The following is a 57671-nucleotide window of genomic DNA, read 5'->3' on the forward strand; positions in this document are numbered from 1 at the left end:
AACGAACCCATCGTGATCAAGATCTGATTTCGCGGGAAACCAGCCATGTCCTTCCAGCCGATCGCCATCGAATCTCCATGCCGCCTCTCTTTCACCTTGATCGATCTGACGGGAGCGACCGGCAGGAAGAACGGAATGGCCTCCATGGTGATCGAGGATCCAAGCTTTGCTTGCCGCGTTTGTGCGAGCGACCGCGACATCGTCGAGGTCGATGATGCAGGATCGGAGTACCGTGAGCACATTAGCGACTATCTCGGAAAGCTGCGCCGCGAGCTCGGCGGCGGGCATGTCAGAATCGTCGTCGATCGACCCATACCGACCCATTCCGGGTTCGGCTCCAAGACCAACACCCTGCTGTCGATCGGCAAGGCGTTCGCGGCCGCCCATGGCCTGGACGTCACCACAGACCGCCTGGCTGGCATCGCCGGGCGTGCCGGCACGTCCGGGGGCACGGTCAACCTGATCGACCGCGGCGGCTTCCTTGTCGACGGCGGCCACGCAACGCCGCCGGGCTTTGCCGAAGCGCCCAACAAATATCTCTTGCCAAGCCGCTATGCGGGGGCTGGCCGCCGGCCGCCGGTGCTGATCTCGGCAGCTTTCCCCAGCTGGCCGCTGCTGATGATCCTGCCGGCCGGACGACACATCCACGGCGATGCGGAACTGAAGTTCTTCCAGTCGACGTTGCCGATCCCGATCGAGGAGACCCGCCGCACCGCCCACATTGTACTGATGAACCTTGCTCCCGCCGTGCTCGACCAGGACTATGGAGCATTCTGCAATGCACTCAACGCCATCACCTTCGAAAGCTATTTCAAGGGCCGCCAGATCGCCCTTCAGAACGAGAACCTGAAGCACGTCGTCACGAACGCCCGCGACAATGGCATCGACGCCATCGGCATGAGCAGCATGGGGCCGGTCTGCTTTTCCGTCACACAGACACCGGAGCGCGCCCGCGCCTGGCTCGATGAGCTTCAGGCGCGCGGCGTCGTGCGCCGCCACTGGTTCACGCGGGTGGCCAACGGTCCTGCAAAGGTCACGCAGTTGCCGGTCGCCGCAGAACAAGCTCGCACCGGGTGAGGCGCAAGCTGTCTAGCTCGTAGCCAACAGTGCCTTCGACGCTGAAGCCGTCGAGAACAGCATTCAGCCAATAGCGCTGGTCCGCCCACATGCTGTCGAAAGGCAATGCGTCGAGCGCGTGCCACGACAGCGCCCCCTCCCGTTCGAAGGCGTCGCCTTCCAGGGCCGTGGCGACGAAAATATCGACACTCAGTTCCAGCGATTGCGGCGCGGGGAATAGCAGCGTCAGCGATCCGCGCGGCGAAGGATCGACAACGCGCAGGCCGGTCTCCTCCAGCACCTCGCGGACCACTGCCTCGGCGGCGGTCTCACCAGGTTCGATCTTGCCACCGGGGCCGTTGAGCATGCCTGCCCAGATTCGCCCGGCGGGCCGCTGCTGCAGCAGCAGCCTGCAGGAACGGAGGATGAGGCAGGTCACCGTTCGCAGCGGCATGGGTGGTCCTCTCGGGGAACGTCTGAACGATCGCGGCCCCATCGCCATGGAAGCAACATGTTGTCTGACACCGCCGGGAAACAATCAAGATCAGGCTGCGGCTGTCCGAGAATTCTCCGGTGAGAATTTAGGGTCTTCTTGGAGAATTACGGAGATTGTGAACTACCGGTCATCAAGTATCGATGGTAGATTCTACGGTCAAGCGGATGCTAGCGCCGCGTTGCCTTAGCGTCCGAAGATATAACGACCTACTTGTGTTTCAGTTTACAGAACCCGTGGACTGCGCCGGGGAGGAACGGCATGGAGAGTACGAGCGATCGCGTCAGCTTCTATGAAGCGGCACCACGGCTGGCAAACGGGCGCCATCTGTTCGAAGGCGGCCCTCTTCCCACGACCGACAATCTCGAAGCGTTCCGGGCGGGCCCGGCGGAGCTCATAGCCGCCGAAGGGGCATTGCGCGCGCTCGGGCTTACGCCCGTCGCCCGCAATGATTTCACCATCACGATCAGCGTCGACGCGTTGCGGCCGATGGCAGGCTTCTGCGTGGCGAGCATGGACGATGCATCCTGCTTGCGGCTTCGCGACCCGGCGTCCGATGGGTATGTCGGCGGCCTGGCAGTGCTTGCCCCAGGTGAATTCAGTGCGCTGCCGCCGCTGCCGCCGCCAGCCGGCTATTTCCATCTGCGGGCGCCGGGCGATTTGCAGGTCGTTCTCAACGGCGTCAACGCCGCCGCCGCCGGTTGGACCGGCCGCGGCACGCACGTCGCCGTGGTTGATTCCGGCTGCTATGTCGAGCATCCGTTTTTCCGTCAGCGCAACGCCGAGATCACCGTGGTGCTCGGCCCCGGCGCGTCCGATCCTGACGTGGACACACTTGGCCATGGCACGATGATCTGCGGCAACGTCGTCAGCATCGCGCCACGCACGCGCGTCACCATGATCAAGACGACGGATGACGCTTCGTTGGCCGCCTTCAAGCAGGCGGTGGCGTTGAAGCCACGCCCGGACGTGATCCAGAATGCCTGGGGAAACCCGTCGGACGGCAGCATCGTCACCGCTTATGACAGAGCGGTTCAGGCGGCGGTGCTGGACGCCATTGCCAAGGGCTGCGTGGTGGTGTTTGCCGCCGGTAACGCCAAGATCCTGTTCCCACCGCAGATTCCCGAAGCCATCGGGGTTGGCGGCGCCTATATCAACGAGCGGGGCCAGATTATCGCTTCGACCTACGCCAGCGGCTATCGCAGCGTCGTTTTCGACGGGCGGATCGTTCCGGACTTTTGCGGCCTGGTCGGGCCGTGGCCGGCCGGGGTCTACATCGCTCTGCCGACCGCGCCCGGATCGATCATCGACAGCTATTCGGCCGACAGGCGGTTTCCCGACGGCGACGACGGCTTTCCTGACGACGGCTGGGTGGTGATCAGCGGGACGTCCGCCGCCTCGGCGCAAGTGTCGGGCGCGGTCGCACTGCTGCGCCAGATCGACCGGAAGCTCAACCAGGCAGCGGTAAAGGAGATCCTCGCCCGCACAGCGCTCAAGGTGGACATCGGAACCTCCGCGCAAGGCTCGCCGTCGGGTCCGCCCTATCCCAATCTGGCCACCGGCTTCGGGCTGATCGATATCGGTCGGGCGATCGAGACTCTTGAGGCGGATCACGCTGCGAAGAAACCGAAGACAGACTGAACCTCGGCGTCACCACGCTCGGCTGTCGCTGAGGCCGGGCGCCGCAACTCATGCCGCCAGATGGCGGATCAACACCCGGTCGACCTCTTCCACCGCCTCGTCGAGAGGCCGAGCGCCCCACACCGTCTGGCCCGTCCAGCTTTCGCACAGCGCCCGGTACATTTCGGCGACCGCGGCCAGCAAGTCGACGGGAAGCCGTTCGGGCCTCGCCCATTTTTCGCGCGGCACGCCCGCTGCTACCAATTTCTGCACTTGCCGCTCGAGGTCGTGAGTCAGATAGTAGTCGCGCAAGGGCTGCTTCGAAACATGCCGGCCGGCGAGCAGGAAGCGGTTCTCGTCAGGCGTGCCGGCGACGTCGACCAGCATGATCCGGCCGTCATCGTCGACGCCGTACTCGACCTTGCCATCGGCACAGATGAGACCGCATCGCGCGGCAAGGCTGCAGACCACCGCATTGGTGTGCAGGGTTAGCTCGCGCACCGTGGCAAAATCCTCGGCATCCAGCCTGGCGATCTCCCGCGCTTCGTCGGCCGGGATGAACCTGTCGATCTCCTCCAGCTTGGTAGTGAATTCAATGATCGGCTCTGCCAGCCAGGTATTGGCCTCCGGCAATGCCTCGAGCCCTAGTTCCTCAAGCGTCACCTTGCCCGCCGCGAGCCGCCGGTAGACCGAGGCGCCTTGCGGCAACATGTTGCGGTAGATCACCTGCAGCGGGATCAGGCGGGCGCGGTCGCCCTCGTGGAGTTCGCCGTGGGCCGGGTCGAGGACGTTGAGCAATCGTACATTAATCGAGCGCGGCGGGTCGAAGGCAATCAGGTGGGTTGGAACACCGGCCTTTGCCGCCTCGCGCAAGGTCGCCACCGCCATGCGGGCGATCACTTCGCCCTTGTCGGGGATCTGGTCGGGCATCTTGCTGAAATGGAAGACAGAGTAGTCGTCAGTGAAAACGAACGCGCCATGGCCGCTTCGCCCTGGTTTGGGAGCTTCGATGACGCGAAGGTCTTTGGTTGACCATCTTTTTGGAATTGTACGTCTCCCATTTCTATCGAGCCAGCTTGATGACACTAACAAGAAGCTGCGCTATATTCAATTTATAGTTTAGAAGAAGTTCGTTTCGCGGCTCGGCCACGGCCCGTCCATGGGCTCGTATTGTTCAGGCTGTAACCGCAGCGCTGCCGCATGGAAGGAAGCCTCCGATGTCCAATCCCATGCCACGCCGCGCCATCATTTCGGTCTGGAACAAGGACGGTGTGGTCGAAATCGCCCGGGTCCTTCGGGATCTGGGTGTCGAGCTGTTCTCGACCGGTGGTACGGCCGCCACTCTTGCCGCGGCTGGCGTGCGGGTCGCAGACATTGGGGAATTGACCGGCGTCGCCCCGCTCCTCGACGGTCGCGTCAAGGCGCTGCATCCTGCCGTCTTTGCCGGTCTGCTGGCGCGCCCGGACAGGCCGCAGCACGACGACGAATTGCGCAGCCACCGCTTTGCCCGCATCGATTTTCTGGTTGCCGGCGTCCGGCCCTTCCAACCTGCCGCGGAAGACGAAGCCGGCGCCCTGGACCTGATCGATATCGGCGGGCCGGCTATGGTTCGCGCCGCCGCCAAGAACCCTGATGGCGTCGTGGTAATGACCGCTGTGGAAGACTATGCGCCTGTCATCGCAGCGCTCGCGAACGACGGCGCCGTCAGCGCCTCGCTTCGCCGCTCGCTGGCATCCAAGGCTTTTGCACGGATGGCCGCGCACGATTCCGCGATCGCCACCTGGTATGCGCGCGATGCCGATCCTTTCGCGGCGGAGGCGCTGCATCTGAGGGCCACACGTGGCAAGATTCTGCGCTACGGAGAAAACCCGCACCAGCGCGCCGCCCTTTATCTGACCGGCGCGAAGAGCTGCGGCGCGGCGACGGCGACGCTGCTGCAGGGCAAGGAGCTTAGCTATGTCAATCTTCTCGACGCGGATGCCGCACTCGAACTCGCTCGCCGCTTCACCGAGCCTGCCGCCGTCATCGTCAAACATGCGGCACCGTGCGGCGTCGCGGTGGCAGGAACTGGCCTCGAAGCCTATCAAAGGGCGCATGCCGCCGATCCGTTAAGCGCCTTCGGTGGCACTGTCGGCTTGAATGTGCCGCTCGACGCCGCCACTGCCGAACGCCTGTCGCAGGTGTTCACCGAAGTGGTCATTGCGCCTGACGTGACGCCGACGGCGCGGCAACTATTGGCGGCTAAGCGCAATCTGCGTCTGCTAGTCAATGGCACAGTTGGCGCGCCCCGTTGCACGGAGTTTCGCTCGATCGGCGGCGGGATTCTGATGCAGGATGTGGATCAATTGGCGCTGACGATCGACGATCTGCGCGTCGTCACCAGCAGACAGCCATCGCCGCTCGAGCTGAACGACATGCTGTTCGGCTTTCAGGTGGTCAGGTTCGTCAAGTCGAACGCCGCCGTGCTGGTCAGCGATCGGCAAACGCTTGGCATCGGCGGCGGACAAAGCAGTCGGATCGGCGCCGTCAAGCTGGCATTGGCTGAACACGGCGAGAGCGCACCCCGGCGGTTGCAACTGGTGCTGGCCTCAGACGCGTTCTTTCCGTTTCCAGACAGCGTCGAGGCGGCAGCCGCAGCCGGTGTCACCGCGATCATCCAGCAAGGAGGTGCTGCGCGCGACCGCGACGTGATCGCCGCCGCCGACGCGGCCGGAATTGCGATGGCGTTCACCGGCGTACGAGCCTTTCGCCACTGAACCGGCTAGAGCAAATTTTACCTAGACTGATCCCTAGATCCGCTCACTTTTCGTCCATCGCGGACCTTCGGATCGAGATTATCCTCCAAGCAACTGGTTTCTCAATTCTGGTGGTTGGACTCACGGACAAGTCGTTCTACGAGGTCGAAGGCAAGCGCGACCATGGTCATGGTTGGATTCCAGGAGCCGGCCTGCGGCCACAAGGCGCCGCCCGTGACATAGATGTTCTTTGCCGCGCGCAGCCGGTAGTCGAGGTCGACCGGCGCATCCTCACTCGACCCGATGTGCAAGGTCGAGCTATCATGCACCAGCGCGGTGTTCCGCCGCTCGGTGATGTTGGGTCGTTCCCGGCGCCACTCGCCAGCGTCGGCGGTGCCATGCCAGTATTCCAGGTGGGTCGGTCCGTTTGGCGAGAGCACGTCCTCCAGCGTCCGGAATGTCGCTTCATCCATGGTGTCCCAGGTGGAACGGTCGCTGGCATTTTCGACGACCTGCAGCAGCGAATTGGTCGTCGGATCGGCGTCTTCCGGATTGCCCCGGTACCAGGTTTGCGGGTTGTAGCAGTCGAGCTCGCCAAGGCTGGCGCAAGGGTAGATGACGTGATCGCGCGAGGTCAGAAGCTGCGCCATCGTGGCCGTCGTCAGCACATCCGGCATGTAGCGCAGCGCGATGCCGGCGTTCTTCACCGGCTCTGGGTCACTGACTGCCGAGATCTGGATGTGAAATTGCCTGGTGTAACTGCCGTCCTTGCCCGCCGCATAGCAGGCGCCAAGCTGCAGGTCGTGGAAAGCGCCGTTGGGGTCGAGGTCCTCCCGTGGCACCCGCGCCGTGATCGACGACGTGAAATGCGAGGCAAAGCGATTGCCCAGGCCGCTGTCCGGGAACGCGTTGCGGACCAGCGTCGCCGCGGGCAGCGAGCCCATGGCGAGGATGAGCTTCGCCTTGCCAAGCGGCAGCACGCCCATGCTGGTCTCCAGCGCCGTCGCCGCGCCGAACTGCTGGACGATCCGCTCGACTACGCATCCCGCGACAATGTGGAAGGGCGCGCCGCGGCTGGCCCTGGCGCGGTCGCTTTGCAACTTGACATAACCCAGAACCTCGCCTGGCGTCGCGAACTTCTGGAAATCGAGACCATCGACCGACTGCGCATCCGACGCCAGTGGCGCCGGCTCGGTCCGGTAGATCGAGGCGATCTTGCCGGGCGCCTCCTTCAGCAGCCCCTGCATGCGGTTCTGAAGCGGGCCGTAGATCGGACGCTCCTTGGCCAGACGCAGCAACATCTCGGGAGCAACGTCCGCATCGACCTTGTTGGCCGGCTGCACATGCAGCAGCTTTTCAGCCGCCTCGAAATAGCGCTTGGCGGCAGCGATTGTCTCCTTCGGCCAGCCCTCCATTTCTTCCGTGGTCGGCCGCGGGCACCAGGCGCTCCACAGCGTCGACCGGCCGCCGAAGAAGGGCACCATGCCGTGCTGCCAGCGGATCGAGCCCCCTTCCAGCCCTTTTGCGGTGATGGTCGAGAGCGTCCATGGAAACGTTTCAGCAAGGCCACCCATTGTCTCAACGAAGGGGATCGGGAGATTCTGAAAGTGTTCGGGAAGGAAGAACGTCCCGCGCTCGATCATTAGGATGCGGCAGAAGGGGTCGCGCTCGAGGGCCTTGTGCACCACCGCCAGGCCGCAAAACCCCGACCCGATGACCACCAGATCGTATGTGCCCTCCTCGCGGGCCTTCTTCCACTGACTCCCCGACAGGAAATAGACATTGTTCATCACCTGCTGACCGGTCGGGTTTTGCGGTCCCGGCGTCGGATAGCCATAGTTGAAATTGGCAGAAGAGGCGGCCGCCCCCATCGAAATCTCCTTCTTCGTGACTGAGTTTGAGCTAGAGAAGGGAAACCGAGATGCTGACAGCATAATTCGAAATCGAAGCATCAGCAACTATATTTCTAACATCAAAAGGTTATTTCATACTTTGCTAATAGATAAATAGCGAAGCTCTTGACATTTGTTTTTTGTTCTCTAACGTGCTTGGGCGATTGCACTGCACAGGTCGTTAAGATTGTTGGTAACCGCCCGCAGTGGGCAGGTCGATCCATCGATCGACTGGATGAGCTTTGTTGTTCGGTGCAAAGTCCGCGGCCGGCGTACCCGGATCAAAGCAACCAGATGCGTCGAGCGAAGGGGCAGGCAACCTTCCATGTTGACACAGATTTATGAAGTCTCCGGCGCGGAGGAGGCGCGGGCCGTCGCCATGATCGGCGTCGATCATATTGGTGCCAAGGTCGGCTCCGGGCAGTTTCCGCGCGAGCTGTCGGTCGCCGCGGCGGCCGCGATCATCGCCGCCATCCCGCCTCCGTCGAAATTTTCGGCGCTCTTTCTGAGCAGCGATATCGACCAGATCGAGACATGGGCGCGTGAATTGCGCCCGCCGATTGTGCATCTTGGCGCGCGCCCCGAGACGTTGTCGCCAGCTGATCTTCTGGCCCTGAAGCGGAAACTGCCGGACAGTCTGATGATGCGCACCATACCCGTTTCCGGCGAGGACAGCGTGGCGGTCGCCCGCAGCTATGACGGCATCGCCGACATTCTCATGCTGGACAGTATCCGGCGTGCCGACGGCAAGGTCGGCGCGCTCGGCGTCACCCATGACTGGAGCCTCAGCCGGAGCATCGTCGAGCTCGTCTCGATACCGGTGTTTCTGGCCGGGGGGCTCGGTCCGGAAAATGTCGCCGAGGCGATCCGCGTGGTGCGGCCAGCCGGGGTCGATTCCAAGACCAGGACCGACCGAGAGGGCACACACGCCAAGGATCTCGAACGGGTGCGGCGGTATCACGAGGCGGCCCGCGCGGCGGGTTGAAGGTGCGCGGCTCGATGTTACAAGGAGGGTGGACGCCTGTCTGGCAAGCGAAACAACGCCTGTGCATTGCGGCCCAGAATGTTGCGTTTGGCGGTCTCACCGAGAAACGGCAAATCGTGGATAACCCGCGGCGTATCGAAATCGAAATGCGGCCAATCCGAGGACCACAGCAATTGGGTTTCGGCGGCGATCATCTCGAAAGTGACTTCCAGCGCCTTCATGTTGCTGCGCTCCATCGGCTGGCTGGAATACCAACAATGCCGCCGCATATAGTCGGACGGCAGCATCTTAAGCGCCGGCGCCTCCGACTGGCGCATCAGGAACTGGTCGTCGAGCCGCTGCATCAGGAAGGGTATCCAGGCAAGCCCGCTTTCGACCCATAGCGACTTCAGCCGTGGGAACCGCTCGGGAATACCCTGCAGAACCCAGTTGGTCATGTGCACCATGTTGCACCAGACGAAGCCCAGCGCATGCATGCCGAGGAAGGTGGGGACCGTCGCCAGCGACGGATCTTGCCAATGGTAGCCGGCGTGGAAGCAGATCGGCTTGCCGGTCTCCTCGATCATCCTGTAGAGCCGCATATAGTCGTTGGCGTGCACAGGCTTGTAACGGGTCGACGTCACCATGAACCCGACGGCCTTGTCGTTGCCGGCATGCTCCGCGACCACCTTGCACGCTTCCTCCGGCGTGTTGAATGGCAAATAGACCAAGGCGATAATGCCATTGTCGCCGCTCAGCAGCGTCTCGACGACCCACCGATTGTAGGCCCGGGCGAGAGCCACTTCCATGTGCGGTTGCGGATGCATGCCCAGCATCAGCATCGATGTGGGAAAGACCACCATATAGGCCACCGCCAGCCCTTGCATGGCGCGGCGGGTCAGTTCGACGTCGCGGTGAATGCCCGGCCGAGGCTCTATTCTCTCGCGCTGATCGGACTGATGTGGGATGCGGCCGCCGCAATCCTGATAGCGCATGCCGAAATCGCCGACCAGTCCGTAGGGCGGCGAGCCTACCCGTTCGCGGTGATAGACTTCTGCCTGGTCGCGCAGCACCGGATCGTCAATGTAGCGGACGATCTCCTTCCACGATATCGACTCGACGTGGTGGGCATCGACATCGACGATGGTCCAGTCGGCATAGCCGTTCGCCTCGGCATGTTGGCGCGCATGGCGCAGATATTCTCGCGTATCGGTGTAGGTATCGATTTCCTCGAGGTCGCTGGAATGGCCGGCTTTGCTGTCCATCGTCTCACCTGTCGGGATCGGTCAGGTAATGGTCTTCCGGGCGCCGCCGCGACCACAGCCCGAACTCCATTGGTCCGAGGCGCAATGCGCGCAAAATCTCGGTCGTCGCCGTTAGGGCTTCGGTTGGCGTTACCACCTCGTCATAATCGCCTACCAGCGCGCGGAACGTGCGCATCCCGCCATCGGCCTTCGCGGCATAGAGCTTGATCGCAGCGGTCATGACACGGCGAACCGCCTCGTCAGAGATACGATCGGCCTCGCGGCCGTCCAACGCCTGCCGCGCCAAGGCCCAGAAGCACTCGGCAGCCGCCTCTGCCTCGGCATAGGGGTCGTTGCGCCCTTCAATCGACATGCAGCACAATCTCCCCGTTGTGGACCACCGCCTCGATCGGGTCGAGTGCCAGCTTTTTGGTGCCGGCGTGGCGGCCGGTGCGGATGTCGAACTCAGCGCCGTGCCAGGGGCAGACTATGTGGCGCACCGTTTCGTCGTATAGGAGACCATGAAGCTTACGGTCTGCATCGATATTCTCGATGACCCGCTTAAAGATGCGCCCCTGGCACACCGGCCCGCCCTGATGGGGACAGACGTTGCGCCAGGCATAGAACGCATCGCCAAGCCTGAAGACGCCAATTTCGACCCCACCTATGCTGACCAGCAGCTTGCTACCGTCTTCAAAGTCGGAAACTGATGCAACCTTGTATTCGGCCATGACCGACCTCGGCATCTTTCGCACGCGAAGCAATCTAGCACCGGATCATCGAGCAATACCATCGAAAACGGAACAAGAGATAGTATTCAATTATGCTAAAGAAAGTCTCGCGCGCGAAAATCTACTCTTTTGATGTCGGTCCTGTTTCGGCTGTGGTAGTGTCCAGCGGCTAACGCTGGCGAATTTAATTGCGGCGCCGACGGTGGGAACACCGCCGACGCACATTGGTGGTTTCCCTGGAGAACCTGTCATGGTGATGAAAATCAGAGGCTTCGACGGCAAGCAGCCAATCATCGGCGTCATCCACCTGCTCGCGCTGCCCGGCGCGCCCAGATACGCTGGCGACAGCCGCCGAATCGTCGATATGGCGCTCGCCGACGCGGCCGCGCTCGCCGAAGGCGGCGCCGACGCTATCATGATCGAGAATTTCGGCGACACGCCGTTTTTCCCCGACAATGTTCCGCGCGAGACCATCGCCTGGATGAGCCGCATCGGCGGCATGATCAGGGACCGCCACGATGTGCCGCTGGGTGTCTGCGTGCTGCGCAATGACGGCCGCGCCGCCCTTGCCGTCGCCCACGCTATCGAGGCGGAATTCATCCGTGTCTGCGTTCTCGGGTCGCCGCGCGTGACCGACCAGGGACTGGTTGAAGGCCGCGCCTACGAGTTGCTGCGCGACCGCATGCGGCTCGGCTCCGACATCAAGATCTTCGCCGACGTCGACATCAAACACTCTTATCCGCTGGCCGTTGGCTTTTCGATCCGGGCGGAAGCAGCCGATCTCGTATCCCGATCGCATGCCGACGCGCTGATCGTGACGGGACCGGCGACCGGCATGCCCATCGACGAATCGGATCTGGCGAGATTGCGGGGCGTTGCAGACGTACCGATTTTCGTAGGCAGCGGTGTGACCGACAAGAGCATCACGAAACTAGCCGAACAGGCCAGTGGCTTTATCGTCGGCACTGCCTTCAAAGATTCGAAGAGCGCCGACGCACGGATCGATCCGGACAGAGTTCGGTCAATGGTGCGCCAGCTTCACCCGGAGCAATGATCGTTGTTGTCAATGGCTTTGATTTCGGGCCGGAACGTCAGCGGTGGTTGAGAATCGCAGACGCGCTTCACTCCAGAGTCGGGATCGGAACATGAGCCAGAAAACCAGTTTTACGGCGACCGGACCTATCGAGCGCGACTTCGAAGGTCATGTCTGGACCTTCTCTCAGACCATTCGTCATGTCTGTCGGGAAGAGGCCGAAGCTTTGACCGGCTGCCAGATCGATGGCTGGCATCGGGTACGGTAGGCCGACTATTCGCCGCACTCTTTTTTTGAGATTAGGCGCTAACCCTCGTTCGTGCGCGATCCTATAGCCGCAACCACAGCCAATATCCTGATGTTCAGTTCATGGGGAGGTCTACCAAGATTACATTTGAAATCGTAAAGACATTGACATTCCAGCGCGGGTATCCGATATTTTTATCGTTAAATGTATATCAGATTTTATCTACATAGCTACGCATAAAGACTTGTTGCGTTCATGTGATACTAGAGTATGTTAAGTTCGAAGGGTGATGTCTGCAGAGGCGCGCCGCCGGATGCCACACCGAATTCTTGCAGTCCTTGTTCGCAGTCACCAGACGCCTCGACCGATAGCAGCAAGGCAGCGAGCGCCGCACCCCTCCCCCGCGTCGCGCCTTGCCATCGGCCGAGGCTACCCATCGCAAAGTAGCGCCGCACAGGGGTAGGATTTGCCTATGGCGACCGGTAAGCCCCCGCGACCGGGAATGCGGACCTGGTGTTCTGTTATCTGAATTGATCTGGAGCAAATGACGATGAGATTTTTCGCCGACCTGAACAAGAGGCTGTCGGATAACATCTACAGGCACGGTCACTATCTCACTCGTCCTCATGCAGGCGATCGCCACAGGCTTGAAGAAACGGTCGAACTGTTGATGCCGTTCGTCAGGTCCGACGAGTACGCGATCGTCAAATCGCAAATCCTCGGTCTGATAAACAACCACAAGCACGAAGACCTCCTTCTTTGACCGTCACCGAGCGGAAATAGGTATGGCCGTCCAGCCCCTGCAATTCGCCCGGTAAGGACATGTCGATGCTGCAGGTCCGTGTCCTAACGCCACGTCATACGTGCGATGACGCAATCATGGCCATCCAAGCCGATCCGGCGACCGCGAACCTGGTGGTCATGCCCGGATTCGCGCTCGGCGGCGACGGCCATCTGCTTCTGTTCGACATCGCCCGCGAACACGTGAATGCCACAATCGATATGCTACGCAAGCTCGGGATCGAAGCTACGGGATCGATTTCCCTGCTCGAGAATGTGACCGTGATCTCTGCTGCTGCCGAGGCCGCCAAGAAGGCCGCAGGGGGCCACCCCGCCGACGCCGTGATCTGGGACGAGATTGAGGATCAGGCCGAAGAAGACGCGCGGTCGTCGTGGTCGTTCCTGAGTTTCCTTGTGCTTGCCACGCTGATCGCTGGCATCGGCAGATATCTTGACCAGCCTATCCTCATCGTCGGCGCCATGGTAGTCGGGCCTGAGTTTGCGCCGATCTCCGCAATCTGCCTGGCTATTGCGCGGCGGCGCTGGACGCTGCTTGAGCCCGCGGTCACCACGCTGCTCGGCGGCTTCGCGCTCGCCACGGCAATCGCGTGGCTTGTCTGGGCGACAGCGCATGCAATTGGCCTCATCGACCCAGTTGCCGCAACCACCGGCGCGGCCACGGATTTCATCGTCAAGCCGGATGCCTGGTCCTTCGTGATTGCGCTGCTTGCCGGCTGCGCCGGCATGCTGTCACTTACCACCGCGAAATCCTCGGCGCTGGTGGGCGTGTTCATCTCGATCACGACGGTGCCGGCCGTCGGCACGATCGGCCTGACGCTCGCGCTCGGCGCCTGGGGTGAAGCCTGGGCAGCATTGGTCCAGCTGGTGCTCAACGTCGCAGGCATGGTCATCGCGGGGACCGCCACGCTGGCCGTGCAGCAATTGACAAGGCGGCTGCCAACCCAAAAGCCGGCGCGGTACACGCCGCGCCGTCAGCTCACCCGAACGTCAAGCATTCGCCAACCCCGACCGGCACCGAGATGAAGAGAGCTTTCCGGCACTGCTGCCACCTGAGCAACGTCGACAGGCTGAGCCCCTATCCTGGGCAGGCCACATGTCAGCGATGCGACCGGCTGACTGATGGCCGGTTTCCAAAATCGTCTGTTGCGGCGGTTGCCTAGCGCTCCGCCCAATGCAGGACGCTATGCTGAGACGGGTGCCTTGCGAGGTTTCTTTGAGGGGGACTTCACCACCGTTGCTCTCGCTTCGGCTGGCGCTGCTCTTGTGGTTCGCTTCGCTGTTTCTGTCACAACTGGTGCTGGCGCCTCCGCCTTGCGGCCGAGCCCGGATGCCTTTGCCAGAGCCGAACGGGCCGCGGCATAGTTCGGCGCCACCATCGGATAATCGGCTGGGAGGTTCCATTTCTGCCGGTACTCATCGGGGCTCAAATTGTAATGCGTTGCAATATGACGTTTCAGGGATTTGAACTTTTTTCCATCTTCCAGACAGATAATGAAATCGGGCGTTACCGACTTCCGTGGCGACACCGCCGGCTCCTGCTTGACCGCGGTCGGGGGCACAGGCGTGCCAATCCCTTGCAAGGCGGCATAGGTATCCCCGATCAGCTTCGGCAACTCGCCGATCGGAAGCGGATTGTTTGACACGTAGGCTGAGACGATATCGGCTGCGATCGACACGAGATCGGCTTTGTCGTCCTGTTCGGGAGAAACGTTCATAGAGTTTCCTCTTGTCATGTGGGGGGCACAGCTGAAAGCGAGCGGGCCCGTTTCTTCATAGGCAAATTATTTGTCGCTATTTAAACATTCTCGGTTCGTCGTCAACACAGCTCACTTCCTTCAATCTGGGCGCGAGCTGAAAAATGAGACTTCAGCCGGAGACAACAACGCGTAGTTCGGCCGTGGCCTTGCGTGGCTTACGCGATATGCGCGCACCCGCACCATCATGCGAGATCCGCCGCCCGAAGGCGATTGCGCGGAACGCCTTGAGGCTTGAAATTCCAGGACTGTTCGCACCGATGCGCGCAACCAGAGATGCTCGCTATGCGGGCTAGACGCCCCTCTTGTTGCCCCAAAGCAGAACATGAAGCTGCGGCAGGACGCGGGCATCGAACCATCTGTCACGGATCACCGTCTCGACCAGCCACTCCATGCGTTTCATTATGCCATCCATGTCAACGAACGCATCCTCGTGACCGGGGCGCGGCGGCGTGTGATTGCCAGGCTGCAAATAGACGGGCAGCTGCGGAAAATGCGCGGCAGCATCTCTGGCATAGGCATAGTCTCTTGCATCGAACACGACGAACTTGAGCACGATTTGCGGCTTATTCTGCGCCGCCTCGATGCACGCTTCGAACGCAGCCCAATCGGTCGTCATTTCGCTTGATGGCGGCTTCGGGCTGAGAACCAGTATGTCGAGCTCGGCAAACCAGTCCCTGGCCACAGAAGCCTGGGTTTCCAATGCAAATCGATAGCCCTTACGATGTCCGCATTCGATCAGCGCACCGAGCGGCTGGATCGCTGGATTGCCGCCTGACAGCGACACCATCATTGGCCGGCCACCCGAAAGCGCAACGACCTTTTGCCAGATTGCGTCTGTGGACATAGTTTTCCATTGATGACGGTAGCTATTGTCCACGGCATGCAGGCTGTCGCACCAGGAACAGCGATAGTCGCATCCACTGTCGCTTGGCAGTTAATTGTAAGAATGCGCTGGGTTGGTCCGAGCTGGGCATTTAATTATGCGAATCTCGAGGGTCGGATTCTCAAATTAACTGCATCTGCGAAGAAGTTCTCGACCTGCGAGCTCGGGCTATCATGTTCTCGGCGGAGTCGCTGAATCGAGTCCTGTTGCCGCCCATCATATGACCGCCCAGCATCCGGAGCATCTCCGGTCCGGCGCGCTCGACGATGGTCACTCCCGCGAGCAGAGCGGGCCGCAAGTGAAGCGGCAGAATCGGACTGGCCGGTGTGGGTAGGCTTTCGTGGTCGGTGGCAACGACATCATCGAGATCCGGAACGATGGCGCCAAGCACCCTGAAGCGCCAAAGCTCGTGCTGGCTGGGTATTGGTCTTGGAATGCGTCGCATCAGGAGAAGCTGGGCGATTTCGGCCGGCGATGTCCAGGTCTGGATACCGCGTTCGGCTTCATCGTCGAGCAGCGTTTCACCCCGCAGGGCCGCACCACGATACTGGTGGAAAGGGGAGGGGGCTTCGTGCCCGTCGGGCTCCCGGAGCTGGTCTCCGCACAGAGGGCACGTGATGCGCCACCCCAGCAAATGGCTTCGCAATATCGGCATCGGCTCCGCGCAATCAGGGCTGCAGTTCGTGCAGCACTGCGCTGGTCTCGTGGCGACAGGCGATGCGATGACTGCACGACATTGGTGAAGGTCATACGGCGCACCACGTGTCGCTTGGCAGTTAATTGTAAGAATGCGCTGGGTTGGTCCGAGCTGGGCATTTAATTATGCGAATCTCGAGGGTCGGATTCTCAAATTAACTGCATCTGCGAAGAAGTTCTCGACCCATAACCAACTACATTAAAGATCGAAATGCGTTCGATTTCATATCCGCGCACCAACGCCGATCGCTGCGCCTCACCTGGGGCAAGGTGACAGGGCGAACGCGTGACGGGCAGATTTGGATGCCCTTCACCACGGCCGAGGGACTTCTGGCCAAGCACACTGGCAGGGGCGAGTTCGATGCGCCGGATGGGGTGGTTGCCGCGATTCGGGTCAAGGATTATGGCCCCTATGTCGCGCCAGCGCTGGGCACGTTGCCGGTCGTCTTCATGTCCACGGTCGACATCACCAACGGCAACAGCGGCTCGGCGACGCTGAACGGGCGTGGCGAGTTCGTGGGTCTCGCGTTCGACGGCACGCTTGAGGGGGTGATCTCGGACTGGGCCCCCGACGCGGACCGCAATCGCAGCATCCATGTCGACAGTCGCTTATCGCGCCTAGCCCAGCACTTTTCGATCGCGCCGTCGAAATCCGGCGTATTGGCCAGCACGACTTCCGTCTCCGCGAACTTCCGCCTACCATTCTGAAGCGTTCTGGTGCTCGGCAGTCGCAGGCGTTGTCCGTTTTGTGACAACTTCGACATTGAGACACTGCGCTATCAGCGTGATCGTTTGTTGTAATTAATTAGTTTTCCGGTTTGGCGCGGCAGTTGCCTGCGCGGCAGTTGCTTGGATGAAAACAGCTACCTATGGCACGAACGGGCAGGAGTTCCTCCATGAACAGCCTAACCGAACAGGCAATCACCACCGCGAGACCAATTCAAGCGGATCCGTCTTCCCTGGGAACCGAAACGGCCAAGCCTGTAACCAGTTCACCGCATGTGGGGACCCCACAATCTCGCAACGCTGACGAGGGTGGGCAACACGGCGCTCGGTTGTCCCGCCGCTTGATAAAGCCGATCGCAAAGGTGCGCGGGAGGAAACTCGGGCGCCAACTTGGTGAGCGGTTAGACCCGACCGGCTCGCTCCTGACAGGTGACGGCAGCGGATCGACATCGACACCGAGAAGGAGTTTTGGGATCCCTGTGTGACGATCATGACGTCTTTGCAGGCACTGGCCTTCGCCGCAGCCGGGCGCTGTGGGGCGTCAAAGTCCAGGAAGAAATGAGGTTTGCGAGGATATCGGATGCCTTTTGTTCGGTTACCGTGGAGGATGGTATGGCGATGGATGACGAAATCGATGGAGCGCTGTTAGCGAATGCAGAGGCTGCCGCCGCGCGATGGAAGAACCGCACAAGGATTCGCGAAGCGCGCACTGACGCGCTGACCAGACATGAGGTTCTGGCGGCGGACAGTCCGGATCGCCTGGTTGCGCGATTGAACAATATCATCAGCGATGTCCGGAAGTCCGGCGGGGGAATGCTCCCGCCGGAAAGTTCCGTCTTGAGGAAGTTCGTGGAGCGCCCCTTGCCCGTGACTATCGCAGAGCTCAGCGACCAGATCGTTCACGAGGTTATCACGGGTGCCCGCGACTTTCTTTCCGTGGAGTTTCTGGACCGGGGCTCGGCGGCCGCCCGAAGTGTCGGGCGCGTGCTTATGCGTGCTAAGGGAATCCTTCGCGCACGAGGCACTGGCTTCCTCGTCGGTCCGGGATTGCTTCTGACCAATGAGCACGTCCTCACCTCGGCGGAGCTTGCGGATCGATGCGTCGTTCAGATGGACTACGAGCAGAACCGCTTCGGTCCGGTGAAGCAGCCTCAGGAGTTCGCGCTCGAGCCGAAGCGCTTCTTCCTGAATGACCACACGCTCGACTACGCGCTCGTGGCGGTTGCTGTGAAAAGCACCCAAGGCGTCGAGATTTCCACATACGGATGGCTTCCGCTCAATGGCGCCCAGGGAAAGATCACGATCTCGGAGGAGGACTACCTCAACATCGTCCAGCATCCCCGTGGCCGGGAAAAGCAGGTCGTGATCCGCAACAACCGGGTTCTCGATATGAGGACTGCCGCCGAAGGCCTCGGACCGTTCCTGCATTATGAAGGCAATACGGAGAAAGGCTCCTCAGGGGCACCTGTGATGAATGATGGATGGGAGGTCGTCGGGCTTCACCATAGCGGCGTGCCCGCGATCGACAGCCAAGGGAACTGGCTCAGAAAAGATGACCGCATCTGGGACAAGGAGCAGCACTCTGTCGAGGAAATCAAATGGGTCGCGAATGAGGCCGTGCGGATTTCCAGCCTCGTTGCAGCGATCGAAAGCGCGCCCCTGGAAAAGGAGAAGCGAGCCTACCTGAATGAAGCCATGTCGGCCACAGCATCCATGGAAACCTTCGCGGCTATCCGGGTCCCCGAGAGCGTCGTGGACAAGCTGAATCCCACCAAAGACGTTCGCGAAGTGTCGTCCGGGAGACGCAGCGGTCCCGACCGGGAAATATCGAAGGACAGATGGGTGCCGTCGGCCACTATCGAGGTCCCGCTGAAGATAACCCTTTCTCTAGGCCGGGTCGGCAATCGGTCCGCACCGGCACGAAAGCCGCGCCCGCGACTTCCGGCCGAGTTGCTCGAAAAGAAATTAGAGGCGCAGGATTTCGCCGATCGCGATGGTTACGCCCGCAAGTTCCTGGGAGTTTCCGTTTCCTTGCCCAAGGTCAAGGCAGAGTCGAAATTCGGTGGTGGTGCTTTAGTCGTTCCCCGGCCCGCTCGACCGGATGATCGGACCGAACTGCGCTATCACAACTACAGCGTCATCCTCTGTGCGAAACGGCGCCTGGCCTATGTATCGGCCTGCAATCTGAACTTCGCTGCGAAGGAAACCGCAGGCCGGAAGGATGGTCGTAGCACCTGGAGAAAGGACCCGCGGATCGAATTCGCGGATCAGCTCGGCGACCGCTTCTATGACTACAATGACTACGACAGGGGACACCTGACACGGCGGGACGATGTCGCTTGGGGTGACACATTCGAGGATGCCGTTGCCGCCAATGACGACACGTTCTTCTACACCAACTCGGCTCCACAATATTTTTTATTCAACCGGCCGGACGAATACACCGGTGCCGGGCTGGACCTCTGGGGAGACCTGGAAAACTTCATCTCCGAGCAGGGGGAAGCGCAGCGTGCCCGTTTGACGGTCTTCAACGGCCCCATCTTTGGTGAGCAGGACAAGCCGCTACACGACGCACTTGTGCCGCTGAGTTTCTACAAGATAGTGATTTGGCGCGACGGGACAGAGGATCCGGGTGCGGTGGGCTTCGTGCTCGATCAGTCCGACCTGATCGCGTCACTACCCGAGGAGGCCATCGATCCGGGCCGTTTCGAACTGCGCCAATGTCGGATCGCTGACATAGAGGACCAGTTGGACCTCGACTTCGGGGTGGCGAAGAAGTGGGACCGCCTGGGGAAGATCAATGTCAGCGAGGCCTTCGGGGCTGAAGGGATCGAAATCGCCAGCTTGAAGGACATTAGGCTCTGAGCGAACAGCGCGGACAGTCCGACTCGACATGATGGCGGTGGCCCGCTTCCGACCTCACCTCGGCTTCCCGGGGCGATCTGCGTATGAGCACCCTTGTCGTCGAACGACATGGCCAGATTCTCGATGGCTTGCCGTTTCCACTGCGTGATCTGGTGCGGCTGAAAGCTGGTGGTTCGTCGCGAGTTCCGCAGTCGTCCGCTCGCCGCGGATCGCCTCAAGCGCAACGGATCAAGGGCGTGAAGGGGCTTGGCCGAGGAACTCGGCAAGGGGCTGCGGACGACGAGAACGCGAAGCGGGTGGTTAACGAGTCACATGGAACACCTCCATGCGCTGCTTCGTCCTCCCGGGAGTCAAGATCGTGGACGATAGGACCTCCACAACCTTTCGGTTCGGCGGGCTCGCGGCACCCTTTCCCCCCTGAGAGAACCGTCTCGGTTACCGATCGCTCTCCGTGGGCAACGGAACACGTTGGGCTCGACCCTTACAAAGGAGAAAATAAGATGATTCTGGCTAGTGGTACGGTTGTTGCAGGTACCGCTTCAGGCCATCGCTGGACGGTAGCCATCATGTGATCTGCCGTGTGGAGGAACGATGAAGAGAGGCCGTTTACAGTGGTCGGGGAAACGCATTCGGTCCCGTCAATTGGGGGGGCCTCCTCCCTGCCCCGCCGTCGCAGCGCAAGCCGATGTGGGACGGACGAGCGAGGCTGGTTTGGTTGAAACTAAATGGAGCTTCATCAGCAAAGGTTTCGATCTCAGGCAGTCCCGAAATAACGCAAATGCGCCTGGATCGCCTGACAGCGCAACGCCTCAAACGGGTGCAGAAACCTTGAGCGACATGATACCCCATCGATCCTAAAGCGCTCGCGGCGGCATGCTGCGCAGCTTTCGGTTTGACCGCGCTGATGGTCATTGAAGAGCGCCATGATCTGTTCGAACCGCACTACTCAACGCATCCAGCCTGAAGCACCTTGTATCCCATTGACGGTCGCCTCCGTTCCCCTGCCGGGAAACGATGATCGACACCGCAAGGAACACGAACCTCGTGAGGCCGCCCGCGGGCAGTTTCGGCCAAAACGCCCGGTCCGCGACTTCCTGTTCGGCTGTAGATGGCGTAAGCGGAGCGTAGTCTGGCCAAGACCACTTGGATCGGCGCCTTCAAGCCGAGTGACTTCGTGTCGACGTCCTCGCCTTCCTCGATCGCCTTGAGAAACTTCCGCACATCGTTCCTGATGGTCTCCCCGAAGTCGATGGCGACGTCGGCTGCCAGTAATAGCGAAAAGCGAACGATGTTGTTGCGATGTTTTTTGATAGTCTTGGAATCATCTTTTCCCCGGCCGCCACGCGTGCCGACAGGTCGAGGAAGGCGCGGGCCTTAAACAGGATAAGGAAGGAGGCTCTCGTCGACGATCGATACGCCGCGCTGCGGCGATGGCGGCGTAGTAGTGGTCGTCGTCGAGCAGAATGGCGGACAAACTTGCGGCATCATCTTCCGCGACGATCCTTGTGACCACCGCCGGCTCCGGAAGCGTGATCCCTTTTGGCCTCCGGGTGAACAGCTCCAGCATGCGCTTCGATTGCCGCAACAATCACGCGTGCCCGATCATGGCCGGATGCGACATTTGCCCATTTTATCGCGTGATGTCGGACATAGGACACAGCTGCATTCGGGCATCGCCCCCAATATGGAGGTCAGACCGGCCTGACGCCCAGGTATTTTCAGCGCTTGAGCTATCAGGCGGCCTTGAGGTCCCAAAGTGTCTTCTCGAAGATCTCCTTGACCGGTTTGGAGATATCGGTCACCGCCTTGGTAGTGAGCGCTTGAAAATCCTTAGCCTGCTCGAGCCCCATTTCGACGCGCTTGCGTAGAAATGTGGTCTGCAGCTCAATTACCTCGGACAGCGAGTTCGCGCCGGCTAGAGCTTGAAGATGCGAAAAGTCGGCGTCGACATTGGCGCGCAGCGCGGCGATCGTCGCCAGCGACACCTCGTTGCCGACTGACCTAGCGGTTTCAAAGGTCGACTTAAGCACTTTCTTAGCCTCATCGGCGCCGAGCTGGAATTTGGCAAGCGCTTCTTTCGATTGCTCGACGCCCTTTTCGGCGGCCGCGCGAAACTGATCGGTGGCCTTGCTGGGGTCGAATGGCTGGAATTCGTCGGTTTCAGCGGTTTGGCCAGACTTGTCTGTGATCTTGGACATTTCCGGATCCTTTTGGTTGGTGGTGGTTTGTTACCTGCACACAATGAACATGCATATGCCGTGCCAAAAGGGGAAATCGTTTCGGAACAACACGATGTCTCGAATGCAGCTGTGTCGTATGTCCGACATCACGCTCGGGGCACGCGTGATTGTTGCGGCAATCGAAGCGCATGTTGGAGCTGTTCACCCGGAGGCCAAAAGGGATCACGCTTCCGGAGCTGGCGGTGGTCACAAGGATCGTCGCTGAAGATGATGCCGCAAGTTTGTCCGCCATTCTGCACGACGACTACTACACCGCCATCGCCGTAGCGCGGCGCGTTGCATCGGCGTCCAGACATCAATCCAGGCGTCGTTCCCTGCGATCTGCTGGCCCGCCTTGATTGCTTCCAGGTCTCCCGCTCGACGATTCCTTTGTCGAATAGCAGGAATCCTTCGCAACGTGAGCAGAGCATGCCGTAAGACACGAATCGACCCGCGTAGATGTCAACCGTCGTGACCTTCAAGCCGTCCTGTTCGAAGACATCGATTCCGAGTGCCCGAGCCTGTTCCGTCGTCAACAGAAGGAAATCATTCGGCCCAGCGATCGTGAAGAACCGTATCGCTTCGATGCGCAGGCCGAGATGGGGCAATATGATCCAATCTCGGCCTTGGCCACTCCGGATTCCTTGTACTCGCCGTTTTCCTCCCGGTGGGCGGCATGGAAGCCGATCTTTGAAGAAGCGGACATATATCGCCGCGCGCCCGCAACCCAGATCAGGCCGCAGGCGGAAAACACCCGCTATCTGGCAGCACCATAGTCGCATAATTGCGGAATTATGGAGCAAATTCCGCAAGAATCCGATGATGTGTGGTGCACCTTCCGAAGCTCGTTTTCCGGCATCGTAAACTTAAAGAGCGCGAGGCGGTCGTAGCCCGCTTGCCCCACGGCGGTTCAAGCCCGCGCGATTTTTGCCCACAGGTTCATTGCCTCTGAACGCAGTTCGCGATGATGGCTGGAGGAGATTTCGTGGCGGGGGATGTGAAACAGGTTGGCAATCGGATCATGAATTGAGACGAAGCGCTGCAAATGGCGTTGTGACTTGTAGCGTTTCATGATCCGTTCCCGTCGCCGGACTGGCTGATGGGAATTCTCCGCCCGATTGTTCAAGCCTTTATGCGAACGGTGTTCGACCCCCGGCATGATCTCTCGCTTTGCAGCGTCGTAAGACCGAAGCTTGTCGGTGATCATCACGCGCGGCGCGCGGCCTTGGCCCTTCAACAGCTTGCGCATCAGACGCTTGGCCGCCTTGGCATTGCGACGACTTTGCACCAGAACCTCCAGGACGAAACCGTCCTGATCGACGGCGCGCCAGAGCCAGTGCTTCTTGCCGCGGATCGAAACGACGGCCTCGTCGAGATGCCACTTGTCACCCAGCCGACCCGCTGAGCGGCGGCGGATCTCGCTGGCAAAGGTCCGCCCGAATTTCTCTGCCCAAAGCCGGACTGTCTGATGCGAGACAATAATCCCTCGTGCCGCCAGCAAGTCCTCGACCATTCGCAAACTGAGAGGAAAACGGAAATAGAGCCAGACAGCATGGGCGATGATCTCGGCGGGAAAGCGGTGGCGGCGGTAGAGTGGGTCACGCTCTGTCATAGCCCGTCATCGCACATCGGTATCCAAGCTTCGTTAAGTTGACGATGCCCGTTAAGCTCCTGTTCAGCCAACCGTTTCACCAACAGGGAGATCCCTCCCATAATCAGGCGCTGATCGTCCTCGTACCCGTTAATTACAAGACGCAGTATCTCAGTAAACGCGGCTTGGTACACAGGTAAAAAGCCTCCAGATCCAATCCCCAGCGATCCGAAAAGCTCAAAATCTTCCGGCCTTTTCCAAGGTACGCGCCCTGGTGGCTGCGGTCCGGTAAAGATGGTGACGAGGGCCGAATAGAAGGAGATGTCGCGAAACGAATCTAGCCAGGCCTGCCATGCGTCACGAGCTTGGTCAAAGCGATGCGACCGAAGCAAAGTTGTGATCTTCGCCGGTGCGGGCAGTTGAATCCCTTCGTGCACGTAACCGTCGCCCATCAATGCCTGCCATCCTTGATGAACGCGCCTAAACAGTGGCGGCGGAGACTCGCCGGCCTGCCATAAATGACGCGCACCTCGATAGTGCACCTCGGTATCCACGATGCCCGGATCAGGGAAGGAAGCTGCGGTATCTATCCTCAATTTGTCCAGATAATGGAACAGGCAGGTTGCGCTGGCAGGAAAGCGCATAGCGCCCATCTCGGCAATGAGATGCGGTTCGCGCGGGTCGAAGATTTGTGACCAAGCCCGCCCACCCATACGATCCCGCGCCTCAAATAGCACGATGTCCGTTATTCCGGCGCGCAAAAGTTCAGTCGCCGCCACCAAGCCACTGATGCCGGCGCCCACAATGCCAACCCGCGGGCGCTGGCTGTTTTGAGCAAAGCTCCCAATAACACCTTCAGACTCGCTCAATCGCAAGAACGGTCCATAATCATACAGAAGATCGATACTCGGCAATGAATTTCTTGCGATGGTATTGTTCAGCATACCGCTCTCCGGTGATAGCTTATTTCTTGAGATCTAGTGTGGCCGCCCTCAGAACGCCTCCCCCGTTAAATTGGAACGCCGCGCGGCCACAGCATAACAATTGCTGCTCACCGGAGGCGCAATTAACGGTGGGTATTAGTAGAGAGCTTGCCAGCTTCTGTGCTCAGTAATAATAATCACTGCAAACGCATCTCGCTAATCGGAGATTGACGCAATATTTATTTGGATCAGAATTGATTGCTCAGCAGAAATCCATCGCATTCCTCTCATATAGGGAAGTCGCACTCCTGCAACCGACCACGTTCCAAATACTCGCGCGCGATATATTCTATTAGTGCTTGCTAATGATCAATATCATCTATTTCTTTCTATCACTCAATTCCAACTCAGTGGATTAATATTAAGTTTCATATGTAATATAATACGCCTCCTCACTGATCAGAACCCATTTGTCCATTCTCTTCGGCCGATGGACATGATGCGCCAAGGCTGGTTTTCGAGCTTGCGCCAAGCATCGCAGCAATGGGCGACGATATCGTCATAGGATTTGAAGATGCGGTTCGACAGCCAGTTTTCGCGCATGACGAGCCAGAGGTTTTCGACCGGGTTGAGCTCCGGTGATTTCGGCGGCAGTGGCAGGATGGTGATATTCGTGGGCACGACGAGGTTGTTGGACATGTGCCACCCGGCCTGATCCATGATGAGGATGGCATGCGCGTCATCGGCCACATGGCGGGAGATTTCGGTCAGATGCTGGGTCATGGCGTATGTGTCACACCAGGGCATGGCCAGCGCTGCCGCCTTGCCGAGCTCGGGGCAGATCGCGCCGAAGATGTAGGCTGATCGGGTTCGCTGGTCGTGCGGTGCCGAAGGTTGCGTTCCACGCTTTGCCCAGCGGCGGGTGATCTTGTTCTTTTGACCGACACGGGCTTACCCGGCCACAAGGCCGCGGTGATCGGGGCGTTGAAGCTTGGATCGTTCAGCTTGACCGAGACGTATTCCTCGCCGTCGTTGGAGACCGCCTTCCAACCCGCGCCGACCTCGACGCCGTTACCGGCGGTGATGCGGAAGTCCGGGGTGTCGCGCGAGACGCGCTCCTCGATGGCCCTGTCGATGGGGTTGTCTAATCGCGGTGGGGACGTCAAGTATCTTCGCGCTTGGAGATGCGTTGGCCGGGTACACGGTTGTCTTCGCGGTCAACATCGGTCGCCGCATGATGGAGCTTCGCGGGACGAGCCTTCAATGTGGACGGTGACTTTGCTGAGTCAGCGGTGCAACCCCATCAGCGGAATGGCTCGGCTCACGTCCCGGCAGGGACGCCTCAGGCGTTCAGATTCTGAACGCTATCCGGATTTACGTTGTGGGTCCTGCATTTGGATTAAAGAGCTCGCCGGTTTTAAGCATCGTATGCATTATCACCGCCAGTTTGCGCGCCACAGCCACGGCAGCTCTTTTGAAGCCGATCCTCTCCCGGAGCTGGAGACCCCATGTCCGCAGGGGGCGTTGTCAACTTAACTCGCGTTCAGGGTCGGGGAGCGCTACGCCGCGAACTGTCGGCCTGCTTGCGAACGGGGCGCGTGTTGCGGGTCCCCAGGGCGCGTGTACGCAGGCGAGGCAAGAGCTTTGTCTCGCCGGACATCATGATTAGTCAACGCCCCGCCGAAGCGGCCGATCGCGCTTTTGGCCGTTTCACAACCCAATCGATATGGACGAGGCCGCGATTGCCCTAGCGGAGGCGCTCGAAGAGGTCCGGCACAGGCTTGAGCTCTGAAGCTTTCGCCCCTTCCTCATAGGTATAGATGACGTTGACGATGATGGAGGTGATGTCGGGATATCGCGCGACTAGGTGGGCGGCTGCGTCCGTATAGTCACCGGCCGACAGCTTGTCGCCAAGGGCGGCGACGTCCCCTTCTGCGTGTCTGGGGATCTCATAAAGGGTGACAGCAAATTCCTCGTTCAGTTCTGGGTCTTGCGGCGGACACCATGCATCCATTTCGGCATAGTGGCGTTCGATCGCCGACGCCGCGTCCGCGCCACGGACCAACGCCCCATAGTCACCCTCTTGGGTCATCATCAGAAACATCTTCGTGCTCGTGAGCATCATAAACTCCATCATCATGGGAAAAAGCGGTAGGAGCGAGGGGCGAACGCCGCTCGGCCCCTCCGGGCAGTTCGATCAGGCGGCCATCTTCACGCCCTAAACGGGATCGGGTTCGCCGGCGACCTTGGCAACCTCGGGGTCGTTGACGTCGATGCCGAAAGCTTGATTATAGTTGCGGCGCCCGGCGTCGTGCTCTTCCTGCGTCATGACGTCGGCCGCGACCGTCCAGCAGATCACGTTCGCCGCGCGCGTGCGGGATTCCGAACCGGCGTCGATCGCTCCGCTGGCCTTGATGAGTACGCCCTCCCTAAGTGGTGCGTGCATCCGCCAGTCGATCTTATTCGCGCGGCTGACCGCAGTGAGTGGTATGCGGCCATCATGTTTGCGGCCCGCTGATTAAGGCTTGCGCAAACTTCCTTTATGTCTGCGTTTACGTCAAGTTCTTTTGTGTAACACCAATATTAAGTCTCCAAATGTTGAAATGTCGACACATCAATATTCTGGTTACTTATGTTCCTCTTTTTTGTAGAGCTACCGGGAGTTCTTCTTTCCTTGGTGATCCATGGCCGCAAACAAGCCTCCGTCCCGAAGCGGGCGGCGCCAAATTTCCGGTCATTTCGACACCGAGGTTGTGAAGGCGCTGAAGCGTCTCGCGCTAGAACGAGATAGCACTGTCCAAGCGCTCCTTGGCGAAGCGATCAATGATTTCCTATCGAAGAACGGGCTTCCGAGATTGGCCAACGAGAAGCCGCTACCGCGGGGTGGGGCGGCTCTGCAACGCAGAGTGACCAAGGGGTGAGGCGCTACGCACGCACGCCAAACTGTCCAGCCGGGGATGTCACGTTGTCTGCATATACACGCGTTGAGACCTGCAGCCGCTGATGTCAGCTGACCATGGCCACGGCTTTCCATTCCGCCATGGCCTGCAGGCGGTGAATATGTGTAGCGAGAGCGCAGCGTTTTGAGCGGGGCGGGACGAAGAGATTGCGCAGAGCCGAGAAGATCGAAACGAAGCGTTGCAGTGCTCCTGGTGATCGGAAGCCTTGCATAATCCGCTCCCGTTTTCGCAGCGGCACATGCGAATTCTCGGCACGGTTGTTCAATCCCTTATGCGACCGATGCTCGACGTCCGGCATCACCTGTCGCCTGGCTGCTCCATAGGAGCGCAGCTTGTCGGTGATCATGCGCTTCGGCGCGACGCCTTGCTTCTTCAGCAGCCGCGTCAGCAAGCGCTTGGCCGCTTTGGTGTTGCGGCGGTTCTGGACGATCTCGTCGAGCACATAGCCATCCTGGTCAACGGTCAACGGCGCGCCACAACCAGTGTTTCCTGCCGGCGATGGTGATGACGACCTCGTCCAGGTGCCAAACATCGTTTCGGCTGTGCTGCTTGCGGCGCAAGCGGCGAGCGTACTGCGGACCGAACTTGATGCCCCACCGGCGGATTGTCTCATACAAAACCACAGGATCCCGCGATCCAGCAGCATTTCCTCGAGACGCAGGCTCAAGGGGAACCTGTAGTAGAGCCAGACCGCATTGGCGATGATCTGCGGCGGGAAACGATGGCGCTTGTAGCTGACGGTTGCGGTGTTCATGACATCGGGTCTATGCCGCAAATCCCTGAACGCGAGTTAAGTTGACAACGCCTCTCCGGCTCCTGTGGCAACCGGAAACACGCTGGTTTCGTTCTGTGGTTGTTGCAGGCGGGGCGGCTCTTTGTCAAAGAGTCGCCTGGCATCAAGCGATCTCGGAATAATGATGCCATCATCGCTGCGCGCAGACGCCACCCAACAGTAAAGCCAGCCCCGAGAAAAAGGCAGAACCCGATCAAACATACGCAAACCTTTAGCATACACGCGTTGAGACCTGCAGCCGCTGATGTCCGCTGACCATGGCCACGGCTTTCCATTCCGCCATGGCCTGCAGGCGGTGAATATGTGTAGCGAGAGCGCAGCGTTTTGAGCGGGGCGGGACGAAGAGATTGCGCAGAGCCGAGAAGATCGAAACGAAGCGTTGCAGTGCTCCTGGTGATCGGAAGCCTTGCATAATCCGCTCCCGTTTTCGCAGCGGCACATGCGAATTCTCGGCACGGTTGTTCAATCCCTTATGCGACCGATGCTCGACGTCCGGCATCACCTGTCGCCTGGCTGCTCCATAGGAGCGCAGCTTGTCGGTGATCATGCGCTTCGGCGCGACGCCTTGCTTCTGTTGGCAGCCGCGTCAGCAAGCGCTTGGCCGCTTTGGTGTTGCGGCGGTTCTGGACGATCTCGTCGAGCACATAGCCATCCTGGTCAACGGCGCGCCACAACCAGTGTTTCCTGCCGGCGATGGTGATGACGACCTCGTCCAGGTGCCAAACATCGTTTCGGCTGTGCTGCTTGCGGCGCAAGCGGCGAGCGTACTGCGGACCGAACTTGATGCCCCACCGGCGGATTGTCTCATACAAAACCACAGGATCCCGCGATCCAGCAGCATTTCCTCGAGACGCAGGCTCAAGGGGAACCTGTAGTAGAGCCAGACCGCATTGGCGATGATCTGCGGCGGGAAACGATGGCGCTTGTAGCTGACGGTTGCGGTGTTCATGACATCGGGTCTATGCCGCAAATCCCTGAACGCGAGTTAAGTTGACAATGCCCCGCCGATGTCTGCCCGCAAGCATGGAAATTCGGAAGCCCTCTACACATACAAGGCCAAGTTCGGCGGCATGGATGTTTCCGATGCGCGCTAGCTGAAGGCTTTGGAAGAGGAGAGCGCCAAGCTGAAGAAGATGCTGGCTGAGCAGATGCTGACAAATGGTGACGTCCGATGCCACGCGATGCGCTGTGGCCCCACGCTTGCGGTCGGCAATGGGTAAGCCAGCGTCGGGCATGCAAGACTCTTTTAGTCGATCGCTCGTGCGTTCGCTACACAAGCCATCCGGCCAGCGAATATGGTTGGTGTCAACAGAATGTCACAGAATATCACGGAATGTTCATGTGGCTTGGTGTAAGGTGATCTAATTCTCGGGTCGGCCTGCTTCAGATGTGGAGTGTTAGGGCTGGCTGAATACTAATGCATGACCCCATGAGGAGGAATACTGGTATGTTTCGTGTTATTTTCGCCGGACTTGGCCTTTCGTTAGCCAGCTCTGCGATGGCTTTTGAGCCTGCCTCGTTTGAGCAGTTTTCCAGCTTGGTTGGCGCATCAAGCGCGTGGACGAACGATAAAGGCTCGACCATGGTCATCTCGCTTGACTCAAATGGTGGGGTTACGGGCCAGTATGTCAATCGCGCCAAGGGCACTGGCTGCCAAAACTCTCCATATCCGATCGCGGGGCGGGTGACCGGCAATTTCATCGCCTTTTCCGTCGGCTGGAATAACGGCCTCGAGAACTGCCACTCGGCGACCGGCTGGACAGGCTATGCAGCCAAGAGCAGCAGTGGGGCACTGCAAATCGTTACAGAATGGAATTTGGCCTATCAAGGTGGATCAGGTCCTGCCGTCACGAACGGTAAAGATTTGTTCATATATACCGAGCCAAAGAAAGGCGACGCGCCAATCAAAGACTAACAATATCGAGGCTGAACCCAAAAATCCTGGTGCGGCGTTTGAGGGTACTGCGGACGTCTGCAGAAAGTCTGAGATGTCGATGCTCTGTTGACCTGACCAGGTCGCTGTAGACCACGTTCCTGTGATCGATGAATCGATTGTCATGTGACGGATGCGTTTTGTGCTGATTCAACATCTACTTTGAAGGAGAAGAGCATTGAGCGGGAATCTTCGGTCGCGGGTCTTGAAGGCTTCGGACGAGGGCGTGTCGGCGCGGCAAGCGGCGGCGCGGTTCGGCGCGGGAGTGTCCAGCGCGATCCGCTGGAGCGCGCGGGCGAAGATCGGCGAACTGGCGCCACGCCCGCAGGGCCGCCACCGCGCCTCCATCCTCGATGCGCATGAAGCCTTTATCGTGGGGCTGATCGAGGAGCGCAAGGACGTCACACTGAACTAGCCCGTCCTATTCATGAGCCTTGTGGTTCGAGCGCCGTTGAGCGTTCGGTCATGCAGGTGTGAGGCGTCTTTTTCACCGCAGCTGAGACTGGACTTTGGAACGCGCTGGAGGGTCAAGGTGTCGGTTCGGCGGGGCTTTGATGCCCCGGCGCTCATGGTCCTGCGGGCTGCAGCGTGAGAGCGATTTGTCGGAACAGGCTGGCCTCGGGACAGGCGGCGGCGAAGGCCAGGCGGATGCGCGAGACGGTTTCGATGACGCGGGCGCCGAGCTTGAGGAGCCTGAGCCGCAGCGTGGCGAACTCGGCGCTGCTGAGATGATCGGTTGTGGGCACCGCCTCGCGCAGGGTGAGCATCAGCCAGTATGCGGCGGTGTGCAGGACGAGGCGCACCTGGTTGGCAATCGGTGAGCGGCAGCTGGTGCGGTCGGAGGCAAGCTGGCTCTTGTGCATCTTGATCAGGTTTTCGGCCTGGCCGCGGGCGCAGTAGATCACGTCGTAGACATGCTCGGCGGAGGCTTTGTCGAGATTGGTGACGACGAAGCGGATGTCGAGGCCGCGGGTGGTTGCCTCGATGCGGGCGCAGACGCGACGTTGCGTCTTCCAGGATTTCGCCTTGTATCGGGTCTCGGCATAGCCGCGCAGCACCGGCTTTTGCTCGAGCGCGCGGCGGGTGCGGATATCGTCGGCGGCTTCATCAACGAGACGCTGGAGAACCTTGTTGCCCGGGCAATCCGAAGAGGTAGTCGAGCGCATTGTTCTCGCACCAGGCCATGACCTCCGCCCGGCCATAGTGGCCGTCGCCGCGGACCAGGGCGGGTGGCCGGCCAGCGGGCGCGGATGCGCCTGACAAGCCGGCGCAGATGGCTGCGGATCTCCTTGCCCGTCGGGGTCTTGCCAGGACGCAGGATCATGGCGACCGGACGTCCGGTCGCGGCGTCATAGATGTGGATCGGCAGGAAGCAGCGCTCGTCGTAATGGGCGTTGAAGAGCGAGAGCTGCTGATGGCCGTGAACGACATCCACAGTGTCGTCGATGTCGAGCGTCACGCTTTTGGGCGGCGCGGCATAGCTCGACAGCCACAGATCGACCAGCACCCAGCCGAGCCGGATGACGGTGCGCAGGTCTGGCAGGTTCTCCAGGCGCGAGCAGGTCGGCTGCGAGCACAGATCAATCCCGCTGTCGGGCAGCCGCCCGCAGGCGAGCTTGAAGGCCGGATCGGTGCGCAGCCGATCGAGATCGTTGGCATCCTCGTAGCCGCATGCGATCGCAAAGATGCGGGCGCGCAGAATGTCGGCCATGGCGTGCGTCACCCGCTGTGGGTCGCGCGGATCGTGGATCGCAGCCGCCAGCCTGTCGGCCAGTTGCAGGCGTCGCTCGGCCGCGGCCAAAAGCATGACGCCACCATCCGAGGCGATGCGTCCGCCGTCAAACGCAGCTGTGATCTTCTTGCGCCCAACGGCTGGAAATGAGAGCGGCAGCAACGTATCGTCGGTCATGGCGGGTGTGGCTCGCGAGACGTGGTGGCAGGACTGGCTTAGACAACCGAATCCTACGCCAAATCAATCGCTTAGGCTACATCCGCCAACCTCTCAGACGGGTCGTCGTGCATAAGACGGGCTAAAGCGGATCGGAACGTTCAGTTGAAAACAGATATGTTCTACTGTCCCCCTGTAGGGCGAACCACCTCACACCCGGCGACCAGCAAGGACATAAGGCCTTACTGAGCACCCACCGCAAAGGTCGGTAAAACTCATTTTGGTCCCGTCGTTGGCGGGCGGCCCCTGCCCGCCGCCGCAGCGCGAGCCGATCGGCGGGACGGACTAGGGGAGCTTCACCAGCGAGGTTTCGATCTCAGGCGTCCCCGAAATAACACAAATGCACCCGATCGTCTGACAGCGCAACGCCTGAAACGGGTGAAGGATAACTCGAGCGACAGCGCAACGCATCGATCCTAAAGCGTTCGCGGCGGCATCGTCCCCGCGCTCAATCCCTCATGCACTTCATCGTTGCATGGGACGCATCGCCGGCGTGATGAGCCCTGCATTCGCCGAATATCCGAACGCAATTCACGGGCAAATGAAGGAACTGTTGAGATATTGGAGGATAGATGGGAATGGGCGGAGGTCGAGTTTGGATCGACACTAAGGAATTCAGGGGCTTCGGAAAGCGTGCTGACAATGTCGGCAGGGCAAGACAGATCAGGGCCATTGTCGCTCCACCTCCAAGGCGAACTCCAGCGGACTACGGCTTCTACGCGGTGCTTGGTCTGCTTGTCCTTGCCACCATCGGATTCGTCGGCCTTATGCTGAAACGTTCCAGCATGCCCGTTGAGAAGACGGCTGCCGTCAGTGCCGTCGTGGAACCGCCATATGACGGTGGTTTGGTTACAGCGCCGACTCGCGTCGATCGGACGGGCGAGCCTGATGTGACGTACATGGTCCAGAAAAGTGGCCTATGAAGGTGCGGGCGTCGTCAACGTGATCAGCTCACGCCGCAGCGCCAACACAGGCATCTGGTTCACGCAGGCCAGGTACGACTGCAACAAAGGAACGCTTTTCAACCTTGCTGGTGGCGAGAGTCAGGTCGCTATGTCGACCAAAGGCGCGGACTACAAGTGGAGCTATCTGGTGGACGGCTCCTCTGCAACGATGTTAGCGCGGTTCGCTTGTTCCAAGGCTGGGTTGAAGCTGTATGTCGCGGGTTGAGGGATCGGTTGGCAATGGTCGCGGCTCAGACGCCGAGATCGTGGACGCAATTCGTAATCACATGCAGGCGGTCCTTTGCTTCCTGCATTTCGCCTATGGTGAAGCGCCGCCGACTTCCGTCATGCATCAAGCAGACGACCGCCGCTTCCTCGCCGCGCCATGGATTTGCTGAGGCCGACGACAAGCCGTGCGCTAAACGGTTCCCGCGCCCTGGCTATCGCGTATGCAGGCCAGCCGCATGATGAACGGCATATCATCATGCAGTCTGGCTTTACTTACAGGGTTCCCTTGAGCCTGCGTCTGGTCGCGGAAATGCTGCTGCAGCGCGGGATCGTGGTTTCGTATGAGACAATCCGCGGTGGGCATCAAGGTCGGGCCGGATTGCGCTCGCCGCTTGCGCCATATGGATGAGTTGTCATCACCATCGCTGGCAAGAGACACTGGTTGTGGCGCGCCGTCGGCCAGGACGGCTACGGCCTCGACGAGATCGTCCAGACCCGCCGCAACACCAAGGTGCCAAGCGCTTGCTGAGGTGGCCGTTGAAGAAGCAGGTTCTGCGCCGAAACGCGTGGTCGCTGACAAGCTGCACACCTATGGAGCGGCCAAGCGTCAAGTGATACCGGCCGTCGAACATCGATCCCACAAAGGCCTCAACAATCGCGCCGAGAATGCGCACGTGCCATTGCGAAAACGGGAGCGGACGATGCAGGGCTTCCGATCTCCAAGAGCACTGCAACGCTTCCTCTCGATCTTCTCGGCTCTGCGCAATCTCTTCGTCCCACCCCACTCAAAACGCGCCGCTCTCGCCACCCGCATCTCCGCCTGAAGGCCTTCGCCGACTGGAAAGCCGTGACTGTGATCAGCTGACATCGACGGCCATAGGCCCTTAACGCATTGCAGACAACGTGACATCGCCATCGCAACTATTGGCTACGCGACAACCGTTGGGAGCGGCCCTTCATGGCTACCGCGGACGACAGTGTCGGGTTTACGACGATGTCGAAGATCGGACATAGATGGGGTCTGCTCAACACATTGTAATTCAAGACTTCATTCCTTTGGCATGATTAGTGCTGCAGATGATCCGCAAACGTTGCACGCAACCGATACAATGAGGTGAGCGTCTTACGGATGCTTTGCGTTAACGGTCCATCAGTCTTCAAGGGGTGGCGGCCGCGCGGGCGCTGGCGCACGCCGGCCATCCCGATAGCCATCGAGCCTGTCTGCGTAGAACAGGAAGCAGGATGAAAGTGAGATCAGCATGAACTCGAAAATGAATGCGCATTTGAAATGTTTGGCCCAAGCAACTGCCATCGCCTTGCTCTGGAAGGTCAGCGCTACATCGGCGCACGAAGGTATGTGGATGCCGGGGCAGATTGCGGAAGTGGGCGCGGCCATGCGCGAGGATGGGCTCCAACTCGATCCCGCCCAGTTGCGCCGTCTGGACACTGGTCCACTCAACGCGATCGTATCACTGGGCGGATGTTCCGCCTCATTCGTCAGTCCACAAGGGCTGGTCGCAACCAACCATCACTGCGTGTTCGGATCCATCCAGTACAACAGCAAGGAGGGACAGGACTATCTGACAAACGGCTTTCTGGCGAAGAGCCTGGGTGACGAATTGCCCGCAGAGCCCGGCAGCCGCATCTATGTGATCGAGGATATCCGGGATGTAACCGCCGACATGCTAAAGGGCGTCTCGGACAAGCTGAACGGCTTTGCCCGCTATCAGCAGCTCGACACGAACCGCAAGGCGCTGATCGCCGCATGTGAAGGACAGCCCAATCGCCGCTGCGACGTAGGGTCCTATTATGGCGGCGCCTCCTACTATCTCCAACAGAAGCTCGAAATACAGGACGTGCGCCTCGTGTATGCGCCCGCGCTCGGCATCGGTAACTTCGGCGGTGAAACGGACAATTGGATGTGGCCGCGCCACACAGGCGACTTCGGCTTTTATCGCGCCTATGTCGCTCCTGACGGCTCCTCCCGGCCTTACGCGCGCGACAATGTCCCCTACGGGCCGAAGAGCTGGCTGCGCATCGCCTCAAAAGGTGTGCAAGAAGGCGATTTCGTGATGGTCGCCGGCTTTCCCGGAGCAACCAATCGGTTCCTCACCGCGGATGAAGTCCGGTTCAGCTTCGCGGACTATGAACCGCTGCTGCAGCGTTTGTTGTCGGATTATGCGGCCCAGATCAACCAAGCCACGGCAGGTAATCGCGAAGCGCAGATCCGCTACGCCGCCATCCTGCGAGGCGTTGAAAACTACAAGAAGAAGCTGGCGGGCGATCTTGCCGGCGCCGACGCAATCGGGCTCGACGCGCGCAAGGCCATCGAGGAGAAAGCTTTTTGCGACTGGGTCGCAGACGATCCCGCGCGGCAGGCGCGCTATGGCGCAGCAATCCGCGAACTGGACGCCATGGTGGCCGAGAATAGCCGTGCCTCGCTCAAGGGGCTGCGGCAGGCGCTGCTGAACCGCGCGCAAATCCTCTCGTCCGCGCGCACTCTCTATCGCTGGGCGAAGGAACACGAGAAGCCCGATGAAGACCGTGAAAGCGGCTTTCAAGATCGTGACCGTAACGAGACCCTCGATCAACTGACGCAGATCGAACTCCGCTATCTGCCCGACATCGATCGCAAGCTGTTCGAGGCCGCGCTCGATGAGTATCGTCGGCTAGACGCAAAGGATCGCGATACTGCGTTCGAGACCGCTTTGGACCAAATTGGCCTTGACCGAGTTTATGCAGAGACCAAACTCGCCGACACGGCCACGCGGCTCGGCTGGCTCGGCAAGCCGGCTACTGCCTTCGAGGCGTCGGATGATCCTTTCATTAAGCTGGCGGTCGCGCTCTATCCCGGCGACATAGCTGCGGAGCGGGCGAAGAAAGACCGCGCCGGCCGCACGCAGGCGCCCCGCGCGACCTATATGCAGGGCCTGCGAGCCTATCGGCAGGCAATCGACCAGCCCGTGTATCCTGACGCGAATGGATCGCTGCGCCTCACCTGGGGCAAGGTGACAGGGCGAACGCGTGACGGGCAGATTTGGACGCCCTTCACCACGGCCGAGGGACTTCTGGCCAAGCACACTGGCAGGGGCGAGTTCGATGCGCCGGATGGGGTGGTTGCCGCGATTCGGGTCAAGGATTATGGCCCCTATGTCGCGCCAGCGCTGGGCACGTTGCCGGTCGACTTCATGTCCACGGTCGACATCACCAACGGCAACAGCGGCTCGGCGACGCTGAACGGGCGTGGCGAGTTCGTGGGTCTCGCGTTCGACGGCACGCTTGAGGGGGTGATCTCGGACTGGGCCCCCGACGCGGACCGCAATCGCAGCATCCATGTCGACAGTCGCTTCATGATCTGGACCATGGACAAGATCGACGGCGCGGGCCGGTTGCTCAAGGAAATGGGAGTGCGGCGGGCGCCGCGCTCCTGAGCGGATAAATAGAAAACGTTGTTAACACAGTGGCGCGGGCTACAGGTTCGGTGAAGACAGCCGATGCGGGAGGGAGCAATTCGGTTTCCGTATGGGAGGACGACCCCGGATCGGGGGTGCTTGTTAGCCGACCCATTCCAGACCTTTCCAAGAAGCCTCTTGCCTTTCGGTTTCCCAAGCCTGCTCCGGAGCCAAGCGTATACCCTCCCGGAGCGGCCGATTTCAGGTATTGGACTGCAGCGGAAGCGTTGCGACGAGGCGCAGATTTCTGGTCCGCGCGCGTTCCGCTGACGAAGTGGCGGGTCGGCGCGACCCTAAAGGTCATCCTAGACGAAGAAGTCGGTCTCAACGCCTATTATGATCGTACGGCACTTAACTTCTTCTACGACCCCTCTCCAACAGGCACCGTCTATTCGGGTGAGAGTCCGGATGTGGTTTGCCACGAGATGGGACACGCGGTGTTGGACTCCTTCAAGCCGGAGTTGTGGGACGTAGGCAGCCAGGAAGTCGCGGCATTCCATGAATCTTTCGCAGACATCAGCGCCATCTTGTCGGCTATCCAGCTACCGTCGCTCCGCACCGGCATACTGCAGGATACAGGCGGCCGTCTGTACAGGAACTCGCGGCTTTCTCGCCTCGCTGAGCAGCTCGGCGCGGCCATCCGCGCGCAGCGTCCGGACGCTGTAGACGCGGACTGCCTGCGGAATGCAGTGAATTCCTTCGCGTACCTAGACCCGACGACCATCCCCAACTCCGCTCCGGCAGAACACCTTTCCTCCGAGCCGCACTCGTTCTCGCGAGTTTTTACAGGCGCGTTCTTCGAATCGCTGGGTGCGGCCCTTTCTGCCAAGTCGCAAAATCCGGCGATGCCGACGGAGGCTGAATTGCTATCAGTTGCAAGCGATCTGGCTGGCATTCTCATTAGCGCGATCAAAGCTTCGCCGGTGGTGTCCAACTGGTACGCCCAAGTTGCCGCGAATATGGTGATCGCAGCTGGCTCGGTGGATGCCAGATACCCGCCGATCATCAAAGCAATCTACGTGCGTCGTTTGATCCTTTCTCTGCACTCCGCAGCAAGCATTGCCTCTGTCCCGCCGATTGTCGGTGCGCCTGCTGCCGCGCAGGAAGAGCTGGCCGAGATAGCGTTGCCCGCAGACCACTACGGCATTAGCGGGGTGCTCTTCGTCAAGACGCCATCACAGAGTTGCCGTTTCGTCGCATTAAGCGCCGCCGGCGACTTGTCGTCGATACAGCCTCTGGGTGCAGAGACCGCGGCTCAGGTGTTCGTCGACGATCTATTTAGCCGAGGTCGTGTGGACTATGGCGAGGTGGTCTTGCCCGAGGCTCGGCTGGACCACGGACATAGGCTAAAGTCACATCGGCTGGTGAAGACCCCCGGGGGCGCGCGCTTGGCTAGGCTGCTATTCGATTGCGACTGCGGATGCCAATGATAAGATGGACAATATGATATGGAAGTTGATTAAGGAGAGCGAAGGTGCCATCCAAAAGGGAGGCTGGTGTAATGGTCCCGGACGACGCCGACAAAGCGGCGTTCGTGCGGGGTTTGATCGAACGGGGCGAAGCCCTAGAGGCCAATCCCGACGGCTCTTTGCCTCCTGGGGCCACCCATCTGATTGTCGGCAAGACAGAGAACGGGCTGCCGATCGTAAGGCGCGCCAAGTTTAGCGCGTTCTAGCGCCTAAAATCTGACGCTTGGTTCGATAGATCCCTTTGCGTCGATGTCGGACGACCCGGACTTCGAGTAGATGATAGATTCCACGATCATCCTCGCCATCAATATGCTTCGGGCGCTAAAATGGGGCTGAGGATCACGCCCTTGGCCATTCCCGCGGCGGCCCCACCGATGTACATATGGCCTTCAGAGGTCTGGCTGCCCGGTGCGCTTCACCTTGACCGCCGGCCACAGGGTGATTGCCTGCAGGCCCATGCCCTGAGCGACGGCTTGCCCGCCAAAGTCGTTATGGTCGATACTGCCAATGACGCAGATCGCCTGCACGCTAAGTGATCGCGGAAAAAGACGCCGTGGCGGTCATCGCCACACAACCCGTCTCCTGCTCAAAAATACCCTATCAACAAGCACCCCTACGCCACCTGATCGAATGTTACTTCGCTAAGGCCAAACAGTTCCGACGCTTCGCAACTCCCTTCCCCGCTTCGAGAAAACCGCTAGGAAGTATCTCGGTGCGTCACCCTCGCAGAACTCCTAGTCTAGTGCGCGTCCATAAACGGCAAGCTGCTGATATTATTGAATGAATCCTGATTTTGGGTAGGCAAGGCCCGGCGGGTTCAGATACACTTCGAGATCAAGCCACTGATTCCAAAGCGTTTCTGCCACCGCCGGGGCCGACAATGCGCCAAGAACGCACCGTCCAATCCAGTGTATTTGATCTTTTCGCCGGACACGAGATCGGCTGTGAATTGAAAGCCATGTCGCAATGGCTGGACGAGCATCGCGAGCTTCTGAGCCTGGTGACGCGGGACCTGCGCCGGCACGATCTCAAGGAGACCGGCCGCGAGGGCCTGCCGGCGGAGGCTGTGCTGCGCTGCGCGCTGCTCAAGCAGCACCGCCAACTAAGCTATCAGGAACTGGCCTTTCACTTGGAGGATTCCGCCTCGTTCCGGGCTTTTGCCCGGCTGCCATGGGGGTGGAGCCCAAAGAAATCAGTCCTGCACAAGACGATCAGCGCGATCCAGGCGCCGACCTGGGAAGAAATCAACAAAGTACTGCTGGCAAGCGCCAGGCGAGAGAAGCTGGAAGGCGGCAAGGTCGTGCGCGTGGACAGCACCGTCACCGCCGCACTCGTCCACGAGCCGAGCGACAGCAGCCTGTTATGGGACGCTGTGCGGGTGATGGTGCGGCTGTTGCAGCACGCGGATGCACTGGGCAGCGCCATCCCATGGCACGATCACTGCCGCGCGGCGAAGAAGCGGTCCCGGTCGATCGAATATACCCGCGGCCGCCCGAAACGGGTGAAGCACTACCGCGAGCTGCTCAGGATCACACGCACCACCTTGGGCTATCTCCAGCAGGCGGCTGAGCAGCTGACCCTGGCGGCGAGCCCGGCCATTGAACTGTGGCAGGCCCAAGTCCGCCATTACCGGCCGCTGATCGAGCGGATCATCACCCAGACCGAACGGCGGGTCCTGGCAGGCGAGCCGGTCCCGGCCGGCGAGAAGCTGGTGAGCCTGTTCGAGCCGCATGCCGATATCATCGTCAAGGGCAGCCGCGACGTCGATTATGGTCACAAGATCAATCTGACCACCGGTCGCAGCGGACTGATCCTCGATCTCGTCATCGAAGCGGGCAACCCAGCCGACAGCGAGCGTCTGCTGCTAATGCTGGAGCGCCACATCGCGTTTTACGGCGAGCCGCCGCGTCAGGCGGCGGCCGACGGCGGCTATGCCAGCCGCGCCAATCTGCGCCAGGCCAAGGCTTGGGGCGTGCGCGATATGGCGTTCCACAAGAAGAGCGCCCTCAGGATCGAAGACATGGTCAGCAGCCGCTGGGTCTATCGCAAGCTGCGCAACTTCCGCGCTGGTATCGAGGCCAGCATCTCCTGCCTGAAGCGCGCCTATGGCTTGGCCCGCTGCACCTGGCGCGGGCTCAACCACTTCAAGGCTTACGTCTGGTCCTCGGTGGTCGCTTACAATCTCGCCCTCTTCACCCGCCTCAGATCGACCTGACCCCCAGTCATCGGGCTGCGTTCAGGAGCACGCCGGCGAGCGCCGGCCGATACCCCTATGACCCCATTGCCGCCAGATCGACCCCCGGCCGCAACCTCCATGCCCTTGTACCATCACGCGTCCCCAAAACATCGCTTCAGCAGGCCAAAGACCACTGAAAACTCCGGGAAAACAGCCGTTTATGGACGCGCACTAGTCTAGGAGATTAGAGCACCGCGTATCGATCGGGTAACAAGGCCCCTACTGTCGGATATTCGACAGTGTGTCCGAAACGAGACACGCCACGCTCAGAGTTACCGCGTTGTCCCGGCATCAAAGTTTCGATTGGCGCGAGATTTGCTGATTGACAGTCGCTCTTACGCTCTTGGGCGAACCCAAGATCTAGTGATGCTCTGGCGGAGGAGTGAAAACTCTGGCACAAAATGGAGCGCCAAAATGACCACACCGATTCAGCAGTTGACAAACCAGGTCGACGACAGCGCCGGCCCCAAATACCAGCCGCCTTGGGATTTTCTGACCACGACACGAATACAGGCGTGGGCGGGAAGTACATCTACATTGGCTATATCCTGGGTGACAGCAATCCTGTGACATCGATCAACTTCGTTGCGTACGACGGAGCGCAATCGAATCCGCCCTCTGGTTGGCAATGGACTGGCCAAGACCTCAAACAAGGAGCAGGCGGGAAATACATTTACATGATCTGGAAAAACGGCGAATCAAGCAAGAAGCCCATCACAGCCCTCCAACTGCTTGTAACCAATCAATCCACACAGCCAGCTATCGCCGGGTATGAGGCAATCAATCAAGATCTGAATCAAGGTGCGGGTGGACCTTACATTTGGCCGTATTACAGCACGACAATTTCGATGCAACAGAAGGAAGAGGCCATCCTGGCAAAAGCATAGGCGAGCCATGGCCACGCTGCGTTAGCGCCGCAGTCAGCGGCGGCGCAGACGCGTACTACTTTACTCCGCCCTTGAGAACATTGCGCACGGACGGCGTTTGTTTCACTTGGCGAAGATGAAGCACCGACCATTCCCCATGGATTTACCTCGGGGCTTTCTCCCACACTGACGTATACAGCGCTGATCGCGACGACCTTCCCCGCTGGTATTTCACACCTCCGCGCCTCGGCGTCGGGGTCGAAACAGACGCAGTCCGGCGGATTCTTGGCTTCCAAGTTTTTTGGGATCATGCGGCGCGCGGGAATTAGGTGCGTGGGTATTGAGGAGGATGGTCGTCGATACGTGTGACAAGGCCATAGATGCCGATTCTCAATTCTTGTGCAGCTTCAACTCGACCTGATCTGTCAGAAGGCTGCGCTCGATCTCAGCGGCGATAGGCTCTGCGTCAACCCATAAATGTGCGGCAACAGGCTGGTGGCAGGTTTAATTTTCCAATGCCCTCTCAGGCGGGTATTTCGCTGACGTAAAACGACGTACCGAGCGGTGCCGGCAACATGGTGTCTCGATCCCGAGCAACAATACTGTCGTTATAGGCCCAAATTGTCGCCTATCAAACAGACGCACTAAATGCGAAACGGTGCGCAGCCCTCATTGAAAAAAAAGAAAAAAGAAGCGCGACGCAAAGGTGCGCCCGCCCGAATTGGGTATCAGCGCGCAGCTACGTCCTGAGATTGGTACGTCACTTGCTTGGTCAATTTTGCCGTTGTGAAGGGTTTCTCCACAACCAACGGAGATGACGAAGGCAATTGGCCCAGAAGTGCCGAATTGATCGGCGCGACTGAAGAGTTGGGCTGAAGGGCTGCGGGCGTAACGTGCCGAAGGGAGATTAACTATGTCGCAAGCTGAGGTAGAGCGATTCGTCGACGATCTGGCGAAAGACGACAGTCTGCTCGAAAAGGTAAAACCGTATGCTACGGGTCTCGCATCGGTTGTGGCGGTCGGAAAGAACCACGGCTACAATTTCACACTCGATGAGGCTAAGAGTTACATTCAATCGCGAAGCCCACGCGAGTTGACCGATAAGCAGCTCGATGCGATCGTCGGCGGCAAGCATCATTCGAGCGTTGCGACCTCGACCAAAGTTGTGCAGACCACAGTCGTCGCTACCTCCGCTGTGGAGGCAGTGGAGGTAGCTACGACTGTCACTTCGACAGCGGAGGTAGCGACGACTGTCACTGCGGCAGCCGAAGCCGTTGTAGTCGTCGCTGCGGTCCTGATATGACCACGCGCTTTCAAGTGTGGCGCATCCACCCATACTCGACGAGATGTGTGAAGAAAACTCAAAATCAGGCCACTCGTCGGAGAGATCATGGGATCCTTTGGCAGCTGGCCTGCGAAAACGCGGCTTCAAAAGGCCCGCCCGTAATCTCATGACACACGCTGCTACCGAACACTACCGACAGATCTTTGACCGACGCACCCCCGGACAGCTTCGCACGTTGGCGCATATCAAGCGCTTCATGGAACGCCTGGTCGGTGACGAGGCGTTCCGCAGCGCGCTTTTAGAGAATGTTGACATCCCTCGAACGGTAAGCGAGCGCTACGGCATCGAAGTTGACCCGATGGAGATGCTGCCGCTCTGGCGCAGTAGCCACCTGAAATACCGCTTCAAGCCGGAGTGTGCATCGTGGCCGCTGGCTGTGATGTGGGACGAGTATATGCGCGAGATGATGCGCCATCGCGACCTCCTGCGCGACCAAGGCGAAATGTCGATGATCAACCCTCGCTTTCATACCTGGCGTGCGCGCCAAATCCGGCGCTGCAACGGCGAATTGGGAGGATCGGCGCCGTCGATTACGCACCCCGTCATCGCTTTCGAGCTCAGCGAAGGCTGCACCGTCGGTTGCTGGTTCTGTGGCCTCTCGGCGGACCGTTTCAAGGGTTATTATGAATATAGCGAGGAGCATGCGGATTTTTGGCGCGGCGTGGTCGGTGTTGCGACCGAGATGTTTGGTTCCGCAGCCCGCACGGGCTTCTGCTATTGGGCCACAGATCCGATCGACAACCCGGACTACGACCGCTTTCTGTTCGACTACTATCAAATCACAGGCGCATTGCCACAAACGACGACGGCCTCCCCGCTCAAGGATCAGGCACTCACCAGGCGCGTGCTCGAACTGTTCAAACGCTGCGGGGACGTGACGAACCGTTTCTCCGTGCTAAGCACGAACCATCTCAATCAGATTCACGCGGCGTTTTCGCCCGAGGACCTGATGGGGGTCGAACTTATCCTGCAGGGCAAGGAGGCGCTGACCGCAAAAGCTTTCGCTGGGCGCGCACTCGCGCGGAAGGAGAAACTCAGGGCAGCCAACAACGACGATGCAATCGCGTTGCTGGATCGCGATCACACGACGATCGCCTGCGTTTCCGGCTTCCTCGTAAACATGCCGCGGGGACGAGTACAATTGGTGACGCCGGTACCAGGGAGCAAACGCTGGCCTCTCGGCTACCGCATCCTGGATGAGCGTTTCTTCAGGACGCCCGACGAGTTCCGTGACGGGCTCCAGAGCATCATCGACGAGCATATGCTCGAGAGCCCACCTCCCAACCTGCCGATCCGCTTCCGCGGAGACCTGCACTACGAGGCCGGGAACCCGCACTTCCACCTCCGCTCACGCAACATTGAACACCGGATACTCGACGACGTCGCTCCGATCTCCGTTGGCGATCTGATCGCGTGCGGCGACTGCACAGCGTCGGAGTTGGCTGTGCGCGTCATAGCTGACGGAGCGAGCGCCCTTGCAGTCGCCGATCTGCTAGACCAGTTGTACACGGCGGGGGTGATCGAAGAGGACCTCGACGACCGCTTTGCCTGGCAGACCAGCGAGGGGATAACGAGCCGCATCGAAGCGGCCAAAGACGCGGCCTCCCGCACGGGCGTCGACCATGCCGACTCGCCTTGAGATACTGGACTACGTCAGCCTAAAGGAGGTACGGCATCTTACCTATCCGGCAGTGTGGCGCGTGGTGACGAGCCGTTTCGCATCCACGGTCCGCGGCGTCGCGGCGCGCACAACCGACGTGACCGCAGGCCTTGCCCTGGCCGTGCCAGGCCCTTCCGGGCAGTTCGAACTCCTTTCAGTCTACGTCCTGCCTATGCTCCGCGGAATGGGCTTTGGCAGTTCCATGCTGGACGCGATCGAAGGGGAGTTCCGCCGTCTCGGCTTCAGGCTAGGCATTCATTTCCTGCGCGTCGGCGAGCACAATCAGGACGCCGCATGCTTTTTCGTGAAGAACGGCTGGACCCGACCCGTAGTCAACAAACTGGTCTGCCACACAACCGTGCCGCTGGCGTTCGAGACACCGTGGCTTGTCGAGGCGCGCCTGCCGGCCCGCTACCGCATCGTTGGCTGGCGGTCGATCGGCGCCGACCAGCGAACGATGATCCGGGATTTCGACGAAGCCGGCGTGAATGACGACGTCAATCCGTTCATCTACGAGGAGGATAGTGACCCGCACACGAGCTTGGCGCTCGTTGATGCCGACGGCGGAACGGTGCGTGGCTGGGCGATCACCCACCGGCTCGACACCAGCACTTTGCGCTGGACCTGCTCGTTCATCCATCCCAGTCTCCAGGCAATGGCCTTGGTGCGGCCGCTGTGGCTCGAAGTAACGCGCCGCCAGCGCGCTTTTCCCGAACTGGTCAACATCATGTTCACGGTTCCGGTCACGGAGCCACGCATGGCTCGCTTTGCACTCCGGCGCATGAGACCGTGGCTAAGCGGCCTCGCCTATGCCTGCATCACCATGAAAAGAGTGGCATGAGATGAGCGCCGATGTGCAGATCGTCTTAGTCAACATGCCGATGTCGGCAATTGAACGGCCGTCACTGGCGCTTGGTCTGCTAAAGTCGGTGCTGACCCGGGCCGGACTGCGATCCAAGATAGTGTATGCCAACATCTGGTTCCTGGAATACGCGGGCCTCGCCGACTACAATATGCTTGAGGGTTCCCCCCCTGAGGATGCGCTTGTTGACTGGCTGTTCGCCGGCATCGCTTTTCCTGACTTCGAAGCAGACCACGATGTCTTCCTCGACCGCTATTTCGAGCGCAATCCGATACACCCTAACAAAGGTTTGGCCGAGCGTCGTGCCCATTTCCGCGAGTTGCGCTCGCTTATCGGCGGCTTCATCGACTGGACAGCCGACAAGATACTGGAGCAACGGCCGGCCATGGTCGGGTGCACCTCGACTTTCACCCAGCATGTTCCCTCGCTCGCGTTGCTGCGCCGACTGAGCGAGCGCTCACCGGGCCTAGTAACTCTCATGGGTGGCGCAAACTGCGAATCGGTCATGGGGCGTAACACTCACGCGCGTTTCCCGTGGGTTGACTACGTCGTGTCGGGTGAAGCTGACGCACTGATCGGCGCCCTGTGTTGCGACATCCTCAATCACGGTAGAGACATTCCATCGGCCGACCTGCCATTCGGCGTTTTCGGTCCAGGGCATCGCGAGGCCGGCTATCCCGCCACGTCGATGGGCGACTTGGTGCCCCGCGCAGTGGTCGAGAACATGGATAATCTGCCGCTGCCCGATTTCTCGGACTATTTTGCCGAACTTGGGCGATCGCTCTACGCCGACCGCGTCTATCCCGGGCTGCCGATGGAGTTCTCTCGCGGCTGCTGGTGGGGGGCGCGCAGCCCCTGCACGTTCTGCGGACTGAACGGCGGATCGATGACCTATCGCCAGAAACCGGCCGGGCAGGCCGCAGAGGAGATGATAGAGATGTCGGCGCGCTACGGCTCGTCGCGCATCGAAGCGGTCGACAACATTCTGGCCCTTGACTACGTCGAAAAGACCCTGCCTCGCCTCACCGCCCTACCCGACAAGCTTGCGATCTTCTTCGAAGTCAAAGCCAATCTGAAGCGCCATGAAGTCGAGAAGTTGGCTGCCGCCGGCGTCCGCTGGATCCAGCCAGGTATCGAGAGCCTGGATACCCGTGCTTTGAAGCTGATGGGCAAGGGAACGACGTCAGCGCACAATGTTCAGCTCTTGAAATGGTGCCGCCAGTATGGCGTGCGGGTCAGTTGGAGCATACTGTGGGGCTTTCCCGGAGAGAGCGACGCCTGGTATGGCGAAATGGCCTCCTGGCTGCCGCTGCTGCATCATCTCCAGCCAGGACATGCGGTGCGGTTGCGCTACCAGCGCTACAGCCCCTATCATCGCGCAGCCGACAAACATGGGCTGAAGCTGCGCCCGGCCGCCTCCTATCGCTCCGTCTATCCGCTCTCGGAGCCCGATCTCGCGGATCAGGTCTACTACTTCGAAGACTGTGAAGACAGCGATGTCGGCGGCCATTTCGCTGCGCGCGACGCGAACCGCCGCCCGGGGCTGCATGCCGTTACCCAGGGTATCGATGCCTGGCTGAAAGCCTGGTACGAGCCGAAGCTGCCCATGCTGTCGATGCGCGACAGCGGCGACGAGATCACGGTCGAGGACACGCGCGCCATAGCAGTGGAGCCTGAACACCGGGTCAAAAGCCTCGCACGCGAAATTCTCCTAGCTGCGGACGAAGGCATGCCAGACGCCCGTCTGCGCGAACGGCTGAGCACGGCGAATGTGATGCAGACCGAGATCGACGAGGCGATAGCCGACATGATCGCTCGCAAGCTGATCGTGCGGCTGGACGCGCGGCTGGTTGGGCTCCCGCTCTGGAATCCCTATACACCAATGCCCGCGCCGACCGCGTTTCCGGGAGGCTATTTCGACCGACGTGTCATGCCCGTAAGGCCGCCACGTGAATGAGGACAACTGCCATTTGCATATTCGCAGGGCGACAGCCGTTGGTGTTCTCAGCTGCCTGGGGAGAGAAAATGCTGAAACCTGTGACGACGAGCGCAGAGAGCCCACGTGCCCTTCGTGATCCTGAGCATTTGAACCAAGCGATCCAACTCACATCGCGGTCGACGTGGATTCTGCTTGTTGCACTCGCGCTTTTCGTAGCTGGCGCGGTGGCTTGGGGGCTTCTTGGCCGGCTCGCCTTCCATGCCAGGGGTCAAGGCGTCATTCTGCTCGATCGCAGCGTCGTTGCCGACGTGGTAGCCCGGACAGGGGGCACAGTCGCGCAAATTCACGTCAAACCCGGGGACATGGTCACCCGCGGCGATCTTCTGGTCACGGTTAAGCTCGACGAGGTCGCGGAGCGCCTTGAGCAGGCGCGGATCGCTGTCCAAGCGCAACGCGCGGAGTCTGAAAATTACGACAAGACTTCGCATGCAGATGTGGAGCGGCGCAGGCAGACTCTCAACCAAGAGATTTCATCGCTTAAGGCCAGCCTTGCAGATGCAGAGAAGAACCGCGAGATGATTCAAGGCCTGTACGAGGGCTTTGTGACGGAAGTGAAGCGCGGTTTTGCCACCCGCATCCAGGAACAGCTTGAGTTCGACCGCCTCATCGACGTGCAGCGCTCCATCCGTCAAATGACCGACCAGATTCGGAAGTTACAAACTGAGGAGATCGAATTCGAAGACTTGGTTCATCGCAGCCTAACCGAACTGCGCATAAAGGTCATCGACGCGGAAGCCAGCTACCGTGATCTACAGGTGCAATTCAAGGTCGGCTCCGCGATCCGCAGCCCGGTCGACGGCACGGTCAGTGAGATTACAACCCAGCCCAATGCGACGATTGCCGCTGGAATGAACCTGATCACGGTCGAATCCGGTACTTTGGAGAGACGCATGATCGTTCACGCCTACTTGCCGATCGACCAAGGCAAGCGCGTGGTTCCCGGCATGCATGCACTTATCAGTCCTTCGTCCATCGATGAACAAATCTACGGGTCGATCAGGGGCCAGGTCAGCCAAGTGAGCCTGCTGCCGGTGTCCCGGGGTGACTTACTGGCCGTGCTCGGTAACGAGGCGCTCGTCAACACGATGATGGGCGCTGGCGCTCCGGTGCGCATCGAGATCGAGCTTGAGGCAGATCCGGATACAAGGGACGGCTTACACTGGACGTCTGCCGCCCGTCCGCTGACAGAGGTGACGCCCGGCACGACCGCCGCCGTCAAAATCGTAGTGGACCGCGTCAATCCTCTCTCCCTTGTGCTGCCGATCGTGCGGACATGGACGCGTTTGTGACCAGCCGTGAGTTCACCCTGCGGCTGCGGCGGGCTGTCGCTACGCCAACAGTGTTGCAGATGGAGGCGGACTGCGGCGCTGCGGCGCTGTCCATGATCCTGGGGCATTTCCACCGTTTTGTCCCGTTGGACGAACTGCGCCAAGCCTGCGGCGTCTCGCGTGACGGTGCGCGCGCCAGCAATATAGTCAAGGCGGCGCGGGACTATGGCCTAGAGGCGCGCGGGCAGCAGTTGCCGATTGAAGCGCTCAGCTCGCTTGCACTGCCATTCATCGCCCACTGGTCGGCCGACCACTTCGTCGTAGTCGAAGGCCGGTCAGGTCGCGGTGTGCGAATCAACGACCCGGCGCTCGGCCGACGCATTGTCGGTCACGAAGAATTCTACGAAAACTATTCGGGCGTCGCGCTAGAGTTCAAGCGCGGACCCGATTTCAAACCAGGCGGCTACAGGCAGGGTATGCTGCGCACCCTGTTCGGCTGGACATCTGGGTCAAGAGCCGCGCTCGTAGTGATGGCGGCCACGACCGTCATGCTTGCGCTGCCGTCGATTCTGCTTCCTGCGCTCATCAAAGTGTTCGTCGACGAGGTCTTGGTACGCCGATTCGACACCTGGCTGTTTCCCATCATCGTGGCCCTGCTGTTCGGAGTCGCACTGGCGGCCACCGTCACTTGGCTGCAACAACGCGTGTTAATGCGTCTACAGCTGAAATTGGCAGTGATGATCGGTGCGCGCTTCCTCTGGCACGTGCTGCGCCTCCCCCTGCTGTTCCTTACGCAGAGCCAGCACGGCGACATCGTCACCCGCGCGCACTCGGCCAATCAGCTTGCCATTCTGGTTTCCGGTCCCCTGCCGACCGCGGCCGCCCAGTTCGCAATGGTGATCGTCTATGCAGGCGTGATGGCGGTCTACAGCCTGCCACTCACCATCGTCTCGATTTTGTTGGTGGCCTGCAACCTCGCTGCTGTGGGACTTGTGCGCCGCAGATTGAAGGACAGCAACATGGTCATCCTCAATATAAGCGCAAAAATAGCCGCCGCCGCGATGTCCGGCCTTCAGTCGATCGAGACCATTAAGGCCATGGGCTCCGAGTCGGATTTCTTCCGTATTTGGTCGGGCTACCAGGCGCGCGCGGTGAACCAGTTCCAGTCGCGCGAACGCATCTCCCTGTGGCTAGGGGCGGCGCCGACCCTGATCGGGCAAATCATGACGGCAACGGTTCTCTGCTTCGGCGCGGTCCTGATTATCTGGGGCGAGATGACCATAGGCGGACTACTGGCGTTCCAGATGCTGCTCGGCAGCTTCATGACCCCCTTGCAGCAGATCGTCGACCTCAGCCTTCAGCTTCAGGAGGCAAAGGGCCACTGGGCGCGGCTCGAGGACATCCTTGCGGCGAAGAGCGATCCGCTGATCGAGGGGCGTCCGGCGAAGACGACAGCACCGGCAGCGGCAGCGGAACCGCCCCAACAACTCTCCGGGCGAGTCGAGGTTGGTGACCTAAGTTTTGCCTACGGCGCCTTCGACTTGCCCGTACTGCACGACATCAACCTGAAGGTCGAGCCGGGGCAGCGAGTCGCCTTCGTGGGTGGCAGCGGCAGCGGCAAGTCGACCCTGGTTCATCTTATGCTCGGTCTCTACACGCCGCGCTCGGGAAGCGTGCTCTACGATGACTGCCCGGTTGCCGAGGTGCCCCGCGACGTCTTCACCTCGAACGTCGCTTGGGTGGATCAGGACATCCGCCTGTTCGAGAGCACAATTCAAGACAACCTCGCCTTGTTCAATCGTGCTACCAGCCCGGCATCGATCGTGCGCGGGGCGCGGGACGCTTGTATTCACGAAACGATTCTGGGACGTCCCGGCGGATATGAGGGCATACTGACCGAGGGGGGCACCAATCTGAGCGGAGGCCAGCGCCAGCGCCTCGAGATTGCCCGCGCCCTCGCCCGCAACCCGAGGATTCTGGTGCTGGACGAGGCGACTGCCGCGCTCGATGCCGTCACCGAAGCGCAGATTGACCAGAACATGCGGCTGAGGGGCATGACATGCCTTATCGTTGCTCAGCGGCTCAGTACCATTCGTGACTGTGATCAGATCTTCGTGCTCGAGAATGGTACCATTGTCGAAAGAGGCACGCATGAAGAGCTCAAGGCGGCCAACGGCGTCTATGCCGGCCTTGTGGGGGCTGGATGAACATCGTCGACGTCCTCCTGAACAATAGCGCCCGGCTCAATGCGATCATAACGCAGAGTTGGAAGGCACCCGGATCGACGCTCGCGTCGGCGCTGGGCATTGCCGAACAGCGCCGGATCGTGGGCGGAAACAACACGCTCGATGTCACGACAGTGGACCGGATATGGCTCGTGCTTTCGGGATCCGTCGAAGTATTTCTTGTGGACAGGCACGGCCGGTACCCGTTTCTGTCAGTCGAGGCGGGTGGGCTGATCGATTCCCTGCCAGCCGGCGACGAGTTCCGCTTCATCGGCGTGCCATCAGCCGACACTGAGATCGTCGAGACGACGCGCAAGGCGCTGTGGGAGCTTGCGTCGAACGCAGAGGCCCGACCGGCGCTCGAACAGGCCCAGCGCGGCTGGCTTACGTTGCTGGCCCGATGGCAGACCGGGCCGTCCCGCCAAGACGCGGGCTTGGCACTTACCGAAACGGCCGTAAGGGCCGCTATCGCCAGCCGTGCTGGGGAACTTGCCCAGAATTCCGCGGCGCATGAAGCAGCACGCCTCACGGCGGAAGGCGATTTCGCCACGGAATTGGGCAACCTCGTTGATCTGATAAGCATCAAAACGACGGTCGAAGGCAGTGAGGAAACCGAGACGATCGCCATGATCGTTGCCCGCGTGGCACGCGCGCTCGGCCATCCAGCGCTGTCGCCATGTCGCAATCAGATCACGACACCCCCGCTGGCCCTGGCCATCGATGAGATCGCCCGGGACAACCACCTACAGTATCGGGCACTGATCTTGCAGGACCGTTGGTGGGAAAACGACCTCGGCCCGCTGCTAGCGACGGTCGGAACGGAGTCCGCCCCCTGCGCTCTGATCCGCTCCGGCAATCGCTACCTGTGTTACGGCCGTGGCGCCCCGCAGCCAGTGGATGCCAAGACCGGCGCAACGATCAACTGCACCGCCTACGCCTTCTATATCCCGCTTCCTGAGGGCATGCCAACCGGTTGGCGCATCCTGCGCTTCGGCCTGCATAACTGCCGTGCCGACGTGCTCGCCATCATCGCTACGATGGTTCTGACCGGCCTTTTCTCACTCGCCTCCCCGACGGTCCTCGGCTGGCTGCTGGACCCGATCATTCCAGATGCCGAACTCGACCAAGTCGGCGTGATCAGCGCTCTGCTGCTACTTTTGGCGCTCGGCATGACCAGCACAAATCTCGTGGAGTCGCTGAGCAGCCTGAGATTGGAGGCGCGCGCGGACAACCGCATCCAGGCCGCTGTGTGGATCAGGCTCCTCAACCTGCAGGCGCCATTCTTCCACAGCTTCACGGCCGGCGACCTCGCCAGTCGCGCCGATGGCATCAACGTCACCCGCAAGCTGATCAGCCGATCGTTCATGACGTTCTTCTCGGGCTCTGTGTCGATGATCTTCAGTGTCGGCCTGATGCTCTACTTCGAATGGCGCGTGACCTTGCTAGTGGTGCTCGTCTCGGCGCTGTTCGCGGGCGTTGCCTTTCTGATCGGCAAGAGCATCCTGAGCTACAATTTCGAATCGCTCGAGCTGTCGGGAAAGCAGCAGGGCACTGTCCTGCAGCTGCTGGGCTCTGTCGCGAAGTTGCGGGTGGCCGGCGCCGAGCGCGAGGCGTTCCTCATTTGGCTCCGCACCTACCGCCGCACGGTGACCCTCAGCCTGCGGCAGAGCATCCTGAGCAATCGTCTCTATATTCTGCGATCTGGCTTCGGACCGATGATGACCGTGGTCGTGCTGGTTGTTCTGGGTGCGCACAGCGGAAACCTGTTCGCCTTCTTCCGCTCGACGAACGACCCGCGTCCCTATACGCCGCTGATGTCGGTCGCCGAGTTTGCGAGCTTCAACGTTGCTCTTGGCCAGTTCGTCAGCGCAGTCATGTCGCTGACCCGCGCGTCGCTGTTCATCGTCATGCTGCAACCCTACTTCCAGCGCGTCCGTCCGATCCTCGAGGCGAAGGAGGAACGGATCGGTCAGGGCAGCCGGTTCTCGCAGCTGAGCGGAGAGATCGAGTTGCGCGACGTGCGTTTCCGTTATGCGCCGGACGCGCCCCTTGTTCTCAAGGGCCTGTCGATGCGCATCCCGGCCGAGCGCTTTGTTGCCTTGGTCGGCTCATCCGGCGCTGGCAAGTCGTCCATCATCCGGCTCTTGCTGGGCTTCGACGTCCCCGAGTCGGGCAATATTTATCTCGACGGTACCGACCTCCGCTTTGTCGATCTCCAGGATATGCGGCGTCAATACGGCGTCGTGCTGCAAAACGGCCGCCTGCTAGCAGGCTCGATCTACGACAACATTGCAGCCGGCCTCCCGCTTTCCGAAGACGAGGCAATGGAGGCGCTGCGTATTGCCGCCCTCGATGAGGTGGTCAAGGATCTCCCCATGGGCCTACACACCGCCATCGCCGAGGGCGGCGTGACGTTCTCCGGAGGCCAGCGCCAGCGGCTGCTGATTGCGCGCGCTGTCACACGCAAACCGCGCGTCGTGATCATGGACGAGGCCACGAGCGCGCTCGACAATGTCACGCAGCGTCGCGTCATGGACAATCTGCGCAGCCTCCAGTGCACCCGGGTCGTCATCGCTCAGCGGATCTCAACTCTGGAGTCAGCCGACCTGGTCTACGTTATCGATGACGGCCGCATAACTGAAAGCGGCAGTTATCTCGAGCTGTTGCAAAAGGGGCGGCTCTTCAAGCAGCTCGCACAACGCCAGCTTCTCTAAAAAGGAAGTGTGCCGCTGCTCGTAGCAGCTTCAGACGCGGGATGGTGTGCACATCGTCTGACGGGCACCTGCACGCTGGTTGCTCCTGATCGGCTGGACGTTGCGGGGTTCTGTTGCAAATTTTTGTTGAACTGAAGCAAGAAGAGATGGCGGGCGGTGCTTATGCGGCGGCGAGGATATCGAACTGCTCGGCCAATGACGGATTTGGGTTGAAGGCGAACCTCGCCTGTCGTTTGCGCATCATGTGAAGCATTTCGATGCCGTCGAGGATGATGCTTGCGGCTGCGGGAGATTTGAAGCCGAGCATCGGCCGAACACGGCGCTTGATCCGCCGATGGTCCTGCTCGATCCGGTTGTTCAAGTATTGGCTTTGGCGGATTCGGATCGGCTTCGGTCGGCGCCTGCAGCGATCCTGCAATCGATGTGTCGTATCGCAGGAAACGATCGCCTCCTGGTTGGTCTGGCTACCATCGATGACGACACGATCGGGACGCCCATGGCGCTCCAGCGCTTTCCTGAAGAAACGCTTGGCCGCCGGCAAATCCCGATGTTCGCTGAAATAGAATTCGACCGTGTCGCCGACGCTGTCGATAGCGCGGTAGAGATACATCCACTGCCCTCGGACCTTGATGTAGGTTTCATCAACATGCCATTTGCCGGTCGCTGCGCGCTTGCGCCGGTTGAAGCGCTCCAGCAGCAAGGGCGAGAAGTGAACAACCCAGCGATGGATCGTCGAATGATCGACGCTAATGCCACGCTCGGCCATCCATCTCCTTCAAATCGCGGGCTCAGTCCATATGCCAGATACCAGCGAACGCACACCAGGATGACCGATCGGTCGAAATGCCGGCCTCTGAACATCACAAACCTCCGAAAAAAATGTCGGAGGTCACTTGCCAGACAACCCGTAACGAAAAAATTTGCAACAGAACCGGTTGTAGTGGGCGTCGATCGGGAAGGTATAATCCGCATGATTGCCATCAGTGATCTAGCCGTTCGCATAGAGCGTCTCAAGATAAGGATTGTCAGACACCAGCACGTGTTGGCGAACTTCTCGGCGGCTGCCTGGAATGTCTTGGCCACCCGATTCATCTCCTCAAAATTGTCGGCTCCCTCGAAGCGGGAGATTTCGACCATGGTGAGGTCACAGTGGGGCGGTGGCGGCTCCGCTGCCGCGGTGGCTCACCAGGTGGCATATCTACATGATCCCGACGAAGACCATGGGAACATCGTCCGGCTTTGACCCGCCACCAGAACACGGCTTCATCTTCTCCCGCCTTAGCTGCGCCGGCCAGGTATGACGAGCGGCCGCCGCTGACCTGCATGGCACGCCAGACGGTCGGGAAGCCAATACTCTGCCTGTACGAGCAGCGGAGTTTGACAATGAATAGACGTATCGCGCAGGCCCGGATGTCATGCCATTCTTGTGGCGGACGGCCGTGATCATGTCTGGACAAGCCGCGTGTGTCGCCGCCCGTTCATCGTCATTTACGCGAACAACTCCTTATAACCGGTGGTCATCATCCAGTTCGCCCGATCGAGATGGCTTCTCGCGGCTTTCCGCGCGCGCACCGGCTCTTCCGCCGGATCGATGCCGAGGATGACCTGCGCCATCTCCTCATAACTGGCATCGTCAGCGGAAGCGTCCAGGAACCTCAAGTAGGTCTTGAAGTGCTCCTTGTCGTAGACGGTGAGGCTGTCCGACCAAGGGACTTCGTCTTGAAGACCTGGCTCAACGTCTGTGTATTTCATCACGATATCGGGCTCCGGAAACAACTGGTCGAAGATTTCGCTTCGACAGGCTACCCGGACCGAGGGGAATATCGTCCTCAAGGCGACATTCCGATCATCGTCTGCAAGTGCCCGCTCGAAGCCAGAACGCTCCTTTGGCGATGCAACTCCAGGTTAGGGATGAACTGCTAAAAGCTCAAGACTGTTCGGCTGGCCGTCGATACCCTGCCGACTGCTCGGCCGTTAATTTCACATAATTTCACATTCCAAATAAGCAAAAGTCGGCCCAGAGCTGACGGCCGAAACGCGCTAAGGCATTGGGATGCGCCGCAATGCGGGCCAGGCTTCCGGGCCGATTCCGCCACGTTAGCAGCTCCATTTGCGATCGCGGCAATTCGGATTGGCGCGGGCGCCATGTGCTCCGACCCTGAGGGCTGTCCCGGTCGGCGCGAGCTATCGCTCACGGGCGATCAAGTCATCGGCTTTCGGAATGACCGGCGACGCTTGGTCTCAACGATTATGCCGGTCGGGCTGTCGGCCGTATTCTTCGCCTTGAACACGGCGGTTCGCTTCGGTTTTGGTTTGGGTGGCGCTTGAGGCTCTACCCTTGGCTCCGGCGTTTGCTTGCCCTTTTGTTTGTCCTTGCGGGAGCAAAGCAAAGCCTTGGCGGTCACCGCGTCCGCATCCGAGACCACGCCGGCCGGCTTGCCATCGAGATTGACCCGTGCGGCGCCGGCATCCAGGCTCGCCAAGTATTTGGCCATCTTGGTATACGCCAGCAGGGCTCTCCTCAATTCATCATCGGACAGTTCGCCGTCGAGCACCCGAATGTCATGATGGATGCCGATCTTGAGCGGCCTGGGCGCTTTAGGATTGAAGGCCGCCGGCCACTTGGCCGACAGATAGCGGAAAAGCTGTGCAGGCGATTTGCCTCGGCTACAGCTCAACATCATAAGCCTCGCCCCATTGTTTTCGTTTGCAATTCGGACCTTCCTAGCACGGATATATGCAATGATTTGGAAAAATGAGCATTCGCCCCGCAGGGCAAGCGGGCGCCTCCTCATTCGGACACGCGAAGTGCCTGGTGGGCCGAGCAGGATCGGCACCAATCACGCCGAGCCGTCCCGATAGAGTTCACAGCCATACATCAGGGTCGGTGGAATGCTGTTCCCCCATATCTCCGCCAGCTCATTGACCCTTGGCAGCGCATCTCAAACGCCGGCAGCGAAAAAGACTCGACGGCCCTCCGCGGAGGGCCGTCAGCGAGTAGGACCCAAAACCGTCGCGGCTTCTCTGACCCGTTCGGCCGTTCCGTCGTACCAGGGCGTCGCGTAGCGCGAAAGCTAATCAGGCGACCGTTCCGTGATCTAGGCCGGATCGACGCCGTCCTGGGACAGGAAGGCAGGCGAATGGCTGGCAAAAAGCGTTCCGCCACAACCCGGCGTCGATCACCAGAACCTGGCGCGGGCGCGGCGGAACTGCCGGGCGGCGGCCATTCCGGAATAGCTGCCGCCGATGACAATAGGCGCAGCGAAATTCAGAAGGTTGTGGGCGACAGGCTTCGGACTCCCATTCGATTGCCGCCTCGGCTCATGCCTTGACGGGCAATATTCGAGGATGTTTGCACATCACGTTCATGGTTGCCACCATGGAGCGCCTCAGAAGCGGCGCCCAATCGGAAACATTAGCACCTCCGCGTTTTGGCTCGGCTGCCTGAACTCCTCGACGACAACTGCCTCAATTAGCAGATCCAAGGCTTCGCGCCCCCTCTGGCTCATCGGATCATCGCCTCGCAGGTAATGATATGCTCGATCTAGATGCACTCGCGCGGCGGAAAAATCGCTTGTCATTTTACCCTCTCAGTTGCCGCCCGCGTTAGCCGTCTACGAGGTGAGGGTCGCGCAATCGTCAATATCCTTAGACGTATTTGATTTAAATCGCAGATAATCCGGGAGAAACCAAACACCGGCTTGTTCTATGCGAGAGCTCCTTGATTATGTCGCCGGCGGGCCCGGTGGACTCTGCAATAGGGTTGCCAAGCGAGCCCTGCCAATGCGTCCCCAGCATCATCCATAAGCCCTCCCGAGTTTCTGGTCAGTCGAGCCATGGCACGCGCAGGCTTGCGGCGGCAATCAGCCGGATGGCGAAGATCGCGGCGAAGGCGGCAGCAAATCGGAAGCAGACTCCCGTTTGTGCGGTCGGGCATTGATTCCTAGATAGGAAATTCCGCCATTACATCTCGCTGATGGGACAGCTTGCAAACGCAAATGCAGCGCGCCCTCTTGATTGACACCCTAAACAGCGAAATCGTCATCCAGTGACCCATGAACGCAATAACGCCGGCACATTGTCCGGGACATATGGGTTAGTCCCGGCGCCAAGAGACCTATGTGGTCGCTCTTCTCGCCGAATAGAAGCTGAGGAATGCCGCGCAGTTAACGGCTCGTTAATCATGCGGGGCGTAGCCAAGAAGCGTCACATCACCTACCCAATCACAGGTGACCTTAAAGACCCGGCACCCAGATCGTGCCGAGTCTTTTTGTTAGGGTAGCCTGATCCAAT

At 60.2% G+C, this 57671-nt stretch carries 42 protein-coding genes and 15 pseudogenes (1 of these 57 only partly in view); 31 read left to right on the forward strand and 26 right to left on the reverse strand.

Translation table 11 applies throughout. The annotated features are described in order from the left end of the window. Together Amn_RS31545 and Amn_RS31550 are read left to right on the forward strand one after the other, a co-directional pair. Nucleotides 1-27 carry the 3' portion of a phenylacetate--CoA ligase family protein gene (locus Amn_RS31545; protein WP_286299892.1) on the forward strand. 1452 nt of this gene lie to the left of the window's left edge, so the window shows 27 of its 1479 coding nt (coding positions 1453-1479); the start codon falls outside the window, past its left edge; its stop codon occupies nt 25-27. An 18-nt stretch (nt 28-45) separates the two neighbouring features. After that, nucleotides 46-1077 (forward strand): beta-ribofuranosylaminobenzene 5'-phosphate synthase family protein, encoded by a 1032-nt coding sequence (locus tag Amn_RS31550; RefSeq protein ID WP_199202447.1) that lies wholly within the window; start codon nt 46-48, stop codon nt 1075-1077. On the opposite strand, the gene Amn_RS31555 is transcribed toward Amn_RS31550, so the two are convergent. Then, entirely contained in the window at nt 1034-1510 is a 477-nt protein-coding gene (locus Amn_RS31555; protein WP_199202446.1) for an 8-oxo-dGTP diphosphatase, read from the reverse strand. The genes Amn_RS31550 and Amn_RS31555 overlap by 44 nt on opposite strands. Nucleotides 1511-1963: 453 nt before the next feature. Here Amn_RS31555 and Amn_RS31560 point away from each other — a divergent pair, with 453 nt between their 5' ends. Continuing rightward, nucleotides 1964-3190 carry a S8 family serine peptidase gene (locus tag Amn_RS31560; protein WP_286299895.1) on the forward strand — a complete coding sequence of 409 codons (1227 nt, stop codon included), beginning with the start codon at nt 1964-1966 and terminating at the stop codon, nt 3188-3190. Between the two features lie 48 nt (nt 3191-3238). On the opposite strand, the gene Amn_RS31565 is transcribed toward Amn_RS31560, so the two are convergent. Further along, on the reverse strand, nt 3239-4099 hold the full coding sequence (locus tag Amn_RS31565; protein ID WP_244750053.1) for a phosphoribosylaminoimidazolesuccinocarboxamide synthase: 861 nt from the start codon (nt 4097-4099) through the stop codon (nt 3239-3241). 287 nt (nt 4100-4386) lie between these two features. On the opposite strand from Amn_RS31565, the gene purH reads away from it, so the two are divergent. Continuing rightward, on the forward strand, nt 4387-5925 hold the full coding sequence (gene purH / locus Amn_RS31570; RefSeq protein ID WP_199202443.1) for a bifunctional phosphoribosylaminoimidazolecarboxamide formyltransferase/IMP cyclohydrolase: 1539 nt from the start codon (nt 4387-4389) through the stop codon (nt 5923-5925). Nucleotides 5926-6026: 101 nt separating this feature from the next. On the opposite strand, the gene Amn_RS31575 is transcribed toward purH, so the two are convergent. Then, entirely contained in the window at nt 6027-7775 is a 1749-nt protein-coding gene (locus Amn_RS31575; RefSeq protein ID WP_199202442.1) for a GMC oxidoreductase, read from the reverse strand. Nucleotides 7776-8175: 400 nt separating this feature from the next. Here Amn_RS31575 and Amn_RS31580 point away from each other — a divergent pair, with 400 nt between their 5' ends. After that, nucleotides 8176-8781 (forward strand): phosphoribosylanthranilate isomerase, encoded by a 606-nt coding sequence (locus Amn_RS31580; protein WP_286299900.1) that lies wholly within the window; start codon nt 8176-8178, stop codon nt 8779-8781. 17 nt (nt 8782-8798) lie between these two features. Here the strand turns inward: Amn_RS31580 and Amn_RS31585 are convergent, their stop codons facing one another. The 3 genes from Amn_RS31585 to Amn_RS31595 are packed head-to-tail and all read right to left on the reverse strand — an operon-like array spanning nt 8799 to nt 10735. Beyond that, nucleotides 8799-10025, reverse strand: coding sequence for an amidohydrolase family protein (locus Amn_RS31585; protein WP_199202440.1), 1227 nt, complete (start codon nt 10023-10025; stop codon nt 8799-8801). Nucleotides 10026-10029: 4 nt separating this feature from the next. Continuing rightward, complete coding sequence (locus Amn_RS31590; protein ID WP_199202439.1) at nt 10030-10377, reverse strand: hypothetical protein; 348 nt, start codon at nt 10375-10377, stop codon at nt 10030-10032. Next, on the reverse strand, nt 10367-10735 hold the full coding sequence (locus Amn_RS31595) for a Rieske (2Fe-2S) protein (protein WP_199202438.1): 369 nt from the start codon (nt 10733-10735) through the stop codon (nt 10367-10369). The genes Amn_RS31590 and Amn_RS31595 overlap by 11 nt, the downstream gene beginning before the upstream one ends. Nucleotides 10736-10985: 250 nt before the next feature. Here Amn_RS31595 and Amn_RS31600 point away from each other — a divergent pair, with 250 nt between their 5' ends. From Amn_RS31600 to Amn_RS31615, 4 genes and pseudogenes are all read left to right on the forward strand, one after another. Continuing rightward, a complete protein-coding gene (locus Amn_RS31600; protein ID WP_202367944.1) occupies nt 10986-11789 on the forward strand; it encodes a BtpA/SgcQ family protein in 804 nt (267 codons plus the stop codon). A gap of 93 nt (nt 11790-11882) precedes the next feature. Further along, a pseudogene (locus Amn_RS31605) lies at nt 11883-12036 on the forward strand (VOC family protein); the annotation flags it as partial. A 529-nt stretch (nt 12037-12565) separates the two neighbouring features. Continuing rightward, nucleotides 12566-12778 (forward strand): hypothetical protein, encoded by a 213-nt coding sequence (locus Amn_RS31610; protein ID WP_202367943.1) that lies wholly within the window; start codon nt 12566-12568, stop codon nt 12776-12778. A 116-nt stretch (nt 12779-12894) separates the two neighbouring features. Then, nucleotides 12895-13839 (forward strand): DUF389 domain-containing protein, encoded by a 945-nt coding sequence (locus Amn_RS31615; RefSeq protein WP_244750051.1) that lies wholly within the window; start codon nt 12895-12897, stop codon nt 13837-13839. A gap of 158 nt (nt 13840-13997) precedes the next feature. On the opposite strand, the gene Amn_RS31620 is transcribed toward Amn_RS31615, so the two are convergent. The 3 genes and pseudogenes from Amn_RS31620 to Amn_RS31630 all read right to left on the reverse strand — a co-directional run bounded on the left by Amn_RS31620 (nt 13998) and on the right by Amn_RS31630 (nt 16111). Beyond that, nucleotides 13998-14531: a Ros/MucR family transcriptional regulator gene (locus tag Amn_RS31620; RefSeq protein ID WP_199202435.1), complete on the reverse strand. Its 534-nt coding sequence runs from the start codon at nt 14529-14531 to the stop codon at nt 13998-14000. Between the two features lie 331 nt (nt 14532-14862). Further along, nucleotides 14863-15492 (reverse strand): annotated as a pseudogene (gene queE, locus Amn_RS31625) (7-carboxy-7-deazaguanine synthase QueE); the annotation flags it as partial. An 85-nt stretch (nt 15493-15577) separates the two neighbouring features. Then, nucleotides 15578-16111: a hypothetical protein gene (locus tag Amn_RS31630; protein ID WP_286299916.1), complete on the reverse strand. Its 534-nt coding sequence runs from the start codon at nt 16109-16111 to the stop codon at nt 15578-15580. A gap of 344 nt (nt 16112-16455) precedes the next feature. On the opposite strand from Amn_RS31630, the gene Amn_RS31635 reads away from it, so the two are divergent. Together Amn_RS31635 and Amn_RS31640 are read left to right on the forward strand one after the other, a co-directional pair. After that, the gene (locus Amn_RS31635; protein WP_342216483.1) at nt 16456-16860 is read left to right on the forward strand and encodes a S46 family peptidase; all 405 of its coding nucleotides are present in this window, start codon (nt 16456-16458) and stop codon (nt 16858-16860) included. 636 nt (nt 16861-17496) lie between these two features. Then, nucleotides 17497-19743 carry a DNA/RNA non-specific endonuclease gene (locus tag Amn_RS31640; protein ID WP_286299918.1) on the forward strand — a complete coding sequence of 749 codons (2247 nt, stop codon included), beginning with the start codon at nt 17497-17499 and terminating at the stop codon, nt 19741-19743. Between the two features lie 1733 nt (nt 19744-21476). On the opposite strand, the gene Amn_RS31645 is transcribed toward Amn_RS31640, so the two are convergent. From Amn_RS31645 to Amn_RS31675, 7 genes and pseudogenes are all read right to left on the reverse strand, one after another. Further along, on the reverse strand, nt 21477-21941 hold the full coding sequence (locus Amn_RS31645; protein WP_199202503.1) for a phasin: 465 nt from the start codon (nt 21939-21941) through the stop codon (nt 21477-21479). Between the two features lie 128 nt (nt 21942-22069). Then, nucleotides 22070-22570: a hypothetical protein gene (locus Amn_RS31650; protein WP_199202518.1), complete on the reverse strand. Its 501-nt coding sequence runs from the start codon at nt 22568-22570 to the stop codon at nt 22070-22072. 302 nt (nt 22571-22872) lie between these two features. Next, nucleotides 22873-23574, reverse strand: coding sequence for an IS6 family transposase (locus Amn_RS31655; RefSeq protein WP_199202433.1), 702 nt, complete (start codon nt 23572-23574; stop codon nt 22873-22875). Then, nucleotides 23571-24497 (reverse strand): NAD(P)/FAD-dependent oxidoreductase, encoded by a 927-nt coding sequence (locus Amn_RS31660; RefSeq protein WP_286299920.1) that lies wholly within the window; start codon nt 24495-24497, stop codon nt 23571-23573. Before Amn_RS31660 ends, Amn_RS31655 begins: the two co-directional genes overlap by 4 nt. Nucleotides 24498-24935: 438 nt before the next feature. Next, nucleotides 24936-25427, reverse strand: a pseudogene (locus tag Amn_RS31665) (IS630 family transposase); the annotation flags it as partial. Beyond that, a pseudogene (locus Amn_RS31670) lies at nt 25427-25594 on the reverse strand (DUF736 domain-containing protein); the annotation flags it as partial. The pseudogenes Amn_RS31670 and Amn_RS31665, both read right to left, overlap by 1 nt. A 256-nt stretch (nt 25595-25850) precedes the next feature. After that, nucleotides 25851-25994, reverse strand: a pseudogene (locus tag Amn_RS31675) (IS110 family transposase); the annotation flags it as partial. 23 nt (nt 25995-26017) lie between these two features. Between Amn_RS31675 and Amn_RS31680 the strand changes: the two are divergent. Next, a pseudogene (locus tag Amn_RS31680) lies at nt 26018-26176 on the forward strand (IS30 family transposase); the annotation flags it as partial. A gap of 47 nt (nt 26177-26223) precedes the next feature. On the opposite strand, the gene Amn_RS31685 reads toward Amn_RS31680, so the two are convergent. Together Amn_RS31685 and Amn_RS31690 are read right to left on the reverse strand one after the other, a co-directional pair. Then, nucleotides 26224-26598: a hypothetical protein gene (locus Amn_RS31685; protein ID WP_286299923.1), complete on the reverse strand. Its 375-nt coding sequence runs from the start codon at nt 26596-26598 to the stop codon at nt 26224-26226. 96 nt (nt 26599-26694) lie between these two features. After that, a complete protein-coding gene (locus Amn_RS31690) occupies nt 26695-26922 on the reverse strand; it encodes a hypothetical protein (protein WP_199202418.1) in 228 nt (75 codons plus the stop codon). 238 nt (nt 26923-27160) lie between these two features. Here Amn_RS31690 and Amn_RS32690 point away from each other — a divergent pair, with 238 nt between their 5' ends. Further along, nucleotides 27161-27397 carry a ribbon-helix-helix domain-containing protein gene (locus Amn_RS32690; RefSeq protein ID WP_353622456.1) on the forward strand — a complete coding sequence of 79 codons (237 nt, stop codon included), beginning with the start codon at nt 27161-27163 and terminating at the stop codon, nt 27395-27397. Between the two features lie 85 nt (nt 27398-27482). Here Amn_RS32690 and Amn_RS31695 read toward each other — a convergent pair. Both Amn_RS31695 and Amn_RS31700 read right to left on the reverse strand, forming a co-directional pair. Further along, nucleotides 27483-28190 (reverse strand): annotated as a pseudogene (locus Amn_RS31695) (IS6 family transposase). A 250-nt stretch (nt 28191-28440) separates the two neighbouring features. After that, nucleotides 28441-29178: pseudogene (locus Amn_RS31700) on the reverse strand (IS6 family transposase). Nucleotides 29179-29245: 67 nt separating this feature from the next. Here Amn_RS31700 and Amn_RS31705 point away from each other — a divergent pair. From Amn_RS31705 to Amn_RS31715, 3 genes and pseudogenes are all read left to right on the forward strand, one after another. After that, nucleotides 29246-29384, forward strand: a pseudogene (locus Amn_RS31705) (transposase); the annotation flags it as partial. Nucleotides 29385-29676: 292 nt separating this feature from the next. Further along, nucleotides 29677-30144: an avidin/streptavidin family protein gene (locus Amn_RS31710; protein ID WP_199202419.1), complete on the forward strand. Its 468-nt coding sequence runs from the start codon at nt 29677-29679 to the stop codon at nt 30142-30144. A 196-nt stretch (nt 30145-30340) separates the two neighbouring features. Further along, nucleotides 30341-30574 (forward strand): annotated as a pseudogene (locus tag Amn_RS31715) (IS630 family transposase); the annotation flags it as partial. 154 nt (nt 30575-30728) lie between these two features. Here Amn_RS31715 and Amn_RS31720 read toward each other — a convergent pair. Further along, nucleotides 30729-32071, reverse strand: a pseudogene (locus Amn_RS31720) (IS1380 family transposase). 951 nt (nt 32072-33022) lie between these two features. Between Amn_RS31720 and Amn_RS31725 the strand changes: the two are divergent. The 15 genes and pseudogenes from Amn_RS31725 (at nt 33023) to Amn_RS31795 (ending at nt 53378) form a co-directional block, all read left to right on the forward strand. Next, on the forward strand, nt 33023-33280 hold the full coding sequence (locus tag Amn_RS31725; protein WP_199202421.1) for a hypothetical protein: 258 nt from the start codon (nt 33023-33025) through the stop codon (nt 33278-33280). A 260-nt stretch (nt 33281-33540) separates the two neighbouring features. Continuing rightward, nucleotides 33541-34147, forward strand: a pseudogene (locus Amn_RS31730) (IS6 family transposase); the annotation flags it as partial. Between the two features lie 394 nt (nt 34148-34541). Beyond that, nucleotides 34542-36713 carry a S46 family peptidase gene (locus Amn_RS31735; protein ID WP_244750047.1) on the forward strand — a complete coding sequence of 724 codons (2172 nt, stop codon included), beginning with the start codon at nt 34542-34544 and terminating at the stop codon, nt 36711-36713. Nucleotides 36714-36763: 50 nt separating this feature from the next. After that, nucleotides 36764-38164, forward strand: a complete 1401-nt coding sequence (locus Amn_RS31740; protein ID WP_199202422.1) for a gluzincin family metallopeptidase — start codon at nt 36764-36766, stop codon at nt 38162-38164. 71 nt (nt 38165-38235) lie between these two features. Continuing rightward, nucleotides 38236-38409 (forward strand): hypothetical protein, encoded by a 174-nt coding sequence (locus tag Amn_RS31745; RefSeq protein WP_199202423.1) that lies wholly within the window; start codon nt 38236-38238, stop codon nt 38407-38409. 34 nt (nt 38410-38443) lie between these two features. Beyond that, a pseudogene (locus tag Amn_RS31750) lies at nt 38444-38941 on the forward strand (transposase family protein); the annotation flags it as partial. 142 nt (nt 38942-39083) lie between these two features. Continuing rightward, nucleotides 39084-40418, forward strand: a complete 1335-nt coding sequence (locus Amn_RS31755; RefSeq protein WP_286299662.1) for an ISNCY-like element ISMlo5 family transposase — start codon at nt 39084-39086, stop codon at nt 40416-40418. Between the two features lie 536 nt (nt 40419-40954). Continuing rightward, entirely contained in the window at nt 40955-41326 is a 372-nt protein-coding gene (locus tag Amn_RS31760) for a hypothetical protein (protein ID WP_286299664.1), read from the forward strand. An 892-nt stretch (nt 41327-42218) separates the two neighbouring features. Then, entirely contained in the window at nt 42219-42608 is a 390-nt protein-coding gene (locus Amn_RS31765; RefSeq protein WP_199202425.1) for a Nif11-like leader peptide family natural product precursor, read from the forward strand. 148 nt (nt 42609-42756) lie between these two features. Further along, nucleotides 42757-44289 (forward strand): radical SAM family RiPP maturation amino acid epimerase, encoded by a 1533-nt coding sequence (locus Amn_RS31770; RefSeq protein ID WP_199202426.1) that lies wholly within the window; start codon nt 42757-42759, stop codon nt 44287-44289. Beyond that, the gene (locus tag Amn_RS31775) at nt 44273-45151 is read left to right on the forward strand and encodes a GNAT family N-acetyltransferase (protein ID WP_199202427.1); all 879 of its coding nucleotides are present in this window, start codon (nt 44273-44275) and stop codon (nt 45149-45151) included. The genes Amn_RS31770 and Amn_RS31775 overlap by 17 nt, the downstream gene beginning before the upstream one ends. A 1-nt stretch (nt 45152) precedes the next feature. Then, nucleotides 45153-47129, forward strand: coding sequence for a RiPP maturation radical SAM C-methyltransferase (locus Amn_RS31780; protein ID WP_199202428.1), 1977 nt, complete (start codon nt 45153-45155; stop codon nt 47127-47129). A 68-nt stretch (nt 47130-47197) separates the two neighbouring features. After that, nucleotides 47198-48460 (forward strand): NHLP bacteriocin system secretion protein, encoded by a 1263-nt coding sequence (locus tag Amn_RS31785; protein WP_202367941.1) that lies wholly within the window; start codon nt 47198-47200, stop codon nt 48458-48460. Continuing rightward, on the forward strand, nt 48445-50646 hold the full coding sequence (locus tag Amn_RS31790; RefSeq protein ID WP_199202430.1) for an NHLP family bacteriocin export ABC transporter peptidase/permease/ATPase subunit: 2202 nt from the start codon (nt 48445-48447) through the stop codon (nt 50644-50646). The genes Amn_RS31785 and Amn_RS31790 overlap by 16 nt, the downstream gene beginning before the upstream one ends. After that, nucleotides 50643-53378, forward strand: coding sequence for an ATP-binding cassette domain-containing protein (locus tag Amn_RS31795; RefSeq protein ID WP_199202431.1), 2736 nt, complete (start codon nt 50643-50645; stop codon nt 53376-53378). The genes Amn_RS31790 and Amn_RS31795 overlap by 4 nt, the downstream gene beginning before the upstream one ends. Nucleotides 53379-53538: 160 nt before the next feature. Here the strand turns inward: Amn_RS31795 and Amn_RS31800 are convergent. The 5 genes and pseudogenes from Amn_RS31800 to Amn_RS31815 form a co-directional block, all read right to left on the reverse strand. After that, a pseudogene (locus Amn_RS31800) lies at nt 53539-54239 on the reverse strand (IS6 family transposase). A gap of 627 nt (nt 54240-54866) precedes the next feature. Further along, the gene (locus tag Amn_RS31805) at nt 54867-55130 is read right to left on the reverse strand and encodes a DNA -binding domain-containing protein (protein WP_199202530.1); all 264 of its coding nucleotides are present in this window, start codon (nt 55128-55130) and stop codon (nt 54867-54869) included. A 449-nt stretch (nt 55131-55579) separates the two neighbouring features. Continuing rightward, a complete protein-coding gene (locus tag Amn_RS31810) occupies nt 55580-56059 on the reverse strand; it encodes a ProQ/FINO family protein (protein ID WP_199202432.1) in 480 nt (159 codons plus the stop codon). Between the two features lie 420 nt (nt 56060-56479). Continuing rightward, nucleotides 56480-56605: pseudogene (locus Amn_RS32780) on the reverse strand (thioredoxin reductase); the annotation flags it as partial. A gap of 162 nt (nt 56606-56767) precedes the next feature. Continuing rightward, nucleotides 56768-56959 (reverse strand): hypothetical protein, encoded by a 192-nt coding sequence (locus tag Amn_RS31815; RefSeq protein ID WP_244750049.1) that lies wholly within the window; start codon nt 56957-56959, stop codon nt 56768-56770. Nucleotides 56960-57671 lie beyond the last annotated feature (712 nt).

Source organism: Aminobacter sp. Y103A, assembly GCF_030294925.1.
Lineage (GTDB): Bacteria > Pseudomonadota > Alphaproteobacteria > Rhizobiales > Rhizobiaceae > Aminobacter > Aminobacter ciceronei.

What these genes read in the sequence shown, in the direction of transcription:
- Amn_RS31550 (WP_199202447.1), top strand. Translation starts at nt 46, where the DNA reads ATGTCCTTCCAGCCGATCGCCATCGAATCTCCATGCCGCCTCTCTTTC.
- Amn_RS31555 (WP_199202446.1), bottom strand. Translation starts at nt 1,510, where the DNA reads ATGCCGCTGCGAACGGTGACCTGCCTCATCCTCCGTTCCTGCAGGCTG.
- Amn_RS31565 (WP_244750053.1), bottom strand. Translation starts at nt 4,099, where the DNA reads ATGCCCGACCAGATCCCCGACAAGGGCGAAGTGATCGCCCGCATGGCG.
- purH (WP_199202443.1), top strand. Translation starts at nt 4,387, where the DNA reads ATGTCCAATCCCATGCCACGCCGCGCCATCATTTCGGTCTGGAACAAG.
- Amn_RS31575 (WP_199202442.1), bottom strand. Translation starts at nt 7,775, where the DNA reads ATGGGGGCGGCCGCCTCTTCTGCCAATTTCAACTATGGCTATCCGACG.
- Amn_RS31580 (WP_286299900.1), top strand. Translation starts at nt 8,176, where the DNA reads ATGATCGGCGTCGATCATATTGGTGCCAAGGTCGGCTCCGGGCAGTTT.
- Amn_RS31585 (WP_199202440.1), bottom strand. Translation starts at nt 10,025, where the DNA reads ATGGACAGCAAAGCCGGCCATTCCAGCGACCTCGAGGAAATCGATACC.
- Amn_RS31590 (WP_199202439.1), bottom strand. Translation starts at nt 10,377, where the DNA reads ATGTCGATTGAAGGGCGCAACGACCCCTATGCCGAGGCAGAGGCGGCT.
- Amn_RS31595 (WP_199202438.1), bottom strand. Translation starts at nt 10,735, where the DNA reads ATGGCCGAATACAAGGTTGCATCAGTTTCCGACTTTGAAGACGGTAGC.
- Amn_RS31600 (WP_202367944.1), top strand. Translation starts at nt 10,986, where the DNA reads ATGGTGATGAAAATCAGAGGCTTCGACGGCAAGCAGCCAATCATCGGC.
- Amn_RS31610 (WP_202367943.1), top strand. Translation starts at nt 12,566, where the DNA reads ATGAGATTTTTCGCCGACCTGAACAAGAGGCTGTCGGATAACATCTAC.
- Amn_RS31615 (WP_244750051.1), top strand. Translation starts at nt 12,895, where the DNA reads ATGGCCATCCAAGCCGATCCGGCGACCGCGAACCTGGTGGTCATGCCC.
- Amn_RS31620 (WP_199202435.1), bottom strand. Translation starts at nt 14,531, where the DNA reads ATGAACGTTTCTCCCGAACAGGACGACAAAGCCGATCTCGTGTCGATC.
- Amn_RS31630 (WP_286299916.1), bottom strand. Translation starts at nt 16,111, where the DNA reads ATGCCGATATTGCGAAGCCATTTGCTGGGGTGGCGCATCACGTGCCCT.
- Amn_RS31635 (WP_342216483.1), top strand. Translation starts at nt 16,456, where the DNA reads ATGCCCTTCACCACGGCCGAGGGACTTCTGGCCAAGCACACTGGCAGG.
- Amn_RS31640 (WP_286299918.1), top strand. Translation starts at nt 17,497, where the DNA reads ATGGATGACGAAATCGATGGAGCGCTGTTAGCGAATGCAGAGGCTGCC.
- Amn_RS31645 (WP_199202503.1), bottom strand. Translation starts at nt 21,941, where the DNA reads ATGTCCAAGATCACAGACAAGTCTGGCCAAACCGCTGAAACCGACGAA.
- Amn_RS31655 (WP_199202433.1), bottom strand. Translation starts at nt 23,574, where the DNA reads ATGACAGAGCGTGACCCACTCTACCGCCGCCACCGCTTTCCCGCCGAG.
- Amn_RS31660 (WP_286299920.1), bottom strand. Translation starts at nt 24,497, where the DNA reads ATGCTGAACAATACCATCGCAAGAAATTCATTGCCGAGTATCGATCTT.
- Amn_RS31685 (WP_286299923.1), bottom strand. Translation starts at nt 26,598, where the DNA reads ATGCTCACGAGCACGAAGATGTTTCTGATGATGACCCAAGAGGGTGAC.
- Amn_RS31690 (WP_199202418.1), bottom strand. Translation starts at nt 26,922, where the DNA reads ATGCACGCACCACTTAGGGAGGGCGTACTCATCAAGGCCAGCGGAGCG.
- Amn_RS32690 (WP_353622456.1), top strand. Translation starts at nt 27,161, where the DNA reads ATGGCCGCAAACAAGCCTCCGTCCCGAAGCGGGCGGCGCCAAATTTCC.
- Amn_RS31710 (WP_199202419.1), top strand. Translation starts at nt 29,677, where the DNA reads ATGTTTCGTGTTATTTTCGCCGGACTTGGCCTTTCGTTAGCCAGCTCT.
- Amn_RS31735 (WP_244750047.1), top strand. Translation starts at nt 34,542, where the DNA reads ATGAACTCGAAAATGAATGCGCATTTGAAATGTTTGGCCCAAGCAACT.
- Amn_RS31745 (WP_199202423.1), top strand. Translation starts at nt 38,236, where the DNA reads ATGGTCCCGGACGACGCCGACAAAGCGGCGTTCGTGCGGGGTTTGATC.
- Amn_RS31755 (WP_286299662.1), top strand. Translation starts at nt 39,084, where the DNA reads ATGCGCCAAGAACGCACCGTCCAATCCAGTGTATTTGATCTTTTCGCC.
- Amn_RS31765 (WP_199202425.1), top strand. Translation starts at nt 42,219, where the DNA reads ATGTCGCAAGCTGAGGTAGAGCGATTCGTCGACGATCTGGCGAAAGAC.
- Amn_RS31770 (WP_199202426.1), top strand. Translation starts at nt 42,757, where the DNA reads ATGACACACGCTGCTACCGAACACTACCGACAGATCTTTGACCGACGC.
- Amn_RS31775 (WP_199202427.1), top strand. Translation starts at nt 44,273, where the DNA reads ATGCCGACTCGCCTTGAGATACTGGACTACGTCAGCCTAAAGGAGGTA.
- Amn_RS31780 (WP_199202428.1), top strand. Translation starts at nt 45,153, where the DNA reads ATGAGCGCCGATGTGCAGATCGTCTTAGTCAACATGCCGATGTCGGCA.
- Amn_RS31785 (WP_202367941.1), top strand. Translation starts at nt 47,198, where the DNA reads ATGCTGAAACCTGTGACGACGAGCGCAGAGAGCCCACGTGCCCTTCGT.
- Amn_RS31790 (WP_199202430.1), top strand. Translation starts at nt 48,445, where the DNA reads ATGGACGCGTTTGTGACCAGCCGTGAGTTCACCCTGCGGCTGCGGCGG.
- Amn_RS31795 (WP_199202431.1), top strand. Translation starts at nt 50,643, where the DNA reads ATGAACATCGTCGACGTCCTCCTGAACAATAGCGCCCGGCTCAATGCG.
- Amn_RS31805 (WP_199202530.1), bottom strand. Translation starts at nt 55,130, where the DNA reads ATGAAATACACAGACGTTGAGCCAGGTCTTCAAGACGAAGTCCCTTGG.
- Amn_RS31810 (WP_199202432.1), bottom strand. Translation starts at nt 56,059, where the DNA reads ATGTTGAGCTGTAGCCGAGGCAAATCGCCTGCACAGCTTTTCCGCTAT.
- Amn_RS31815 (WP_244750049.1), bottom strand. Translation starts at nt 56,959, where the DNA reads ATGACAAGCGATTTTTCCGCCGCGCGAGTGCATCTAGATCGAGCATAT.